The 55,140-nt window shown below is 71.9% G+C and carries 56 protein-coding genes and 1 tRNA gene (1 of these 57 only partly in view); 35 read left to right on the top strand and 22 right to left on the bottom strand.

The genetic code is table 11. The features are described 5' to 3' along the window. The coding region (locus tag ACFWE1_RS11065; RefSeq protein ID WP_376933507.1) for an HNH endonuclease signature motif containing protein at window positions 1-335 on the top strand (335 nt) is incomplete at its 5' end. A gap of 192 nt (window positions 336-527) precedes the next feature. Here ACFWE1_RS11065 and serB read toward each other — a convergent pair. Together serB and glgC are read right to left on the bottom strand one after the other, a co-directional pair. Beyond that, window positions 528-1,196 carry a phosphoserine phosphatase SerB gene (gene serB / locus ACFWE1_RS11070; protein WP_376933508.1) on the bottom strand — a complete coding sequence of 223 codons (669 nt, stop codon included), beginning with the start codon at window positions 1,194-1,196 and terminating at the stop codon, window positions 528-530. Then, window positions 1,193-2,440 carry a glucose-1-phosphate adenylyltransferase gene (gene glgC / locus ACFWE1_RS11075; protein ID WP_243568337.1) on the bottom strand — a complete coding sequence of 416 codons (1,248 nt, stop codon included), beginning with the start codon at window positions 2,438-2,440 and terminating at the stop codon, window positions 1,193-1,195. Before glgC ends, serB begins: the two co-directional genes overlap by 4 nt. 92 nt (window positions 2,441-2,532) lie before the next feature. Between glgC and glgA the strand changes: the two genes are divergently transcribed. From glgA to ACFWE1_RS11090, 3 genes are all read left to right on the top strand, one after another. Then, entirely contained in the window at window positions 2,533-3,720 is a 1,188-nt protein-coding gene (glgA, locus tag ACFWE1_RS11080; protein ID WP_376933509.1) for a glycogen synthase, read from the top strand. Window positions 3,721-3,786: 66 nt separating this feature from the next. Beyond that, window positions 3,787-4,575, top strand: coding sequence for an ABC transporter ATP-binding protein (locus ACFWE1_RS11085; RefSeq protein ID WP_243568339.1), 789 nt, complete (start codon window positions 3,787-3,789; stop codon window positions 4,573-4,575). A 143-nt stretch (window positions 4,576-4,718) separates the two neighbouring features. Then, window positions 4,719-4,973, top strand: a complete 255-nt coding sequence (locus ACFWE1_RS11090) for a type B 50S ribosomal protein L31 (RefSeq protein ID WP_243568340.1) — start codon at window positions 4,719-4,721, stop codon at window positions 4,971-4,973. Window positions 4,974-5,119: 146 nt separating this feature from the next. On the opposite strand, the gene ACFWE1_RS11095 is transcribed toward ACFWE1_RS11090, so the two are convergent. Then, window positions 5,120-5,818: an exonuclease domain-containing protein gene (locus tag ACFWE1_RS11095; RefSeq protein ID WP_376933510.1), complete on the bottom strand. Its 699-nt coding sequence runs from the start codon at window positions 5,816-5,818 to the stop codon at window positions 5,120-5,122. Between the two features lie 60 nt (window positions 5,819-5,878). Here ACFWE1_RS11095 and ACFWE1_RS11100 point away from each other — a divergent pair, with 60 nt between their 5' ends. Continuing rightward, complete coding sequence (locus ACFWE1_RS11100) at window positions 5,879-6,769, top strand: alpha/beta fold hydrolase (protein WP_376933511.1); 891 nt, start codon at window positions 5,879-5,881, stop codon at window positions 6,767-6,769. Further along, on the top strand, window positions 6,766-7,860 hold the full coding sequence (locus ACFWE1_RS11105; protein WP_376933512.1) for a glycosyltransferase family 4 protein: 1,095 nt from the start codon (window positions 6,766-6,768) through the stop codon (window positions 7,858-7,860). The genes ACFWE1_RS11100 and ACFWE1_RS11105 overlap by 4 nt, the downstream gene beginning before the upstream one ends. 7 nt (window positions 7,861-7,867) lie before the next feature. Here ACFWE1_RS11105 and ACFWE1_RS11110 read toward each other — a convergent pair whose 3' ends face one another. Both ACFWE1_RS11110 and ACFWE1_RS11115 read right to left on the bottom strand, forming a co-directional pair. Further along, window positions 7,868-8,476: a histidine phosphatase family protein gene (locus tag ACFWE1_RS11110; protein WP_376933513.1), complete on the bottom strand. Its 609-nt coding sequence runs from the start codon at window positions 8,474-8,476 to the stop codon at window positions 7,868-7,870. Between the two features lie 56 nt (window positions 8,477-8,532). After that, entirely contained in the window at window positions 8,533-9,378 is an 846-nt protein-coding gene (locus ACFWE1_RS11115; RefSeq protein ID WP_376933514.1) for a Sir2 family NAD-dependent protein deacetylase, read from the bottom strand. A gap of 103 nt (window positions 9,379-9,481) precedes the next feature. Here ACFWE1_RS11115 and ACFWE1_RS11120 point away from each other — a divergent pair, with 103 nt between their 5' ends. After that, a complete protein-coding gene (locus ACFWE1_RS11120; RefSeq protein ID WP_376933515.1) occupies window positions 9,482-10,309 on the top strand; it encodes a TrmH family RNA methyltransferase in 828 nt (275 codons plus the stop codon). 11 nt (window positions 10,310-10,320) lie between these two features. After that, window positions 10,321-11,682: a D-alanyl-D-alanine carboxypeptidase family protein gene (locus ACFWE1_RS11125; protein WP_376933516.1), complete on the top strand. Its 1,362-nt coding sequence runs from the start codon at window positions 10,321-10,323 to the stop codon at window positions 11,680-11,682. Window positions 11,683-11,694: 12 nt separating this feature from the next. On the opposite strand, the gene ACFWE1_RS11130 is transcribed toward ACFWE1_RS11125, so the two are convergent. Next, window positions 11,695-12,537, bottom strand: coding sequence for an SGNH/GDSL hydrolase family protein (locus tag ACFWE1_RS11130; protein WP_376933517.1), 843 nt, complete (start codon window positions 12,535-12,537; stop codon window positions 11,695-11,697). Between the two features lie 113 nt (window positions 12,538-12,650). On the opposite strand from ACFWE1_RS11130, the gene ACFWE1_RS11135 reads away from it, so the two are divergent. Continuing rightward, the gene (locus ACFWE1_RS11135; protein ID WP_376933518.1) at window positions 12,651-14,456 is read left to right on the top strand and encodes a DEAD/DEAH box helicase; all 1,806 of its coding nucleotides are present in this window, start codon (window positions 12,651-12,653) and stop codon (window positions 14,454-14,456) included. 12 nt (window positions 14,457-14,468) lie between these two features. Here ACFWE1_RS11135 and ACFWE1_RS11140 read toward each other — a convergent pair whose 3' ends face one another. Next, window positions 14,469-15,719, bottom strand: coding sequence for a trans-sulfuration enzyme family protein (locus ACFWE1_RS11140; protein WP_376933519.1), 1,251 nt, complete (start codon window positions 15,717-15,719; stop codon window positions 14,469-14,471). Between the two features lie 109 nt (window positions 15,720-15,828). Between ACFWE1_RS11140 and ACFWE1_RS11145 the strand changes: the two genes are divergently transcribed. The 3 genes from ACFWE1_RS11145 to ACFWE1_RS11155 all read left to right on the top strand — a co-directional run bounded on the left by ACFWE1_RS11145 (window position 15,829) and on the right by ACFWE1_RS11155 (window position 18,409). Then, window positions 15,829-16,305 (top strand): Lrp/AsnC family transcriptional regulator, encoded by a 477-nt coding sequence (locus ACFWE1_RS11145; protein ID WP_376933520.1) that lies wholly within the window; start codon window positions 15,829-15,831, stop codon window positions 16,303-16,305. A 195-nt stretch (window positions 16,306-16,500) separates the two neighbouring features. After that, window positions 16,501-17,589, top strand: coding sequence for a VIT1/CCC1 family protein (locus ACFWE1_RS11150; protein ID WP_376933521.1), 1,089 nt, complete (start codon window positions 16,501-16,503; stop codon window positions 17,587-17,589). A gap of 73 nt (window positions 17,590-17,662) precedes the next feature. Then, window positions 17,663-18,409: an SDR family oxidoreductase gene (locus ACFWE1_RS11155; RefSeq protein ID WP_376933522.1), complete on the top strand. Its 747-nt coding sequence runs from the start codon at window positions 17,663-17,665 to the stop codon at window positions 18,407-18,409. A 49-nt stretch (window positions 18,410-18,458) separates the two neighbouring features. Here ACFWE1_RS11155 and ACFWE1_RS11160 read toward each other — a convergent pair whose 3' ends face one another. The 5 genes from ACFWE1_RS11160 to ACFWE1_RS11180 form a co-directional block, all read right to left on the bottom strand. After that, the gene (locus ACFWE1_RS11160; protein WP_376933523.1) at window positions 18,459-19,325 is read right to left on the bottom strand and encodes a DUF3097 domain-containing protein; all 867 of its coding nucleotides are present in this window, start codon (window positions 19,323-19,325) and stop codon (window positions 18,459-18,461) included. Between the two features lie 74 nt (window positions 19,326-19,399). Then, window positions 19,400-22,831 carry an error-prone DNA polymerase gene (locus tag ACFWE1_RS11165; protein WP_376933524.1) on the bottom strand — a complete coding sequence of 1,144 codons (3,432 nt, stop codon included), beginning with the start codon at window positions 22,829-22,831 and terminating at the stop codon, window positions 19,400-19,402. 13 nt (window positions 22,832-22,844) lie between these two features. Beyond that, window positions 22,845-24,383: a DNA polymerase Y family protein gene (locus ACFWE1_RS11170; protein ID WP_376933525.1), complete on the bottom strand. Its 1,539-nt coding sequence runs from the start codon at window positions 24,381-24,383 to the stop codon at window positions 22,845-22,847. Then, on the bottom strand, window positions 24,380-25,081 hold the full coding sequence (locus ACFWE1_RS11175) for a hypothetical protein (protein WP_376933526.1): 702 nt from the start codon (window positions 25,079-25,081) through the stop codon (window positions 24,380-24,382). Before ACFWE1_RS11175 ends, ACFWE1_RS11170 begins: the two co-directional genes overlap by 4 nt. 80 nt (window positions 25,082-25,161) lie before the next feature. After that, the gene (locus ACFWE1_RS11180; RefSeq protein WP_376933527.1) at window positions 25,162-25,743 is read right to left on the bottom strand and encodes a TetR/AcrR family transcriptional regulator; all 582 of its coding nucleotides are present in this window, start codon (window positions 25,741-25,743) and stop codon (window positions 25,162-25,164) included. A 146-nt stretch (window positions 25,744-25,889) separates the two neighbouring features. Between ACFWE1_RS11180 and ACFWE1_RS11185 the strand changes: the two genes are divergently transcribed. The 4 genes from ACFWE1_RS11185 to ACFWE1_RS11200 all read left to right on the top strand — a co-directional run bounded on the left by ACFWE1_RS11185 (window position 25,890) and on the right by ACFWE1_RS11200 (window position 30,441). Next, entirely contained in the window at window positions 25,890-26,087 is a 198-nt protein-coding gene (locus ACFWE1_RS11185) for a hypothetical protein (RefSeq protein ID WP_376933528.1), read from the top strand. Further along, complete coding sequence (locus ACFWE1_RS11190) at window positions 26,084-27,964, top strand: choice-of-anchor A family protein (protein WP_376933529.1); 1,881 nt, start codon at window positions 26,084-26,086, stop codon at window positions 27,962-27,964. The genes ACFWE1_RS11185 and ACFWE1_RS11190 overlap by 4 nt, the downstream gene beginning before the upstream one ends. Window positions 27,965-27,991: 27 nt before the next feature. Then, a complete protein-coding gene (locus ACFWE1_RS11195) occupies window positions 27,992-29,455 on the top strand; it encodes a SpaH/EbpB family LPXTG-anchored major pilin (protein WP_376933530.1) in 1,464 nt (487 codons plus the stop codon). A gap of 77 nt (window positions 29,456-29,532) precedes the next feature. After that, on the top strand, window positions 29,533-30,441 hold the full coding sequence (locus tag ACFWE1_RS11200; RefSeq protein ID WP_376933531.1) for a class C sortase: 909 nt from the start codon (window positions 29,533-29,535) through the stop codon (window positions 30,439-30,441). 64 nt (window positions 30,442-30,505) lie between these two features. Here the strand turns inward: ACFWE1_RS11200 and ACFWE1_RS11205 are convergent. Further along, window positions 30,506-30,590, bottom strand: a tRNA-Leu gene (locus tag ACFWE1_RS11205). Window positions 30,591-30,789: 199 nt separating this feature from the next. Here ACFWE1_RS11205 and ACFWE1_RS11210 point away from each other — a divergent pair. Next, window positions 30,790-32,115 carry a M20/M25/M40 family metallo-hydrolase gene (locus tag ACFWE1_RS11210; RefSeq protein WP_376933532.1) on the top strand — a complete coding sequence of 442 codons (1,326 nt, stop codon included), beginning with the start codon at window positions 30,790-30,792 and terminating at the stop codon, window positions 32,113-32,115. A gap of 70 nt (window positions 32,116-32,185) precedes the next feature. Continuing rightward, on the top strand, window positions 32,186-33,004 hold the full coding sequence (locus ACFWE1_RS11215) for an undecaprenyl-diphosphate phosphatase (RefSeq protein WP_229781860.1): 819 nt from the start codon (window positions 32,186-32,188) through the stop codon (window positions 33,002-33,004). A gap of 10 nt (window positions 33,005-33,014) precedes the next feature. On the opposite strand, the gene ACFWE1_RS11220 is transcribed toward ACFWE1_RS11215, so the two are convergent. Then, window positions 33,015-33,926 (bottom strand): PAC2 family protein, encoded by a 912-nt coding sequence (locus ACFWE1_RS11220; protein WP_376933533.1) that lies wholly within the window; start codon window positions 33,924-33,926, stop codon window positions 33,015-33,017. A gap of 77 nt (window positions 33,927-34,003) precedes the next feature. Between ACFWE1_RS11220 and ACFWE1_RS11225 the strand changes: the two genes are divergently transcribed. From ACFWE1_RS11225 to lnt, 9 genes are all read left to right on the top strand, one after another. Further along, window positions 34,004-34,711, top strand: coding sequence for an HAD family hydrolase (locus ACFWE1_RS11225; RefSeq protein ID WP_376933534.1), 708 nt, complete (start codon window positions 34,004-34,006; stop codon window positions 34,709-34,711). Further along, window positions 34,708-35,718, top strand: a complete 1,011-nt coding sequence (locus ACFWE1_RS11230; RefSeq protein WP_376933535.1) for a tRNA (adenine-N1)-methyltransferase — start codon at window positions 34,708-34,710, stop codon at window positions 35,716-35,718. The genes ACFWE1_RS11225 and ACFWE1_RS11230 overlap by 4 nt, the downstream gene beginning before the upstream one ends. A 61-nt stretch (window positions 35,719-35,779) precedes the next feature. After that, complete coding sequence (locus tag ACFWE1_RS11235; protein WP_376933536.1) at window positions 35,780-36,754, top strand: FKBP-type peptidyl-prolyl cis-trans isomerase; 975 nt, start codon at window positions 35,780-35,782, stop codon at window positions 36,752-36,754. 49 nt (window positions 36,755-36,803) lie between these two features. Continuing rightward, window positions 36,804-37,820, top strand: a complete 1,017-nt coding sequence (locus tag ACFWE1_RS11240; protein ID WP_376933537.1) for a helix-turn-helix transcriptional regulator — start codon at window positions 36,804-36,806, stop codon at window positions 37,818-37,820. Next, window positions 37,820-38,830 carry a helix-turn-helix transcriptional regulator gene (locus tag ACFWE1_RS11245; RefSeq protein ID WP_376933538.1) on the top strand — a complete coding sequence of 337 codons (1,011 nt, stop codon included), beginning with the start codon at window positions 37,820-37,822 and terminating at the stop codon, window positions 38,828-38,830. Before ACFWE1_RS11240 ends, ACFWE1_RS11245 begins: the two co-directional genes overlap by 1 nt. A 39-nt stretch (window positions 38,831-38,869) precedes the next feature. After that, window positions 38,870-39,094 (top strand): twin-arginine translocase TatA/TatE family subunit, encoded by a 225-nt coding sequence (tatA, locus tag ACFWE1_RS11250; RefSeq protein WP_376933539.1) that lies wholly within the window; start codon window positions 38,870-38,872, stop codon window positions 39,092-39,094. A 51-nt stretch (window positions 39,095-39,145) separates the two neighbouring features. After that, a complete protein-coding gene (tatC, locus tag ACFWE1_RS11255) occupies window positions 39,146-39,898 on the top strand; it encodes a twin-arginine translocase subunit TatC (protein WP_189086813.1) in 753 nt (250 codons plus the stop codon). Window positions 39,899-39,907: 9 nt separating this feature from the next. Then, complete coding sequence (locus ACFWE1_RS11260) at window positions 39,908-42,340, top strand: DEAD/DEAH box helicase (protein ID WP_376933540.1); 2,433 nt, start codon at window positions 39,908-39,910, stop codon at window positions 42,338-42,340. A gap of 59 nt (window positions 42,341-42,399) precedes the next feature. Next, window positions 42,400-43,923 carry an apolipoprotein N-acyltransferase gene (gene lnt / locus ACFWE1_RS11265; protein WP_376933541.1) on the top strand — a complete coding sequence of 508 codons (1,524 nt, stop codon included), beginning with the start codon at window positions 42,400-42,402 and terminating at the stop codon, window positions 43,921-43,923. A gap of 85 nt (window positions 43,924-44,008) precedes the next feature. Here the strand turns inward: lnt and ACFWE1_RS11270 are convergent, their stop codons facing one another. The 4 genes from ACFWE1_RS11270 to ACFWE1_RS11285 all read right to left on the bottom strand — a co-directional run bounded on the left by ACFWE1_RS11270 (window position 44,009) and on the right by ACFWE1_RS11285 (window position 46,614). Further along, window positions 44,009-44,374 carry an RNA polymerase-binding protein RbpA gene (locus ACFWE1_RS11270; protein WP_189086779.1) on the bottom strand — a complete coding sequence of 122 codons (366 nt, stop codon included), beginning with the start codon at window positions 44,372-44,374 and terminating at the stop codon, window positions 44,009-44,011. Window positions 44,375-44,459: 85 nt separating this feature from the next. Continuing rightward, window positions 44,460-45,224 (bottom strand): glycerophosphodiester phosphodiesterase family protein, encoded by a 765-nt coding sequence (locus tag ACFWE1_RS11275; protein WP_376933542.1) that lies wholly within the window; start codon window positions 45,222-45,224, stop codon window positions 44,460-44,462. Then, window positions 45,221-46,144, bottom strand: coding sequence for an SPFH domain-containing protein (locus ACFWE1_RS11280; protein WP_376933543.1), 924 nt, complete (start codon window positions 46,142-46,144; stop codon window positions 45,221-45,223). The genes ACFWE1_RS11275 and ACFWE1_RS11280 overlap by 4 nt, the downstream gene beginning before the upstream one ends. Further along, window positions 46,141-46,614 carry an NfeD family protein gene (locus ACFWE1_RS11285; RefSeq protein WP_376933544.1) on the bottom strand — a complete coding sequence of 158 codons (474 nt, stop codon included), beginning with the start codon at window positions 46,612-46,614 and terminating at the stop codon, window positions 46,141-46,143. Before ACFWE1_RS11285 ends, ACFWE1_RS11280 begins: the two co-directional genes overlap by 4 nt. A 120-nt stretch (window positions 46,615-46,734) precedes the next feature. On the opposite strand from ACFWE1_RS11285, the gene ACFWE1_RS11290 reads away from it, so the two are divergent. Beyond that, entirely contained in the window at window positions 46,735-47,502 is a 768-nt protein-coding gene (locus ACFWE1_RS11290) for an SDR family oxidoreductase (RefSeq protein WP_376933545.1), read from the top strand. 82 nt (window positions 47,503-47,584) lie between these two features. Here ACFWE1_RS11290 and ACFWE1_RS11295 read toward each other — a convergent pair whose 3' ends face one another. Next, a complete protein-coding gene (locus ACFWE1_RS11295) occupies window positions 47,585-48,187 on the bottom strand; it encodes an HdeD family acid-resistance protein (RefSeq protein WP_376933546.1) in 603 nt (200 codons plus the stop codon). Between the two features lie 220 nt (window positions 48,188-48,407). On the opposite strand from ACFWE1_RS11295, the gene ACFWE1_RS11300 reads away from it, so the two are divergent. The 4 genes from ACFWE1_RS11300 (at window position 48,408) to ACFWE1_RS11315 (ending at window position 52,385) form a co-directional block, all read left to right on the top strand. Beyond that, on the top strand, window positions 48,408-48,911 hold the full coding sequence (locus tag ACFWE1_RS11300; RefSeq protein WP_376933547.1) for a helix-turn-helix transcriptional regulator: 504 nt from the start codon (window positions 48,408-48,410) through the stop codon (window positions 48,909-48,911). A 5-nt stretch (window positions 48,912-48,916) separates the two neighbouring features. After that, complete coding sequence (locus ACFWE1_RS11305) at window positions 48,917-49,324, top strand: VOC family protein (RefSeq protein ID WP_376933548.1); 408 nt, start codon at window positions 48,917-48,919, stop codon at window positions 49,322-49,324. 79 nt (window positions 49,325-49,403) lie between these two features. After that, the gene (locus ACFWE1_RS11310; RefSeq protein ID WP_376933549.1) at window positions 49,404-51,779 is read left to right on the top strand and encodes an ATP-binding cassette domain-containing protein; all 2,376 of its coding nucleotides are present in this window, start codon (window positions 49,404-49,406) and stop codon (window positions 51,777-51,779) included. Window positions 51,780-51,827: 48 nt separating this feature from the next. Then, window positions 51,828-52,385 (top strand): phosphotransferase, encoded by a 558-nt coding sequence (locus ACFWE1_RS11315; protein ID WP_376933550.1) that lies wholly within the window; start codon window positions 51,828-51,830, stop codon window positions 52,383-52,385. A gap of 15 nt (window positions 52,386-52,400) precedes the next feature. Here the strand turns inward: ACFWE1_RS11315 and ACFWE1_RS11320 are convergent, their stop codons facing one another. After that, entirely contained in the window at window positions 52,401-52,913 is a 513-nt protein-coding gene (locus tag ACFWE1_RS11320; protein WP_376933551.1) for a GNAT family N-acetyltransferase, read from the bottom strand. A gap of 98 nt (window positions 52,914-53,011) precedes the next feature. On the opposite strand from ACFWE1_RS11320, the gene ACFWE1_RS11325 reads away from it, so the two are divergent. After that, window positions 53,012-53,200, top strand: a complete 189-nt coding sequence (locus ACFWE1_RS11325; RefSeq protein WP_376933552.1) for a hypothetical protein — start codon at window positions 53,012-53,014, stop codon at window positions 53,198-53,200. 82 nt (window positions 53,201-53,282) lie between these two features. On the opposite strand, the gene ACFWE1_RS11330 is transcribed toward ACFWE1_RS11325, so the two are convergent. After that, the gene (locus ACFWE1_RS11330; protein WP_376933553.1) at window positions 53,283-53,804 is read right to left on the bottom strand and encodes a hypothetical protein; all 522 of its coding nucleotides are present in this window, start codon (window positions 53,802-53,804) and stop codon (window positions 53,283-53,285) included. Window positions 53,805-53,957: 153 nt separating this feature from the next. Beyond that, window positions 53,958-54,119 (bottom strand): hypothetical protein, encoded by a 162-nt coding sequence (locus ACFWE1_RS11335; RefSeq protein ID WP_376933554.1) that lies wholly within the window; start codon window positions 54,117-54,119, stop codon window positions 53,958-53,960. Window positions 54,120-54,141: 22 nt separating this feature from the next. Here ACFWE1_RS11335 and ACFWE1_RS11340 point away from each other — a divergent pair, with 22 nt between their 5' ends. Then, complete coding sequence (locus ACFWE1_RS11340; RefSeq protein WP_376933555.1) at window positions 54,142-54,747, top strand: helix-turn-helix domain-containing protein; 606 nt, start codon at window positions 54,142-54,144, stop codon at window positions 54,745-54,747. Between the two features lie 46 nt (window positions 54,748-54,793). Beyond that, on the top strand, window positions 54,794-55,140 hold the 5' end (the start) of the coding sequence (locus ACFWE1_RS11345; protein WP_376933772.1) for a DMT family transporter. 517 nt of this gene lie beyond the right edge of the window; 347 of the gene's 864 nt are visible here — the first part of the coding sequence; it begins with the start codon at window positions 54,794-54,796; the stop codon falls past the right edge of the window.

The following is a 55,140-nucleotide window of genomic DNA, read 5'->3' on the forward strand; positions in this document are numbered from 1 at the left end:
CCACCGCACAACGCCGCTGGCTCACCCACCACTACGGCACCTGCACCCGACCCGGCTGCACCCGCCCCGCCCACCACAGCGACCTCGACCACCTCCACCCCTGGGCAACCGGCGGCCCCACCAACACCACCAACCTCGCCCCCACCTGCCGCACCGACCACACCCTCAAACACCACACCAAATTCCAGGTCACCAAAGCACCCGACGGCACCATCACCTGGCACACCCCCACCGGCCACACCGCCACCACCACCCCCCAACACCAACTCCCACCCCAACACACCCCAGAGCGCCACCAAGAGCCCCAGCGCTACCCCGAACCCGCACCCTTCTAGCGGCGTCCGCGGGCACCGCACCCCCGCAGGCACCGCCGCGCACGCAGGGCAGCACGGCAGGCAGAGTGAACAGGCCCCGGCCACGACGGAGACGGCCACGCAGGCACGCCAACGCGCGCGTCACGCGTCCGATCAGCGCACGGCACGACGGCCGCGCCGAGGCGAGCCCCGCGACGCGGCAACGAGCAGCCGCTACCCGAGGTCGGCGAGCCCGGCGAGGGGGAGCAGCTGGGAGAGGTCCGGGCGATCGATGACGACATCGGCGCGGCTGCGCACGACCGGCTTCGCGCAGAACGCGACGCCGAGCGCCGCGGTCTCGAGCATGCGCAGATCGTTCGCGCCGTCGCCGGCCGCGATGGTCCGGGCGATCGGGATGCCCCCGGCCGCGGCCCATTCGGCGAGCGCGACGGCCTTCGCCTCCGCGTCGATGATCGGACCGAGCACGCGCCCGGTGAAGCGCCCGCCGTCGATCTCCAGCCGATTCGCCCGGCAATGGTCGAGGCCAAGCCGTTCGGCGAGGGGATCGAGGAGCTCGTGGAAGCCGCCCGAGACCACCCCGATGCGCCCGCCCGCGGCGTGCACGCCAGCGATGAGGCGCTCGAGTCCCGGCGTCGGGGTCATCCGCTCCCGCACGCGGGGGAGGATCGAGGCATCCAGCCCGGCGAGCGTCGCCACCCGCTCGCGCAGGCTCTCCGCGAAGTCGAGCTCACCGCGCATCGCCCGTTCGGTGACGGCCGCGACGTGCGCGAGCGTTCCCGCCTCCTCGGCGAGCAGCTCGATCGCCTCCTCGCGGATGAGAGTCGAGTCCGCGTCGAGCACGACGAGCGGGCCGCCCGCGGCGGCCGAGGACGCGGCGCTCACGCGCGGGCCCGGATGCGCGAGCCCTTGCCCACGACGGTGATGCCGCTGTCGGTCACGATGAAGCCGCGTGCGAGGTCCTGCTGCCGGTCGATGCCGACCTGCGCGCCCTCCTCGACGACGACCTCCTTGTCGAGGATGGCCCGGCGCACGGTGGCGCCGCCCTCGATGCGGGCCCGGTCGAAGAGGATCGAGTCGGCCACGTGCGCGCCGGAGCCGACCATCGCCCACGGCCCGATGACACTGCGTTCGAGGTGCGCGCCGGAGATGACCGAGCCGAGCGAGACGATCGAGTCGATGACGGTGCCGAGGGCGCCACGGGCGTCCCTCGTGAACTTCGCCGGAGGCGAGTTGAGCTGCTGGCTGAAGATCGGCCACTCCCGGTTGTAGAGGTTGAACACGGGCAGCACCGAGATGAGGTCCTGGTGCGCCTCGAAGTACGAGTCGATGGTTCCGACGTCGCGCCAGTAGTAGCGGTCGCGGTCGGTGGCGCCGGGAACGTCGTTGCGCTGCAGATCGTAGACGCCGGCGCGCCCCTCCTCGACGAAGGCCGGGATGATGTCGCCGCCCATGTCGTGTCCGGAATCGGCGCGGTCGCCGTCGCGCTTCACCGCATCGATGAGCGCGTCGGCGTCGAAGACGTAGTTGCCCATCGAGGCGAGCACCGAACCGGGGGCGTCGGGCAAGCCGACCGGGTGGGTCGGCTTCTCGAGGAAGCGCGAGATGCGGTCGGGCCGCTCGGCGTCGACCTCGATGACGCCGAACTGGTCGGCGAGCGAGATCGGCTGGCGGATGGCCGCGACGGTCGCGGCGGCGCCGGACTCGACGTGGGCGTCGACCATCTGCGCGAAGTCCATGCGGTACACGTGATCGGCGCCGACGACGACGATGAGGTCGGGACGCTCGTCGTGAATCAGGTTCAGGCTCTGCAGGATGGCGTCGGCGGAGCCGGAGAACCAGCGCTTGCCGAGCCGCTGCTGGGCGGGCACCGAGGCCACGTAGGAGTTCAGCAGCCCGCTCAGCCGCCAGGTCTGCGAGACATGGCGGTCGAGGCTGTGCGACTTGTACTGGGTGAGCACGACGATCTGGCGCAGCCCCGAGTTCAGCAGGTTGGAGAGCGCGAAGTCGATGAGCCGGTACTGCCCGCCGAACGGCACGGCCGGCTTCGCACGGTCCTCGGTCAGGGGCATCAATCGCTTGCCCTCGCCGCCGGCGAGGACGATCGCGAAGACCTTGCGCGCAACCATGGTCCCCAGCGTAACGAGCGAGAGACGGATTCGTCCCCTCCGAGTCGATCCGAGTCCAGCGCGGGCTCGCCGCGCTGCGCTAGCGTGGCCGCATGCTGGTCGATCTGCTCACCAGGGAGTACCCGCCGGAGGTCTACGGAGGCGCCGGCGTGCACGTCGCGGAGCTCGTCCGGGCGCTCCGCCGCGACCTCGAGGTCCGAGTCCGCTGCTTCGGCGCACCCAGGGAGGAACCCGGCACCTTCGCGTACGCGCCGCCGGCCGAGTTCGACGGCCGCAATGCCGCACTCGGCACCATGGGCGTCGACCTGCTCATGGCCGGCGACGTCGCGGGCACCGACCTCGTGCACTCGCACACCTGGTACGCGAACTTCGCGGGCTTCACCGCGAAGCGCTTGCACGGCGTCCCGCACGTCGTCACCGCGCACAGCCTCGAGCCGCTCCGGCCGTGGAAGGCCGAGCAGCTCGGCGGCGGATACGCCCTGTCCTCGTGGGTCGAGCGCACCGCGTTCGAGGACGCCGACGCCGTGATCGCGGTCAGCGAGGGGATGCGCCGAGACATCCTCCGCGCGTACCCCGCGATCGACCCGGCCCGGGTCGAGGTCGTCTACAACGGCATCGATCTCGTCGATTGGGCCCCGAACGACGACGCCGCGCTCGTGCGCTCGCTCGGCGTCGATCCCGACCGCCCGTCGATCGTGTTCGTCGGCCGGATCACGCGGCAGAAGGGGCTGCCGTACCTGCTGCGCGCCGCGCGGCGACTGCCCGCCGACGCCCAGCTCGTGCTCTGCGCCGGCGCCCCGGACACCCCGGAGATCATGGCCGAGGTCACCGGGCTCGTCGAGGAGCTCCGTCGCGAGCGCGACGGCGTGGTCTGGATCGACCGGCACCTGCCGCGGTCAGAACTCACAGCGGTGCTCACCGCGGCCACGGCCTTCGTCTGCCCGTCGATCTACGAGCCGCTCGGCATCGTCAACCTCGAGGCGATGGCGTGCGGTGCGGCCGTCGTCGGCACGGCGACGGGCGGCATCCCGGAGGTCGTCGAGGACGGCGTCACCGGCGTGCTCGTGCCGATCGAGCAGGCCGATGACGGCACCGGCACGCCGCTCGACCCCGAGCGCTACGTCGCGGATCTCGCCGCTGCGCTCGAGCGCGTGCTCGCCGATCCCGACGGCGCACGCCGGCTCGGCGCGGCCGGGCGGGATCGGGCCGAGGCGCACTTCGGCTGGGCCGCCATCGCTGATCGCACGCGCGAGGTGTACCGCGCGGCACTCAGCCGCTGACGGGGCCCGCTGCGCCGCTTCGGGCGTGGGCCGTCGAGGCTCCCGGCTGCCGATAGCATGGACCGCATGGCGAGCACGGTTCTGAAGTTCAGCGATGTGTCGGTGGTCCGCGATGGGAACACCATCCTCGACGGGATCGACTGGACGGTCAGGGCCGATGAGCGCTGGGTGGTGCTCGGCCCGAACGGCGCCGGCAAGACCACCCTGCTGCAGATCGCCGCGGCCGCGATGCACCCGAGCTCGGGCGAGGCCGAAGTGCTGCTCGAGTCGCTCGGCAAGGTCGACGTCTTCGAGCTCCGCCCGATGATCGGCTTCGCCTCCTCCGCGATGGCGCGCAAGCTGCCGAAGTCCGAGACGGTCCTCGACGTCGTCCTCACCGCCGCCTACTCGGTCGCGGGCCGCTGGAACGAGGAGTACGAGGAGATCGACCTCCGTCGCGCGCAGCGGGTGCTCTCCGAGTGGGGCCTCGAGCGCTTCGCCGACCGCCGCTTCGGCAGCCTCTCCGACGGCGAGCAGAAGCGCGTGCAGATCGCGCGCGCCGTCATGACCGACCCGGAGCTCCTGCTGCTCGACGAGCCGGCCGCGAGCCTCGACCTCGGCGCCCGCGAGGAGCTCGTCGGGCTCCTCGGCGGCTACGCGTCCTCGGCCTCCTCGCCCGCCATCGTCATGGTCACCCACCACGTCGAAGAGATCCCGCAGGGCTTCACGCACGCCCTCCTGCTCAAGCAGGGCGAAGTCGTCGCATCGGGCCCGTTCGCCGAGGCGCTGACCGCCGACACGCTGAGCGAGACCTTCGGCCTGCCGATCGAGCTGAGCGAGAACGACGGCCGCTTCGCCGCGCGGGCGACCGCCTGAGGGCGGCAGACCGCTGCATCTGCTAAACTCGTGAGCTGGCCCGAGGGCCACTGAGCTTCCCTGCCGCCGTACTGCGCCAAGCGAGCGGTCGGCCACGGCGGCGGAATCCCCATCCATCTCGATTACTGATCAAGGAAGTCTTCATGAAGACCGACATCCACCCCGAGTACAACGCCATCGTCTTCCGCGACCTGGCGTCCGGCGCCACGTTCCTCACGCGTTCGACCGCGACGAGCGACAAGACGATCGAGCTCGACGGTGCCACCTACCCGGTCATCGACGTCGAGATCTCGAGCGAGTCGCACCCGTTCTACACGGGCAAGCAGCGCATCATGGACTCGGCCGGCCGTGTCGAGAAGTTCAACCAGCGCTTCAAGGGCTTCGGCGGCTCCAAGTAAGACCACCGCGACGAGCACCGTCGCGAGAACGGGCGGGCGACCTTCGGGTCGCCCGCCCGTTCGGCGTTGCAGGACCGGATGGCCCGGGGGAGCCGATGCGGCCCGTGCTCAGCGCAGCGGCCAGGGCTCAGCGCAGCGGCCAGGGCTCAGCGCAGCGGCCAGGCCCCCACGGCGACGAACTCGGGCTCGCCGTTGCGCCGGCGCCAGTCCTGGTAGCTCTCGGCCTGGAGGCGCGCCCACTCGATCTGCCGCTCGTGCAGTTCGGCCGCAGCCAGGGCCGCGACCTCGGGGAACGCCCGGGCGATCGCCTGCGCCACCCGGCCCGCCGCGGCGGCATCGGCGCCGGCGTCGTGCGCGTCGACGAGCTCGACCCCGTAGTGCGCGGCGGCCGCGGTCAGCGTGCGCTTGCCGCGACGGTAGCGATCGACCGCCTTGTCGATGACGAGCGGGTCGACCACCGGGCCGGGGCCGGGGAGTGGAACGACTCCGTAGCGCTCGGCCTCGCGCGAGAGCACGGAGAGATCGTAGGCGGCGTTGTAGGCGACGATCGGGAGTCCGCGACCCGCGGCATCGGCGAGCGCCGCGACGATCTCGGCGACGACGCGCGCGGCCGGCAGGCCTTCGGCCCTGGCGCGCTCGGTCGAGACGCCGTGGATGAGGCTCGCTGCGGTGGGAATCTCCACCCCGGGGTCGGCGAGCCAGCTGCGCTGTTCGACGACGCGGCCCTCGCGATCGAGCACGCCGACGTAGGCGGTCACGATGCGACAGGTGTCGATGTCGATGCCCGTGGTCTCGAGGTCGAAGACGGCGAGGGTGTCGGCCCAGTCGGCGGTGGCATCGATCATGCCGTCACCCTACGTGCGGCGTCCGACAGCTCCGGGCTGCCGCGCCGTAGACTGGAGCGGATGACCCCCTCACCCTACGCCGCCCAGCTCGAACGCATCCCCGTGCGCGAACACCGCACCACGGTGCTCGGTTCGACGACGGCCTGGTGGGAGTACGGCGAGCCCGGCGCACCCGTGATCGTGCTCGTGCACGGCTTCCGCGGCGACCACCACGGGCTCGAGCCGATCGTCGCGAACCTGCCGGGCTTCCGCATCGTCTCGCCCGACCTCCCGGGCTTCGGCGAGTCCGCGCCGCTCGACGGACCGCACGACATCGCCGGCTACGCCGCATGGCTCGACGCCTTCGTCGCCTCGCTGGAGCTCGACGGCGCATACACGCTGCTCGGCCACTCCTTCGGTTCGATCGTGGCGTCCGCCACGGTCGCCGGCGGGCTCCGCCCCGAGCGCCTCGTGCTGGTGAACCCGATCGGGGCTCCCGCGCTCGAAGGCCCCCGGGGCGTCATGACGCGGCTCGCCGTCGCCTACTACCGGGCGGCCGCCGCGCTTCCCGAGCGAGCCGGCTTCGCGGTGCTGAAGAACCGAGCGATCGTGCGGGTGATGAGTGTGACCATGGCGAAGACCCGTTCGCGCGAGCTCCGCCGATTCATCCACGACCAGCACGACCGCTACTTCTCGGCGTTCAGCGACCGCGACAGCCTGCTCGAGGCGTTCCGGGCCTCGGTGAGCCACGACGTGCGCGAGTTCGCGCCGCAGATCGACGTCCCCGTGCTGCTCATCGCGGCCGAGCGCGACGACATCACCCCCCTGTCGGCTCAGCACGTGCTCGTCCAGCGCTTCCCCGACGCGCGCCTCGAGGTCATCCCCGAGGTGGGCCACCTCATCCACTACGAGGCGCCGGGCGACGCCGCGCGCCGCATCCTCGGGTTCGTGCCGCACGGAGCGGCCGCGTGAGGATCGTCTTCGACTGCAGGTACACCCGCATCGGGCAGCATGACGGCATCAGCCGGTTCACCGCCGGCCTCGTCGGCGAGCTCGGCAAGCGCCATCCCGTCACGATGCTGATCAACGACCACCGCCAGCTCGAACTCCTGCCCGAGCTGCCCTGGCAGCTCGTGAGCGGGCCCACGAGCCCGCTCGAGCCGTTCGTCGCCCTGCAGGTCAAGCGGCTGAAGCCCGATATCGTCTTCTCGCCGATGCAGACGATGGGTTCGTTCGGCCGCGACTACCGGCTGCTGCTCACGCTGCACGACCTCATCTACTACGAGAACCGCACCCCGCCGCGCAATCTGCCGTGGCCGGTGCGGCTGCTCTGGCGGCTCTACCATCTCGCCTGGTGGCCGCAGCGGGTGCTGCTGAACCGGGCCGACCGCGTCGTGACGGTGTCCGAGACCACGGCGGGGCTCATCGCTGAGCACCGGCTGACCAAGCGCGAGGTCACGGTCGTGCCGAACGCCTCCGACGACCTCGGCCGACCGGAGCTCCCACGGCCGCGACCGGCCCGCGGCCGGCTCGTCTACATGGGCTCGTTCATGCCGTACAAGGGCGTGGACACGCTCGTGCGGGCCGCGGCGAAGCTGCCCGACCACGAGCTGCACCTGATGAGCCGGATCAGCGACGACGAGCGTCGCCGGCTCACCAGGCTCGCCCCCGATGCGAGGATCGTGTTCCACGACGGGGCGAGCGACGAGGAGTACGCCGAGCTGCTCTCGAACGCGACGGCGCTCGTGCACGCCTCGCGCGCGGAAGGGTTCGGCATCCCGCTCGTCGAGGCGATGCGCCTCGGCACGCCCATCGTGGTGAGCGACATCCCCATCTTCCGGGAGATCGGCGGCGACGCCGCCGAGTACTTCGACCCGGCCGACCCCGATGATCTCGTCCGCGCGGTCCGCGCGCTCGAACGCGACGAGGAGTGGGCGCGACGCTCGGAGCTCGCAGTCGAACGGGCGGCGGGCTACACCTGGGCCGCGTCCGCGGAGCGGCTGCTCGAACTCATGCAGCGCACGGTCGCCGAACAGGGCGGCCGCCGCACCCGGCGCCGCTGAACACCGCTCAGTCCGCGGTGCCAGTGAGCCGCTCGGGCTCGACGAGCTCGAGCGCGCCGTCGACGACGCGCACGAGGTGCACCGAACCGTTGTCGATGCGGTAGCCGGGCGCCGGGAGCGTCCAGTCGCTCAAGTGCAGGATGAGCGAGTGGATGACGCCGCCGTGCGCCACCGCGAGCACCTGTCCACCGGGGTGCCGTTCGGCGAGCGCGAGGAGCGCCGCCGAGCTGCGTTCGATGACCGCGGAGCGAGACTCGAGCCCGTCGATGCTCGCGGCGGATGCCTCGAGCGCCGCCCGCCCCTCGGGGTCGAGGCCCTCAAGCGCGCCGTGCCGGCGTTCGACAAGCTCGGGAACGTGCACCGGCGCAGGCAGCCCGAGCCGCTCCGCCATGATCGACGCCGTCTCCGCCGCCCGGGAGAGCGGGCTCGCGTAGATCGCGTCCCACGACTGATCGCCGAGCGAGTCGGCCGCCTCGGCGGCCTGGCGACGCCCCGTGTCGTTCAGCGGGATGTCGGTGAGGCCCTGGATGCGCCGCTCGCGGTTCCAGTCGGTCTCGCCGTGCCGCACGAGCGCGATCGTGACGGGCGCAAGCGGCATCCTGCTGAGCTCGGTCATCAGACCATGCTCGCAGATGCGCCGGCGAACTCACGCACCGGACTCACGCACCGCACTCACGCACCGAGGGCGTCCGCGATGGCCGTCAGCGTCTCGGTCGTGCCCGCGTCGAGCTTCACTGCCGCGCGGCCGTCGCCCTTCGTCTCGCCGCGGTTGATGACCACGATCGGCAGGTGCCGCCGTCGGGCGAGCTCGATGAGGCGGATGCCGGAGTTCACCACGAGGGAGCTGCCGGCGACGAGCAGGGAGTCGGCCGCCTCGACGACGCCCGCCGCCGAGCGGAACGTCTCGACCGGCACGAACTCGCCGAAGAACACCACGTCCGGCTTCAGCATGCCGCCGCAGACGGAGCACTCGGGGATGCGCATGCCCGCGACGTCGTCGACCTCCACGTCGCCGTCGGGGTTCGTGCGGAGCGCCCGCTCGAGCTCGGGCTCGAGGCCCGGGTTCAGCGCGGTGAGCCGTTCGGCGATCGCCTCGCGCGCGAAGAGCTGCCCGCAGGCGAGGCAGACGACCCGGTCCATGCCGCCGTGCAGCTCGACGACCCGGCGGCTGCCCGCGCGCCGGTGCAGCCCGTCGACGTTCTGCGTGACGACGCCGGTCGCCGCGCCGGAGGCTTCCAGCCGGGCGAGCGCGCGGTGCCCGCCGTTCGGCCGGGCCGAGCCGAAGGAGCGCCAGCCCAGGTGGCTGCCCGCCCAGTAGCGCTTGCGCGCCGGCTCGGACCCGACGAAGGTCTGGAACGTCATCGGCGAGCGCCGCGGCGCCCCCTCGCCCCGGTAGTCGGGGATGCCCGAGTCGGTGCTGACGCCGGCGCCGGTGAGGACCGCGATCCTGCCCGCGCCGAGCACGTCGATGGCGCGGTCCAGGCCGGCCACGGCGGGCTCTGCAGTGCTGGTGCTCACACGGCTCCAATCGACGGCGTTCACGGGACGAGTACCACGATGCTAAACACCGCGCTTTTCCAGTTTGTTTCCTGGGGTGGCAGGCTTGGGGCAGGGAGGACCATTGCACGTCGAACGAGTGCGCGACGCGGCATCCGACGCCGTCGCCGACTACGCCGATCTCACGGACGTCGCGCTGCGCAGCGCGAGGGAGCCTGAGCGCGGCATCTACCTGGCCGAATCCGCCAAGGTCATCGCCCGCGCGCTCGCGGCCGGGCACCGCCCGCGCTCCGTGCTGCTGGAGGAGAAATGGCTTCCCGGGCTCGAGCCGCTCCTCGCGGCCTACGACGTGCCGGTGCACCTCGCCGACGCGGCCCAGCTCGAAGCGATCACGGGCTACCGCGTGCACCGCGGGGCCCTCGCCGCGTTCGAGCGGCCGGAACTGCCGGACCCGGCCGAACTGCTGCGGGACGCCCGGCGCGTCGTCGTGCTCGAGGACATCGTCGATCACACCAATGTCGGCGCGATCTTCCGCTCCGTCGCCGGGCTCGGCGCGGACGCCGTGCTCGTGAGCCCGCGCTGCGCCGACCCGCTCTACCGCCGGAGCGTGCGGGTCAGCATGGGCACGGTGTTCCAGGTGCCGTGGACCCGGCTGCCCGACTGGGACGAGGCCGCACCGTTACTGCACGAGCACGGCTTCGAGATCGCCGCGCTCGCCCTCGCCGACGACGCCGTCTCGCTGCGCACGCTCGCGAAGGCGCCCCCGGAGCGGCTCGCGCTCGTCTTCGGCGCCGAGGGCGACGGGCTGAGCCGCCGGGCGCTGTCCGCGGCCGACCGCATCGTGACGATCCCGATGCTGCACGAGGTGGACTCACTAAACGTCGCCGCGGCGGCCGCAGTGGTGCTGTACGCGCTGACCGATCTCCAGCCCGAGCACGGCTCCGGCGGCTAGGCTCGCACTCGATGACGACCGAAGCCCCCGGCCGCGAGGCCGAGCACGACGCCGCGCGCCCGCGCCGCTCCGTCGCCGACCCCGCCGAGGCGCACGGCGATCCCGCCGCGGAGGCCCGCGAGGCCAGGGCACGGATGTACCGCCGTCGCCGGTTCGTCGTGTTCGGCGCGCTCGCGATCGTGCTCGCGCTGCTCGTGTCGGGCGGCGTGTACGTCGGGCGGGCGCTCGGCGCGCCGATCCCGGCCGCGGCCCCGGTCGTCACGGCGCCGCAGCCCGTCGCCCAGGCGGCGCAGCAGCTGGTGCTGCCCGGATTCGGCGGCTACGCGGTCGGCGCGGTCGGGTTCGACGGCCTGCTCGCGACCGGTTCCGCCGACGCCGCCCTGCCGACGGCGAGCATCACCAAGATCATCACCGCGCTCGTCGTGCTCGACGAGCACCCGGTCGCGGCGGGGGAGAGCGGCCCCGAGCTCGCCTACACGGAGGCCGACGTCGAGCTGTACTGGGACATGATCGCCCAGAACGGCTCCGTCGCGCCCGTGGAGCCGGGCATCTCGCTGAGCCTGGTGCAGAGCCTCGAGGCGATGCTGCTGCCGTCCGGCAACAATTACGCGATCTCCATCTCGAACTGGGCCTTCGGCTCGCAGGAGGCCTTCCTCGACCGCGCCAGGAGCTGGCTCGCCGATCACGGCTTCCAGCACACGGTCATCGCCGACTCGAGCGGGCTCTCGCTCGACAACACGAGCACGCCGGCCGAGCTCGTGCGGCTCGGCGAGCTCGCGCTCGAGAATCCGGTCGTCGCGGCGATCGTCGCGACCCAGGAGGTCGAGCTGCCGTCGCTCGGCCCCATCGAGAACTCGAACAAGCTGCTCGGCACCCACGGCGTGGACGGCATCAAGACCGGCACGACCGACGATGCGGCCAACCTCCTCTTCTCCGCCGACGTCCAGGTCGGGGAGGAGTCGGTCACGATCGTCGGCGTGCTGCTCGGCGCGCCGGACCACGCGAGCCTGCGCGAGGCGGTCGCGGCGCTCCTCGACAGCGTCGCACCCGGCTTCCGCGAGGTGACCGTCTTCGACGAGGGCGCCGAGCTCGCCAGCTACGTCACCCCGTGGGGACAGACCGCGCACGCCGAGGCGAGCGAGGCCGCCCGCCTGGTCGTGTGGAGCGACACTCCCGTCGCCGTCGAGGTCGACGCCGCCAGCATCACGACTGCGGACGACGGCAGCGAGGTCGGCAACGCGACCGTGACCGCCGGCACCCGCACGATCGGCGTTCCGCTGCGGCTCGATGCCTCCCTCGAGGATCCCGGCGCCTGGTGGCGGCTCGGCAACCCGGGTGCGCTCGACGCCCCGGCGACCGCCGGACGCGGCTGAGCCGCGCGCCGCTCAGCGCTCCTCGCGGAGCTCCGAGGCGGCGTAGGGACCGGCATCCGGCCGCTTGGCCGTGACGAAGTCGCCGGAGGACTGGTGGCGGATGCGTCGCACGACCCACGGCACGAGGTACTCCCGCGCCCAGGCCAGGTCGCCCACGCGCGCCTCGCGCCAGCTGCGGGCCGGCAGCGGCTCGGGCGTCGACGGCTCGAGGTCGTTGTCGACGTTGAGCGTCGCGAGCACCATGCGCGCGACCGTGTGGTGGCCGAGCGGGTTCAGGTGCAGCCGGTCGGGCGCCCACATGCGCTGATCCTGGATCTCGGTGAGCGCCCACTGATCGGCGACGAGCAGATCGTGCTTGGCCGCGATTGCGCGGAGGTTCTCGTTGTAGATCGCGACCTTGCCGCGGATGCCGCGGAACACGGGGGAGAAACCGACGTCGACGCCGGTGAACAGCACGATGGTGGCCCGGTCGCGGGAGAGCCGTTCGACGGCGTACTCGAAGCGCGCCGAGATCTCGTCGGGGTCGGTGCCCGGGCGGATGACGTCGTTGCCGCCGGCCGAGATCGTGATCAGGTCGGGCCGGAGCGCGAGCGCGGGCTCGATCTGCTCGTCGATGATCTGCTGGATGAGCCGCCCGCGGATGGCGAGGTTCGCGTAGGCGAAGTCGTCGTCGCCCTGCGCGAGCACCTCGGCGACGCGGTCCGCCCAGCCGCGGTGCCCGCCGGGCACGGTCGGCTCCGGGTCGCCGATGCCCTCGGTGAAGGAGTCGCCCAGGGCGACGTAGCGCGACCAGGGGTGACGCGGCTCGGAGAGCGCGGGCTCCGCGGATTCGTTGGGCTGTGCTCCGACTGGCATTCCTCCATTCTGCACATGCCGCAGGGCGGCGCGCGCCCGCTCGGCGGCGCGCCACGCCCGGTCGGCGATCCGGCTTCGCCCGTGTCGGATGCCTCGGGTAACCTCATATCCTCATGAGCTCAGTGATTCCGAACGGCGCCCACCCGGGCACCTCGGCCGCCGAGCACCTGTCCCCGTCCTATCCCGAGCGCGCCGCCTGGGGCACCGCTTCCAAGCTGCGTGCCTGGCAGGCCGAGGCCCTCGAGCGCTACCTCGAGGAGCTGCCCAGGGACTTCCTCGCCGCGGCCACGCCCGGCGCCGGCAAGACGACCTTCGCGCTCCGGCTCGCGGCCGAGCTGCGCGCCCGGCGCGTCATCGACCGCATCACCGTCGTGGCGCCCACCGACCACCTGAAACGGCAGTGGGCCGACGCCGCCGACCGCGTCGGCATCCGCCTCGATCCCGGCTTCCGCAATGCGCACGGCCGCTCGGCCCGGCACTTCCACGGCGTCGCCGTGACGTACGCGCAGGTCGCGATGCGGCCCGCCCTGCACCGCGAGCTCACGCTCTCGGGCCGCAGCCTCATCATCCTCGACGAGGTGCATCACGGCGGCGACACCCTGTCCTGGGGCGACGCCATCCGCGAGGCGTTCGAGCCCGCCACGAAGCGGCTCTCCCTCACCGGCACGCCGTTCCGCAGCGACACCGCGCCGATCCCGTTCGTCGAGTACGCGCCCGACGCGAAGGGCATCCGGGTCTCGAAGACCGACTACGCCTACGGCTACGACCGGGCGCTCGCCGACGGCGTCGTGCGCCCCGTCATCTTCATGGTCTACGCGGGGCACATGCGCTGGCGCACGAAGGCCGGCGACGAGATGGAGGCGCGGCTCGGCGAGGACAACACGAAGGACATCACCTCCGCCGCCTGGCGCACCGCCCTCGAACCGAGCGGGGAGTGGATCCCCGCCGTGCTGAAGGCCGCCGACCGGCGCCTGAGCGAGGTGCGCCAGTCGATCCCCGACGCCGGCGGGCTCGTGCTCGCGACCGACCAGACCGTGGCCCGCGCCTATGCGCAGCAGCTCGAGCAGATCTGCGGCGAGCGGGTCACCGTCGTGCTCTCCGACGACAAGGAGGCCTCGGCCAACATCGAGGCGTTCTCGGCGTCGACGAGCCGGTGGATGGTCGCGGTGCGCATGGTGTCGGAGGGGGTCGACGTGCCGCGCCTGGCGGTCGGCGTGTACGCGACGAGCTCCTCGACGCCGCTGTTCTTCGCACAGGCCATCGGCCGCTTCGTACGCGCCCGGCGCCGCGGCGAGACCGCCTCGGTGTTCCTGCCGAACGTGCCGGTGCTGATGGCGCTGGCGAGCGAGCTCGAACGCCAGCGCGACCACGCGCTCGACCGACGCGACGGCGACGGGGCCGACGATCCCGGGCTGGACGACGGGCTGCTCGAGGCGGCGAACCGCGAGGAGAAGGCGTCCGACGAGCTCTCCGCCGAGTTCACCTGGCAGGCGATCGCCTCCGACGCCACGTTCGACCGCGTCGTCTACGACGGCACCGAGTTCGGCACGCTCGCCGAGCCCGGCAGCGATGAGGAGTTCGACTTCATCGGCATCCCGGGCCTCCTCGAACCGGAGCAGGTGTCCGAACTGCTCCGCCACCGCCAGGCACGGCAGGCGCGCCGTGCGAGCGACCGCCGCAAGCACACCGTCGCCGACGAGCAGCACGCCGAACCCGTCGCCCTCTACCGCACGCTGAAAGAGCAGCGGGCGCTGCTGAACAGCCTCGTCGGGCTCTGGGCACGTCAGACGGGCGAGCCGCACTCGCAGGTGCACTCCGAGCTGCGGCGCATCTGCGGCGGCCCCGCGGTCGCGCAGGCGACGGTGACGCAGCTCCAGGCGCGCATCGAGTTCCTGCGCAAACGGCTCGGCTCGCGCTGACGGCACCGCCGCTCAGTCGGCGGCGGCCGTCGCGAACGCCCGTCGCTCGGGCTCCATCCCGAGCTCGACGCGACCCGCCTCGGAGCGCGCCGCCGCGTCGAGCGCCCGCAGCAGGTCACCGGCGAGGTCGTCGACGTGCTCAAGGCCGATCGAGAGGCGCACGACGCCCGCGGCAGGCTTCGCCTCACCGGCCACCGGCCGATGCGTGAGCGAGGCCGGATGCTGCACGAGCGAGTCCACCCCGCCGAGCGAGACGGCGTGCGTGACGAGCTCGCACGCCTCCACGAAGCGCTGCGCCGCCCCGTAGCCGCCCTCGAGGTCGAGCGCGATGATCGAACCGGCGCCCGCTTGCTGACGCCCGATGAGCCCCTGCGGGTCTTGGCCGGGCAGGCCCGGGTAGTGCACGGCGGCGACGGCCGGGTGCGCGGCGAGGCGCTGCGCGAGCTCGCCCGCGGTGGCCTGCTGGGCGCGCACCCGCACCGGCAGCGTGCGGAGCCCGCGGTGCAGCAGATAGGCCGCGAAGGGATGCAGCAGTCCGCCCGTGAGGGCGCGCACCCGGCGCAGCCGTTCCACCCACTCGCGGTCGCCCGCGACGACCCCGCCCATGACGTCGCCGTGCCCGCCGAGGTACTTCGTGGCGCTGTGCAGCACGAGCGCGGCGCCGTGCTCGATGGGGCGCTGCAGCACGGGCGTCGCGAAGGTGTTGTCGACGAGGAGGGGCACGTCGCCCGCGGACCGGGCGAGCGCGGCGAGGTCGACGAGCTCGAGCGTCGGGTTGGCCGGGGACTCGACGACGACGAGTCCGGTGTCGGCCCGGACCGCGTCGGCCACCTCATCGGCGGCCGCCCAGCTCACCTCGGTGCCGAGCAGCCCGGTGTCGAGCACGTGGTCGGTCCCGCCGTAGAGCGGGCGGACCGCCACGATGTGCGGCCGACCCGCGCTCGCGCTCGCGATGAGCAGCGCCGAGAGCGCCGCCATCCCGCTCGCGAAGGCGACGGCGCCGTCGGCCCCCTCGAGTTCGGCGAGGGCGGTCTCGAAGCGGGCCACTCCGGGCTGCCAGAGCCGCTGGTACACCGCCGAGCGATCGTCGCCGAGGTCCTGGCCGCCGGCGAGTTCCTCGTACGAGCGGCCGCCGAGTTCGACCGAGGCCAGCGGATTCGTCGTGGAGAGGTCGATGGGAGGAACATGGGAGCCGAGCTCGCGAACGCCGTCCATGCCGGCGTGCACCGCGCGAGTCTCGAAGCGCGAAGTCGAGGTCTGCATTCCGCCAATGAAGCAGGATCTGCAGAATTAGGCAATATCTGCCGCAGATTCCGGCGTACTGGTACGATTCATCGCAGATTCGTCGAGAAACATCCGGAGAGGACGAGCCATGGCGCAGAAAGCCGAACTCGATCGCGTCGACCGGGCGCTGATCGCCGCGCTCTCGTCGAACGCCCGCGCCTCGGGCGCCGCGCTGGCCGCCGAGGTCGGGGTCGCCGAGTCGACCGTCTCGCTCCGGCTCCGCCGACTGCAGAGCCTCGGCATCATCCGCAGCTTCCGCGTCGACGTCGATCTCGCCGCCGTCGGCGTCTCCCTGCAGGCGCTCATCGCCGTCCGTCTGGTGAAGCACGACCGCAACGAGATCGACGCCTTCCGCCAGGCCGTGCCGCACCTGCCCGGCGTGCTCGCCGTCTTCCACATGGCCGGCGCCGAGGACTACCTGCTGCACGTCGCCGCACGCGACGCCGAGGAGCTGCGCGAGTTCGTGCTCGCCCACCTCACGGGGCACCCCGCCGTCGCCCACACCGAGACGAACCTCATCTTCGAGTACGCCGCCGGCGACGGCTGGCAGCACCTCGTCGGCTGAGTCGCGCCGGTGGCGGCTGCCGCCGACCGAGGATGCTTCGGCGGACCGAAGGACGTTCGGGGATCCGAAATGCTGCGAATCCCGCCGTTTCGGGCCATTTCGACCGGCCACCCCGGTAGCTTGGCTGAGGCCGCGAGCGCGGCCCACGCGATGGCGCGGGCCGATGCCGTCGACGCGCCCGCGAGAAGGAGCAGCATGACCACGCCGCAGGGCACCGCAGCGGATCGAGCCAGGTGGCGCCGCTACCTCGCCGACGAACGCGCCGAGGCCGCGGTCTACCGTGAGCTGGCCGCCCGCCGTGAGGGCGAGGAGCGGGAGATCCTGCTCGCCCTCGCCGCTGCCGAGGGCCGTCACGAGGCGCACTGGCTGGCGCTCCTCGGCGGCGACGAACGCGGCGTGCCCCGGGCGGACATCCGCACCCGCCTGCTCGGCGGGCTCGCCCGCCGCTTCGGCTCCATCTTCGTGCTCGCGCTCGCCCAGCGTGCCGAGGCCCGCTCGCCGTACGCGAACGATCCCGACGCGACCGCGGCGATGGCCGCCGACGAGCGGATCCACGGCGAAGTCGTCCGCGGTCTGGCCGCGCGCGGCCGCCGGCGTCTCGCCGGCACCTTCCGCGCCGCCGTCTTCGGCGCGAACGACGGACTCGTCTCCAACCTCGCGCTCGTGCTCGGCATCGGCGCCACCGGGGTACCCGCGCCGGTCGTGCTGTTCACCGGCATCGCCGGGCTCCTCGCCGGCGCGCTCTCGATGGGCGCGGGCGAATACGTCTCGGTGCGTTCGCAACGCGAGCTGCTCGAGGCATCCGCGCCCGACCCGACCGCGCGCGAGGCGCTGCCCGACCTCGACATCGACGCCAACGAGCTCGCGCTCGTCTACCGCGCGCGGGGCATGGACCCGGCCGAGGCCGCCGAGCACGCCGCCCTCGTCGTCGCCCGCGTCCACGCCGTCGAGCAGCAGCCGACCCCGACCGACGCCCTCGGTGTCGCCGAGCACGACGACGAGGCGGTGGGCACCGGGTTGTCCGCGGCGCTCTCGAGCTTCTGCTTCTTCGCCTCCGGGGCGCTCATCCCGGTTTTGCCGTACCTCTTCGGCATGACCGGCCTGCCCGCGGTGCTCCTCGCCACCGTGCTCGTCGGCATCGCCCTCCTCGCGACCGGCGCGACCGTCGGGCTGCTGTCTGGGGCCTCGCCGCTCAAGCGGGCCGTGCGCCAGCTCGCGATCGGCCTCGGCGCCGCCGCCGTGACCTACGTGCTCGGCCTCGCCTTCGGCACCACGATCGGCTAACGTGGCGACTCGTGCCACCGCCATGGCGGCGCGCGTCGGCCGAGCTCGGACCGCGGCCGCAGGGAGGAACCGCATGCCCGTCGCCCTCGTCACCGGAGCCGGTCGCCGCAATGGCATCGCGCACGCCATCGCGGTCGGTCTCGCCGCGCACGGCTGGGACGTGGCGGTGACGAGCTCGGCCGAGCGCGACCGCGAGATGCCCTACGGGGGCGACCCCGATCGCGACCCGGTCCTGCTCGAGACGGAGCTCCTCGCGCACGGCGGCCGCACCCTGCGGCTCGATGCCGATCTCGCCGACCCGGCCGCGCCGGCACGGCTCGTCGCCGAGGTCGGCGCGCAGCTCGGCCCCGTGTCCGCGCTCGTGCTGTCGCACGCGTACAGCGTCGACTCCGGCCTGCTGGACACCTCGCTCGAGAGCTTCGACCGGCACTTCGCGGTGAACACCCGGGCCGCCTGGCTGCTCATCCGCGCCGTCGCGGAACAGGTCCCGACCGGCGGCGGCAGCGTCGTCGCCCTCACGAGCGACCACACGGTCGGCAACCTGCCCTACGGCGCGAGCAAGGGCGCCCTCAACCGCATCGTGATCGCCGCGGCCCGCGAGCTCGGCGGCCTCGGCATCCGTGCGAACCTCGTGAACCCCGGCCCGGTCGACACCGGCTGGATGGACGATGCGACCCGCACCGCACTCACCGCGGAACAGCCGAGCGGCCGGCTCGGCACGCCGGAGGACGCCGCGCGCCTCGTCCGCTTCCTCGTCTCCGAGGACGGACGCTGGGTGAGCGGGCAGCTGATCCACAGCGACGGCGGCTTCTCGGTCTGAACGGGCGCCAGGAACGGACGCCAGGCGCTGGGAGCGGAACGGGAACCGGTTACGGCGCCGTCACGAAGTCGATCAGCTCCTCGACCCGGCCCAGCAGCGCGGGCTCCAGGTCGCCGTAGCCGCGCACCCGACCGAGGATGTGCTGCCAGGCGCGGGCGATGTCGGCCTGCTCGGCGTGCGGCCAGCCGAAGGCCGCGCAGATGCCGTGCTTCCACTCCGTGCCACGGGGGATGACCGGCCACGCCTCGACGCCGAGCCGCTGCGGCTTCACCGCCTGCCAGATGTCGATGTAGGGGTGCCCGACGACGAGCACGTGCGCGCCGTGCGGCCCGCGGGCGACGGCATCCGCGATGCGCTGCTCCTTGGACCCCGGCACGAGGTGATCGACGAGCACGCCGACCTTGCGCTTCGGGCCGGGCCGGAACTCCGCGAGCGTGTCGGCGAGCACGTCGACGCCCTCGAGGTACTCCACGACGACGCCCTCGACGCGGAGGTCGGCGCCCCAGATCTTCTCCACGAGCTCGGCGTCGTGGCGTCCCTCGACGAAGATGCGGCTCGGTAGCGCCACCTTCGCGGGCGCCGCCTCGGCGACGAAGGAGCCCGAGGCGGTGCGGAGCCTCCCGGCGGGCGCCTTCGGCTTCGGCGCGACGAGGCGGACCGGGCGCCCGTCGAGGAGGAAGCCGTGCCCGAGCGGGAACAGCCGGCGGCCGCCGAAGCGGTCCTCGAGCACCACGTTGCCCTGCTCGACGCCGAGGATCGCGCCGCAGAAGCCCGACTCCGCGAGCTCGACGACGAGCTCGCGCTCGGCCGCGACCTCGGGGATCGTCGTGCGCCCCCTGGCCTTCCAATCGCCGGCGAGCACATCGCTGCCGTAGCGGTCGTGGGGGTCGTGGTCGAAGCGCGGGGTGGCGGGCACCGGTCGAGGCTAACCGACCCGGTCCGCCCGCGGGCGGAGACACGGCGGCCGCGCTCGGAGTGGCGCCGCCGGGGTCAGCGGAAGTCCCGCGAGCGGTGCGGCGCCTGCACGGTGAGTCGTTCGAAACGGTCGACCACGAGGTTCGTCACGCCCTCAGGCGAACGCTCCAGGATGCCTCGGACGACCATCGCCGGCGCCTCCCTCGCGATGCGCCGGTAGCGGTTCCAGACGCCGACCCCCGCGATCACGTTGAGGGTGCCCGACTCGTCCTCCAGGTTCAGGAAGGTGATGCCCGAGGCGGTCGCGGGGCGCTGCCGGTGGGTGACGACGCCGCCCACCTCGACGCGCCGCCCGGACTCCACCGCCTGCAGGCGGTCGATCCGCACCGCGCCGCGGGCGTCGAGCTCCGCCCGCGCGTGCCGGATCGGATGGTCGTCGGGGGAGATGCCCGTCGCCCAGAGGTCGTACACCACCTGCTCGGCCTCGCTCAGGATCGGCAGCAGCGGCGGCTGCACCACCACGACGGAGCCCGCCAGGAACTCCGCCCGATCCTGCGCGGCCTCGCCCGCGAGCCACAGCGCCTCGCGCGGCGCCAGCCCGAAGGTCTCGAAGGCACCGGCGGCGGCGAGGGCCTCGAGCTGCTCGGTGTCGAGCCCGGCCCGGCGTGCGAGCTCGGCCATGTCGCGGTAGGGGCCGCCCGACTCGCGTTCGGCCACGATGCGCTCGGCCACCGCCGTGCCGATCGAGGCGACGTCGGCCAGCCCGAGGCGCACGGCGAAGGCCCCGTCGCGGCGGTGCTCGACCGAACGGTCGGGGGCCGCCCGGTCGAAGTCGCCGACCTCGGGCTGCTCCGCGTCGAGGCATCCGTCGAGGCCGCTCGGCGGCCGCCCCGGATCGCCGAGCAGACCGCGGACCTCGGCGCGATCGAGCGGCTCGAGCCCCGCGTGCACCGCGGAGCGGAGGATGTCGGGCCGGAGCATGCGCACCCCGTGCCGCCGGGCGTCGGCGGTCAGCGTGTGCGGCGAGTAGAAGCCCATCGGCTGCGCACGCAGCAGCGCGGCGAGGAACGCCGCCGGATAGTGCAGCTTCAACCACGAGCTCACGTAGACGAGCAGCGCGAACGCCAGGGCGTGACTCTCGGCGAAGCCGAAGTTTGCGAAGGCTTCGATCTTGCCGTAGATCGCGTCGGCGTCCGCCTGGGAGAGCCCGTTGCGAGCCATCCCGGCGTAGAGCTTCTCCCGCAGCTCCGAGATCTTCTGCACGCCCCGCTTCGAGCCCATCGCCCGGCGCAGGAGGTCGGCGTCGGCCGCGGTGCAGTCGCCCACGGCGACGGCCATCTGCATGAGCTGCTCCTGGAAGAGCGGCACTCCGAGGGTGCGCTTCAGCACCGGCTCGAGCTTCGGATGCAGGTAGCTGACCGGCTCCTCGCCCGTGCGGCGCCTGATGTACGGGTGCACCGCGCCGCCCTGCACGGGCCCGGGCCGGATCAGGGCGATCTCGACCACGAGATCGTAGAAGCAGCGCGGCTTCAACCGGGGGAGTGTGCCCATCTGCGCCCGGCTCTCGACCTGGAACACGCCGATGGAGTCGGCTCGGCAGAGCATGTCGTAGACGGCCGGCTCCTCCTTCGGGATGGAGTGCAGCTCCCAGTGCTCCCCGGTGCGGGCCTCGATCAGATCGAAGGCGTACTGCAGGGCGGCGAGCATGCCGAGACCGAGCAGGTCGAACTTCACGAGGCCCATCCAGGCGCAGTCGTCCTTGTCCCATTGCAGCACCGTGCGCCCCGGCATGCGGGCGTGCTCGATCGGGCAGACCTCGCCGACCGGGCGGTCGGTGAGCACCATGCCGCCGGAGTGGATGCCGAGATGCCTCGGGAAGGTGAGCAGCTGCTCGGCGAGCTCGACCACGGGGCCCGGGATGTCGTGGTCGTCGGTCTCGACCACGGCGCCCCAGCGCTCCACCTGCCGCGACCAGGCGTCCTGCTGACCGGTGCCGTAGCCGAGCGCCTTCGCCATGTCGCGCACGGCCGCCTTCGGCCGGTAGCTGATCACGTTCGCGACCTGGGCCGCGTTCTGCCGGCCGTACTTGGCGTACACGTACTGGATGATCTCCTCGCGCCGGTCGGAGTCGAAGTCGACGTCGATGTCGGGCTCCTCGTCGCGCAGGGCGGAGAGGAAGCGCTCGAAGGGCAGATCGAACTTGATCGAGTCCACCGCCGTGATCCGCAGCGCGTAACAGACGGCCGAGTTCGCGGCGGAGCCGCGGCCCTGGCAGAGGATGCCCCGCCGGCGCGCCTCGGCGACGAGATCGTGCACGATCAGGAAGTAGCCGGGGAAGTCCTTCTGCTCGATGACCGCGAGCTCGTGGTCGAGGCGCCGGCGCACGTGTTCGGGCATGCCGGGGTAGAGCTCCTCGGCGCCCTGCCGCACGAGCTCGCGCAGCCAGCTCATCGGGGTGTGCCCCGCCGGCACCTCCTGCCTCGGCAGTCGTGGCCGGGCGCTGCGGAGCGTGAAGCCGAGCTCCTCGGCGAGCACGACGGAGCGCTCGACCGCTCCCGGGTACCGGGCGAAGCGGGCCAGCATCTCGGCGCCGCTGCGCAGGTGCTGCTCGTTCGAGGCCGGCAGCCAGCCGTCGAGCTCGTCGAGGCTGCGCCTGGCCCGCACCGCCGACAGGGCGTTCGCGAGGCGGTGCTCGCCCGGCGTCGCGTAGTGCACGGCGTTCGTGGCGAGCAGCGGCACCCCGGTGCCGGCGGCGAGCGCGGCGAGCCGGTCGTTCGCGCGCTGGTCGCCGGGATGCCCGTGGTCGAAGAGCTCCACCACCACTTGCTCCCGGCCGAACAGGGCGATCAGCCGGTCGAGCTCGCGCCGGGCCCCGTCGTCCCCCTCGGCCGCGAGCGCCCGGCGCACCGCGCTCTTGCGGCAGCCCGTCGGCACGACCCACTCGCCGCCGGCCTGCTCGGCGAGCCGTTCGAGCTCGTAGACGGGACGCCCCTTCTCGCCCCCCGCGAGCTGCGCCGCGGTGATGGCCGCAGCGAGCCGGTGGTAGCCGGCTTCGCCCCGGGCGAGGACGAGCAGGTGCTCGCCCTCGGGGTCGGCGGCGCCCAGCTGCGGGGCGGAGAGGCCGAGGGAGAGCTCGGCCCCGTAGACCGTGCGCAGCTCGGGGAAGCTCTCGGCCGCTTCGGCGAAGCGGACGATGCCATAGAAGCCGTCGTGGTCGGTGATGGCGAGGCCGGAGAGCCCGAGCCGCCTGGCCTCCTCCACGAGCTGCTCCGGCTGGGAGGCGCCGTCGAGGAAGCTGTAGTTGGAGTGCACGTGCAGCTCCGCGTAGGGCACGAGCGGCCCGCTCGGGGCGACAAGCCCCTCGCTCGGCCGGTACGGGGCGCGCTTCCGGCTGAACGCCGGGCCGTCGCCGCCGTCGGCGATGAGCTTCGACGGTGTCGGCCGGCGCCGGTCGGACAGCTTGCGTTCGAGCTCCGACCAGGGGATCTCGGGATTGCTCCAGCCCATCAGCCGCCACCCATCAGTCGTACCTCGCCTCGGCCCACCAGCCCTCCGCGTCGCGGAGCAGCAGCCAGGCGCAGCCGTCGTGGTCGACGAGCTGGAAGCGGTGCACCCGCCTCGCCCGCTCCGGATCCCACCAGCGTTCGACGACGGGCCACGGGCCGGCCCACGCCCGCACCTCGGCCGGCTGCTGCCCGGCGAGGGCGAAGCCGACCGGCGGGGAGCCGATCGCTCCGCGCTCGTCGATCGTGACGGGGCCGCCCGCGGCGTCGCGGAGGAGCACCGCCACCGGCTCGTCGAAGACGCTCGCCGGCGCGCGTGCGGGCAGGGTGCCCGGCCACGGCCCGGGCCGGACCGCCGGGGCGCGGTCGCCCCAGGGCACGAGCACCTGCCGGTCGCCGAGGAGCCGCCCGCCGCCGACGGCCGCGGTGGCGACCCCTTCGTGCCCGAGGAGCCCCTGCACGCGGGTGAGCGCGTGATGCACCCGTTCGTCGGGGCCGCCGCCCCAGAGCCCGGGCTCGTGGTCTCCGGTCGAGTCGAGCCGCTCGGGGATGATGCGCACCCGGGTCACGGCCGCGGCGAGCCCGGCCTCGGCGCTGCCCGCGCCCTGCAGCTGCCAGCGCACCCGGTCGAGCACCTCCGGGGCGGTGAACCAGCGCGGGTGCAGCCAACTGCGTCCGGAGTGTCCGCCGCGGTCGTCCTCCAGCTCGACCCGGAGGGCGGTGCAGACGAGCCGCGACTCGCGGATGCGGTCGATGAACCGTTCGGCCGAGACCCGGAATGCGAAGGCGAGCTGATCGATCCGGTCGATCGGCGGCTCGAAGCGCTGCTCCACCTCGAACTCCGGCGGCGGCGTGCGGGCCGCCACCTCGGACTGCTCGCGCCCCGCGGCCCGTTCGTGCGCGAACGCGCCGGCCGGGCCGAAGCGGCGGCGCACGTCGGCGGCCGGCAGCGCCGCGAGCTCCCCGAGCGTGCGCACCCCGAGCCGCAGCAGCAGGGTGCGGGTGCGCTGGTCGACGACGAGCGAGACGGGCAGCGGTGCCAGGAACTCGGCCGAGCCGCCCTCCGGGACGACCCCGACGGGGGAGCGCAGTGCGGTGCGGGCCGCCTGCTCGGCCGCGAAGGGGCCGTCGGCGATGCCGATCTTCGCCCCGGGCACCCCGAGCGCGGCGACGGTGTCGAGCAGGGCGCCCGCCGCCTGCGCCTCGCCCCCGTAGTACCGGACCGGGCCGCGCGCCCGCATCGCGAGCGTGCCCGGCCGTACGAGTTGCACGGCGGGCACCGCCTGCTCCACCCCGCGCACCACGGGCTCGAAGGCGCGATGGTCGAGCACGGGGTCGTAGGGGAGCACGAGGAGCTCGGGGGAGCGGTACTGGGCCTCGCGCAGGCGGAGGCCCCGCACGACCCCGTCGCGGCGTGCCGCGGCCGAGCAGGAGTGCACGGCGCCGCCCTCGATGAGCGCGATCGGCCGTGCCGGGTCGAGCCCCGCCTCCCGGCCCGCGGCGAGGACCGGCCAGTCGGGGCACCAGAGCACGATGGTGCGGGTGTGCCGGATCATCCCGCCCGCCGTTCTGCGCCGATCCGGCGGACCTCGCCCAGCGGCGGCACCTCGGCGAAGCCCCGCGCCTCCTCAGCGAGCCGGAGCCGCGCGCGTCGCCCGCTCGCGAAGCCGCCGCGACCGGAGGCGCGCACGAGCAGCTCGTGATCGGCGAGCAGGCCGTGCCCGCGCTCGAGCCCGCTCCAGCCGCTCGATTCGACGCCGAGGCTCGCTTCGCTGCCCGGCCAGTCGCCGGCCACGAGGAGGGCGGCGCCGCGCTCGCGGAGCCTGGCCGCGAGCCTGGCCGCCTCGGCCGGCTGCACCCGGCCGCCGGGGCGCACCGCGACGAGGGGGATGGCCTCGGCGAGCGTCGCGACGACGGTGAACCAGTGCCGGCCGGGACGCGGCACGAGCGCGAGCCGATCGAGGTCGAGTCCGAACCGCTCGGCCGCCTCGATCCCGAACTCGGGGATGCCGACGACCGCGCACCAGCGTCCGGCGGCGCTCGCCTCGGCGAGCAGGGCCATCAGCACCGAGCCGGAGCCGTGCACCTCGGTGACGGTGCCCTCACGCAGCGCCCCACCGGGGAGGAGCCCCGCGAACGCGGGATGGGTCGGCAGCGCGCGCCCTTCGAGCCTCGTCGCCTGCATGCCGTGGATGCGGCTCTGCAGCTCGGCGACCCGCTCGAGGCGGGTGCGCTGGGGAAGGGTCGAGGTCACCCTCTCATCTTCGAACAGATATTCGATTCATGCAATCTCAGATCCGATTGAAGATTCGAAGAATCGAAGAACCGGACGACTCAGTCCCGCAACACCTCGAGGATCCGGGTGAGCGCGGCGGTCGCCTCGGCCATGACGTCGTCGGCGCCGCTCGTCGCGGCGTGGGTGATCGCCCCCAGCGCGAGATCCGGCACGAGGTCGGCGATCGGCGTGCCGCCGAGGCCGCCGCGCACGACGATCTCGTCGAGCAGCGGGGCGAGCTGGGCCTTGGTGCGATGCATGATGTCCCGCGTCGCCGGATCCATGGCCGCGAGGAGCATCGGTTCGACCCGCATCGCCAGCAGCTCCTCCGGGTGCCCCGGCGAGTACCAGGCGACGAGCAGGAGCCGGGCCACCTCGCCGAGTTCCTCGATGCGCTCGGGCAGTCCGGCGACGAGTTCGGCCGCCGCGGCGTAGCGCTCCGCCTCGGCCGACTCGACGGCCGCCTGGTAGAGCTCAGCGCGAGTCCGGTAGAGATGATTCGCGGAGCCGACGGGGATGCCAGCTTCGATCGCCACCCGCCGGTGCGTCACCGCACCCGGCCCCTCGTCGCGCAGGAGCCGCCCCGCCGCCTCGGCCATGGCCGCCCGCCGCTCGTCGAACCCCTGATTCCCTCTCGGCATCCGGTCCTCCCTCGCTCGCGTCCCGCCGCGCGGCTTCGCTCACCGAATCGTACAATAGCCCAGTATATACACAGGTATATGCGTGAGTATCTTTCATGGAACGCCGACCGGCGTGCCGATCCCCGGATCCCATGGAAGGCCGCAGCATGCCACCCTTTCGCGCCACCCGTCGGCCGCTGCTCGGCGGCGGGGTGATCACGGTCCTGGTGCTCGCGCTCGGGTTCGCGACGCCGGCTCCGAGCGCGCACGGCGTCGAGGACCCCGAAGCGCAGGGCAGCACCCTCGCCTCGGGGCAGTGCGCCGTGTCGGAGCTGCCGAGCCCCGGCCCGCGCAACCCCGGGTGATCGACAACAACGTCTCGCTGTACACCGGCGGCGACCTCATCCTCGCCGGCGGCGTCGCCGAGGTCGAGGGCCTGGTCGTCGTCGGCCGCGACGCGCGCGTCCAGCCGAGCCCCGCCAGGCGGATCGACCTCGGCGTCGTCGGCGTCGGATCCGGGGTCATCCCGGGCGGCGGGGGACCCGCTCTCGCGGTCGGCCGGGACCTCACCGTCTCGAGGGGGAGCACTCTCGCCGTGGGCGGCGGTCCGGTGCAGGTCGGCGGCCGGATGAATCCGGGCTACCCGGATCGCGCCTACGCGTTCTCCTCCGGCGGCCGGGACGGGCTGGGAGCGACCGCCGTCGCGGATTGGGCCGCCTTCGGCGAGCGCCTCCGCTCCACCTCAGCCGAATACGCCGCCCTCCGCCCCACCGGCAGCATCTCGTGGGGCGAGAACTTCGAGGGCACCGGCGCTGCGCGCGAGGTGTTCTCGGTCTCGGCGGCCGATCTGCCGAACGAGATCGACTTCAGCGGCATCGCCGAGGACGCGACCGTCATCGTCAACGTCCGCGGCGCGAGGGTCGACTGGGCGCCCACGTGGATCTCCGAGGACGGCCGCCGGGTCGACGTGCCCGACGGCACCGTCAACGGCTTCGGCCGGACCGCGCAGCGGACGATCTGGAACTTCGTCGACGCCACGAGCGTGACCCTCGGCGGCTCGTCCCAGATCCTCGGCAGCATCCTCGTCCCGGGAGCCGCCGCCGACCCGGGCCGCCCGACGGTCGACGTCACCGCGAACACGAACGGGCGCCTGCTCAGCAACGGCTCGATCCGCCTGGCCGGCACCTCCAACGAGCACCACAACTACCCCTTCCGGGAGAAGCCGTTCGCCTGCGACCCCGACCCCGAGAAGCCCGTCGACCCGCCGACCGATCCCGAGGTGCCCGTCGACCCGCCCGAGGAGGGCGTGCTCGAGGTCGAGAAGACGGTCTCGCGGGCGCACGGCACGGTCGTCGCCCCAGGTCAGCGCGTCGACTACGCCGTGACCTTCCGCAACGTCGGCGACGGACCGGTCGACGTCGAGCACGTCGACGCACTCGACGACGTCCTCGACGACGCCGGGCTCGACCCCGGTTCGCTGACCGCGGAGGAGCCGCTCAGCGCCGTCCTCGACGGCCAGCGCATCCACGTCGCCGGCACGCTCCCTGCCGGAGCGCAGGCGGCGGTGCGCTACCGGGTGACGGTGAACGCCGCGGACCGGCTGGGGAACCGGATGCTCCGCAATCTCGTCTTCGCCTCCGACACCGAGCCGCCGGGCTGCGACGACGCACTCGCCTGCACCGAGAACCCGGTGGAGGTCCCCGCCTGGACCGTGGCGAAGCACGCGAACCCGGCGTCCGGCAGCGAGATCCTCCCCGGCGACACCGTGGCGTACACCGTGACCGCGACCGGCCTCGTCGGGACCGTGCCCGACGCGAGCATCACGGACGAGCTCGGCGACGTGCTGGGCGCCGCCGACTTCGTCGCCGGGTCGGCGACGCTCGCCGTCGGCGACGCACCGGCGACGCCGGTCCCCGACCCCGTGGCGGGCCGACTCGACAGCGGCGCGTTCGCGCTCACCGCCGGGCAGGAGGCGCGCCTCAGCTACCGGGTCGTCGTCCACGACGATGCCTGGGCCGGCACACTGCGGAACCTCGCCTGGGGCTCCGGGAGCGTCGACCCCGACGACTGCACGGCGGACGCCCCCTGCGCCACCGAGCATCACACCCCCGTGCGGGGCCCGCAGCTCCCGCAGACCGGCGGCGGCGGGACCGCCTGGATGACGGCGAGCGGCCTCGTCGTCCTCGGGCTCACCGCCACCGCACTGCTCGTCCGGCGCCGCCGGACCGGCACCTCGAACTGAACGAAACGAAGAAAGCGAGACCTCCCGATGACGACCCCGTTCCGCCGACGAACCGCCGCGCTCGCGGCGGCCGTGCTCGGCCTCACCCTGCTCGGAGGCGCGACGGTGCCCGCCGCGAACGCCGCCTCGGCCGCGGACATCGATCCCGATGCGACGGCCGCCCTGCACGTGCACAAGTTCGTCCAGCCCGACGAGTCGGGTGCCCCGGCCGACGGCCTGCCCAAGGACACCACGGGCCTCACCCCGCTCGCGGGAGTCGAGTTCACCGTGCAGCGCGTGTCCGGCATCGACCTCACCACGAACGAGGGCTGGCGGGCCGCCGGCGAGCTGACGGCCGCGGAGGCCGCCGCCCGGGCCGAGCAGCCGGGCACCGCGAAGACGACGGACGCCGCGGGCGACGCCTCCTTCCCGGGGCTGCCGCTCGGGCTCTACCTCGTCTCGGAGACGAGCGTCCCGGCGGGCGTCACGCCGGGCACGCCCTTCCTCGTCACGCTCCCGCTGACCGACCCCGAAGATCGCGACGCCTGGCTGTACGACGTGCACGTCTACCCGAAGAACGCGGTGACCGGGGGTGAGAAGACCGTGCGCGACGCCGGGGCCGTGGTGCAGGGCGACGAGATCGTCTACACGATCCGCGGCGACATCCCGAACGTCGAGGTGATCGACGGCTATCGGATCGTCGACGCGCTCGACCCGCGCCTCGACCACCTCTCCACGGCCGTGTCCCTCACGAACGGCGTACCGGTCGCCGAGGGCCGCGACGCCCGGGTCTCCTTCGATCAGGCCGGCAACACCGTGACCGTCGAGTTCACGGAACAGGGCCGCGCCCTGCTCGCGGCGAACGCCACGGCCGCCCAGGTCCAGCTCGTCATCACGGCGCGCGCGAACGCCACCGGGGTCATCCCCAACGAGGCCGTCATCTACCCGAACGAGGCGTCGTTCGACGTGCAGCCGGGCGAACCCGGCGGGCCGGTCGTGACGCCGCCCGTCGAGACCAAGTGGGGCGCGCTCGTCATCGAGAAGGTCGACCTCGAGAACCCGGCCACGAAGCTCGAGGGCGCCGTCTTCCAGGTGTTCCGCTCGGAGGCGGACGCGCGTGCGCTGCGCGGGCCACTCGAGATCGACGGCGCGACGCAGTTCACCACGGGCCGCGACGGGCGGGTCGTCATCAGTGGGCTCCGCTACTCCGACTTCGCCGACGGCCGGCAGCTCCAGCCGGGCGACCCGGACTGGCGCTCCTACTGGGTCGCCGAGGTTCAGGCGCCGAAGGGCTACGAGCTCCTCGCCGAGCCGGTGAAGGTCGACGTCACGAGCGACGACCCGAGCCGTGTCACGGTGACGATCGAGAACGTGCCGCACAACGGCGGCTTCATGCTCCCGAGCACCGGCCTCGCCGGCACCGTCGCACTGCTCGCCGGGGGAGCGCTGCTCCTCGCTGGCGTGCTCGTGCTCGCCGTCCTCCGTCGGCGCCACAGCCGACGCGAGGCCTGAACCCCCGCCCGCCCGGCTCGGTCGATTCCCCCTCGACTGAGCCGGGCAGCGCGGCTCCCCGAGTGAACGGAGTCGAGGTGACGGTGACGACCGGCGCACGCCGCTTCTCCGGAGTGAACCTCCTGATCTTCCTGCTCGGGATGACGGCGATCGCGCTCCTGCTCTTCCCGACCGCCGCGAACTGGCTGAGCACGATCCACCACGACGAGGCGAACGCGCGCTACACGCAGCAGGTCACCGGGCACCGCGAATCGGGAGCGGTCGATCGACTGCTCGCCGAGGCGGAGGCGTACAACGCCGCACTGCCGACCGGGCAGCTTCGCGACCCGTACACGACCACGAGCACCGCACCCGGGCTCGACCCCGCCCGCTACGCGGCGCAGCTCGACCTCGGTGCCGACGGCGTCGTCGCCCGGGTGCGGTACCCGCGCCTCGGGATCGACCTCCCGGTGTATCTCGGAACGGGGGCCGACGTGCTCCGCAAGGGCGTCGGCCACCTGTTCGGCAGCAGCCTCCCCGTCGGCGGCGCGAGCACGCACAGCGTGCTGACCGCGCACTCCGGTGCCCCCTATGCCACGCTCTTCGACCCCATTCACGATGCGAGGCCGGGCGACCTCATCACCGTCGAAGTGGGCGACCGCCGTCTCGTGTACCGCGTCACGGGTACCGAGACCGTCCGACCGGACGACACGAGCTCGCTCGGGATCCAGCCGGGCACCGATCTGCTCACCCTGCTGACGTGCACGCCGATCGGCGTCGCCTCGCACCGGCTGCTCGTGCACGCCGAACGGGTCCCGGACGACGAACCGGCGGCGGAGCGCGTGGAGCTCGATCGGGAGCCGGGCGCCGGCCTCCTCGAAGCGGTGCTCACCGCCTGCTGGATGCCCGCAGCCCTCGTCGCCGCGGCCGGGCTCTGGTCGCTGGTCCCACCGGTGCGCACCAGGAGGCGCGGAGGCACCGGCGATGAACCGCAAGCCGAGCCGTGAACGGGCGAGCTGAGCTGTGAAACGCGAAAGGGCCGGATCTTTCGATCCGGCCCTTTCGTCCACGTGCGCGAGGGGGGACTTGAACCCCCACGCCCTATACGGGCACTAGCACCTCAAGCTAGCGCGTCTGCCAATTCCGCCACCCGCGCGTGGTTTCCCGCTGATCTCTCAGCGGGCCGTAGAAGACATTAGCACGGTTTCGGAGGGCCGTTTGACCACTCCGGGCGGCTGCGGCATCCACCCCTCCGAAAGCGCAGATCAACCTGCGGAAACTCGTTCTCCGACCGCTCGGCGCCGGGAGAATCGGGGAGTGGGGGAGAACCCGGCGGGCACGATAGCGTGGAACGCATGGCCGAGGCAGCGACGACCCCCGCGATCACCGACGAACTCGACGAGACGGCGAGCATCGCGCAGGAACTGATCCGCTTCGACACCACGAACTACGGCGAGGGGCGGGCCAACGGCGAGCGCGAGGCCGCCGAGTACGTCGAGGCCAAGCTCGCCGCCCTCGGCCTCGCCCCGCAGCTGTTCGAGTCGGCCCCGCGCCGAGCGAGCGTCGTCGCACGCGTGCCGGGCCGCAATCCCGAGAAGCCGGCGCTCGTGCTGCACGGCCACCTCGACGTGGTCCCCGCCGACCCGCGCAACTGGAGCGTCGACCCCTTCGCGGGCGAAGTGCGCGACGGCATGCTCTGGGGCCGCGGTGCGGTGGACATGAAGGACATGGACGCCATGATGCTCACGGCGCTCGGCGACATCCTGCGCAGCGGCCGTCAGCCGGAGCGCGAACTCGTCGTCGCGTACTTCGCCGACGAGGAGGCCGGCGGCGACTACGGCGCGCACTGGCTCGTCGAGCACCACCCCGAGCTCTTCGCCGGCGCTACCGAGGCGATCAGCGAGGTCGGCGGCTACTCCATCACCGTCGGCGGTACGCGGGCCTACCTGCTGCAGACGGGGGAGAAGTCCCTGCTCTGGGTGCGGCTCGTCGCCACCGGCACGGCCGCGCACGGCTCCCGGCTCATCCACGACAACGCCGTCACGAAGCTCGCCGAAGCCGTCGCGCGCATCGGCCGCACGGAGTGGCCGCTGCGGCTCACCGGCACCACCACGGAGCTCCTCGCCGCCGTCGCCGGAGTCCTCGGGGTCGACCCTCAGCAGGTCTCGCCCGACGAGCTCGCCCTCGCCACCGGTTCCGCCTCGGGCTTCATCACCGCGACGCTGCGCACGACGACCAACCCGACGCTGCTCGAGGCCGGGTACAAGCACAACGTCATCCCCGACCGGGCCGAGGCGCTCGTCGACATCCGCACCCTCCCTGGCGAGGAGGACGAGGTGCTCGCCGCGATCCGCGAACTCGCCGGCGACGACGTCGAGGTGCAGATCGTGCACCGCGACGTCGGCCTCGAGGCCTCCACGACCGGCCCGCTCGTCGACGCGGTCGCCGGGGCGATCGGCCGGCACGACCCCGGCGCCCCGGTGTTCCCGTACCTGCTCTCGGGCGGCACCGACAACAAGGCGCTCTCCAGGCTCGGCATCGCCGGCTACGGCTTCGCGCCGCTCCGGCTGCCCGAGAACATCGACTTCCCGGCGATGTTCCACGGTGTCGACGAGCGTGTGCCGCTCGACGCGCTCTCCTTCGGGCACCGCGTGCTTCGCGACCTGCTGCTCGAATACTGAGCCCTCCCACGGAGGGGGCTTACGATCGTCTCCGTCGCCGCACGCCACCGACCGAACGGACACACGACACGTGATCGAAGCCCTCATCCTCGGGTTCGTCCAGGGACTGACCGAGTTCCTCCCCATCTCCTCGAGCGCGCACCTGCGCATCCTCGGGGAGCTCCTGCCGGGCGCGCAGGACCCGGGCGCGGCGTTCACCGCCATCACCCAGATCGGCACCGAGGCGGCGGTCGTCGTGTTCTTCTGGCGCGACATCGTGCGGATCATCTCGCACTGGTTCGGCTCGTTCACCGGCCGCGTGCCGCGCAACGACCCCGACGCCCGGATGGGCTGGCTGATCATCGTCGGCTCGATCCCGATCGTGGCGCTCGGCGTCCTCTTCCAGGACGAGATCGAGACGACCTTCCGCTCGCTCTGGATCGTCGCGACGATGCTCATCGTCTTCGGCATCATCCTCGGGCTCGCCGACTGGGCGGGACGCAAGACCCGCACGCTCCGGGAGCTGAACGTGCCGCACGGCATCCTGTTCGGCTTCGCGCAGGCGCTCGCGCTCATCCCCGGCGTCTCGCGCTCGGGCGGCACGATCTCGATGGGGCTCTTCCTCGGCTACGAACGCGCCGCCGCCGCGCGCTACGCGTTCCTCCTGGCGATCCCCGCCGTCTTCGGCTCGGGCTTCTACCAGCTCTTCAAGAGCATCGGCGAACCGAGCGTCTACGGGCTCGTCGAGACGGGCGCGGCGACGCTCGTCGCCTTCGTCGTGGGGCTGCTCGTCATCGCGTTCTTCATGAACTACATCTCGAAGCGCAGCTTCCTGCCCTTCGTGATCTACCGGATCCTGCTCGGCGGACTGCTCCTCGTGCTGCTCGGCACGGGCGTGCTGAGCGCCTGAGCCGCCCGGTTCAGCCCTCCCGGGGCCGCCAGGGCTCGTCGCCGGCTGGGCCGTCGCCGCGCCGGCGCAGATAGCGCTCGAACTCCTTGGCGATCGCCTCGCCGCTCGCCTCTGGCGCGTCGACCGCGTCGCGTGCCTCCTCGAGCTGGGCGATGTAGGCGGCCATCTCGTCGTCCTCCGCCGCGAGGGCGTCGACGCCGGCCTCCCAGGCCTTCGACTCGATCTCGAGCGAGCCCCGGGGGATGGAGAGCCCCGTCAGTTCCTCGAGCTTGCCGAGGAGCGCCAGCACCGCCTTCGGCGAGGGCGCGTTGTGCACGTAGTGCGGGACGGAGGCCCACAGGGAGACGGTCGGGATGCCGGCGCGCTCGGCCTGATCGGCGATGACGCTGAGGATGCCGACGGGCCCCTCGTAGCTCGAGCGCTCGACGCCGAGCGAGGCGCGCACCTCGGGGTTCTCGCTCGAGGCGAAGACCGCGAGCGGCCTCGTGTGCGGCGCGTCGGCGAGCATCGCGCCGAGCAGCACGATGCCGTCGATGTCGGCCGCGAGCGCGGCGTCGACGAGTTCGGCGGTGAACGCCTTCCAGCTGCGTGCCGGCTCGGCACCGAGCAGCACGTGCAGTCCCTCGGCACCGGGGCCGGTGAGCTGCTCCTCCGGCTCGTCGAGCTCTGGCTCGCCGCCCGGCCCGAGGATCGCGGCGCCCGGCCACTCGATCCGGCGCACGCCGTCGTCACCGGCGACGATCGACGGCCGCGAGAACTGGAAGTCGAAGTACAGCTCGGGGTCGACCGCGGCGATCTCGACGAGTCCCAGCCGACGGGCCAGCAGCTTCGCCGCCCCGGTCGCCGCCTCGCCCGCGTCGTTCCACCCCTCGAAGGCGACGACGAGGAGTCGTCCGCCGTCGAATCCGACCGGATGGTCCACTGGCGTCGCCCCGCTTCCTGCGCCCGGACGGTCCGGGTTCGGTTCCACAATAGGCGGTGCCCGTAGACTTGCCCGTTGTGACCACTCGCCTTCCCGCCGCCGTCCTCTGGGACATGGACGGCACGCTCGTCGACACCGAACCCTACTGGCTCCGCGCCGAGGCCGAGCTCGTCCGCTCGCACGGCGGCGTCTGGACCGAGGAGGACGGGCTGCAGCTCGTCGGTTCCGGCCTCTGGGACTCGGCCGCCGTCTTCCAGCGGGCGGGCGTCGCGCTCTCCGCCGACGAGATCGTGCACCACCTCACCGGCCGCGTGCGCGAGCAGATCGTCGCCGAGGGCGCCCCCTGGCGGCCGGGCGCGCGCGAGCTCCTGCGCGACATCCGCGAGGCGGGGGTGCCGACCGGGCTCGTCACGATGTCGCTGCGCGGGATGGCGGAGGACATCGTCGCCGCCACGGGGTTCGAGGCGTTCGACGTGCTCGTGGCGGGCGACATGGTCGACCACCCGAAGCCCCACCCCGAGCCCTATCTGCGCGCCGCTGAGCAGCTCGGCGTCGACATCACCGCCTGCATCGCGCTCGAGGACTCCCCGCCAGGGGTGGCCTCGGCGGCGGCCTCCGGGGCCTTCGCCCTCGGCATCCCGCACATCGCCTCGCTCGACGGCAGCGACGCGCACCTGCTGTGGCCGACGCTGGCCGGGCGCACGAGCGCCCACCTGTTCGAAGCCGCGAGCGCCCACCTGGCCTCGCGCCGCCTCGCCGACGAGCCCGAGGAGGCCAACGCGTGAACGAGAGCCGCGGCGAGCGGAGCGGCCCCTTCCGGGTCGGCGACCGCGTCCAGCTCACCGGACCGAAGGGGCGGATGCACACCATCACCCTGGAGCCCGGCAAGGTCTTCCACTCGCACAAGGGCGGCATCGCCCACGACGCCGTGATCGGGCTGCCCGACGGCTCGGTCGTCGCGAACGAGGTCGGCGTCGAGTACCTGGCGCTGCGGCCGCTGCTCAAGGACTTCGTGATGTCGATGCCGCGCGGCGCGGCGATCGTCTACCCGAAGGACGCGGCCCAGATCCTCGCCCAGGCCGACGTGTTCCCCGGCGCCACCGTCGTCGAGGCGGGGGTCGGCTCCGGCGCGCTCTCGCTGTGGCTGCTGCGCGCCATCGGCCCCGAGGGCCGGCTGCACTCCTTCGAACGGCGCGACGAGTTCGCCGAGGTCGCCCGCGGCAACGTCGCGACCTTCCACGGCCGCGACCCGGAGAACTGGTCGATCACGCTCGGCGACCTCGCCGAGGTGCTGCCGGAGACGGTCGCCGACGGCACCGTCGACCGCGTCGTGCTCGACATGCTCGCGCCCTGGGAGTGCATCGGCGCGGTGTCCCGCGCGCTGAAGCCCGGCGGCGTCGTGCTCTGCTACGTCGCCACGGTCACGCAGCTCTCCCGGGTCGCCGAGGCCATCCGGGCGACGGGGGAGTACACCGACCCCGACGCGAACGAGACCATGGTGCGCGGCTGGCACGTCCAGGGGCTCGCGGTCCGCCCGGACCACCGGATGATCGCGCACACCGGCTTCCTCATCACCGCCCGGCGGCTCGCCCCGGACACCGTGCTGCCGGAGCTCAAGCGCCGCCCGTCGAAGACGGAGTTCAGCGACGAGGACGTCGAGGCGTGGACGCCCGGCGCCCTCGGCGAGCGGACCGTCAGCGACAAGGCGCTCCGTAAGCGCGTCCGCGCCGCGGACACCGCGGCCGGCCACGCCCGCGCCCCCATCGACGAGGCCCCCGGCGATGCCGGGTAGGCTTTCATCGCTCACCGCCGCCCCGGCGGCATCCGTGACCGCATCCCAGAATCGAGGATCCGTGCGCTCGTCTCTCGCGCTCATCGCCGCCCTCGGCGTCGCCGTCGCCCTCTCCGCCTGCTCGACCGGACCCGCGCCCGAGGCCGCCCCCGGCGCCTCGACCGAGGCGGTCACCGTGACGGGCGAGTTCGGCTCGGAGCCGAAGGTGACGTTCCCCACCCCGCTCACGCCGACCGAGACCCAGTGCGAGGTGCTGCACGAGGGCGAGGGCGACCACATCGCCGAGGGCCAGCTGGTCGAGGTGGCGTTCGTCGCCTACGACGGCGGCACCGGCGAGAAGCTCGGCGGCGGCGGATTCGGTGATGCGGGCGGCCAGCTGATGACGCGGGGCGGCTCCGACTCGGTCCCGGCCTTCGACAAGGGCCTGAGCTGCGCCAGCGAGGGCTCGCGGGTCATGTTCGTCGCGGCCGACTACGACGCGAGCGGAGCCGGTGAGCCCACTCCGGGCGCCGACCCGAAGAACGGCGTGGTGTTCGTGCTCGACGTGCTCCGCGCCTTCCCGACGAAGGCCGAGGGCGCCCCGCAGCTCACCCGCGACGGCTTCCCGGCGGTCGTGCTCGCGCCCGACGGCCGTCCCGGCATCACGGTGCCGAAGTCCGACCCGCCCGCCGACGCGAAGGAGACCACCGCGGTCGAGACGCTCAAGGGCGGCAACGGTCCGGTCGTGAAGGACGGCGACACGGTCGTCGTGCAGTTCACCGCGGTGAACTGGGACGACAACCAGGTCATCGAGGAGCTCTCCACCTGGGGTCAGGGGACGCCCGCGCGCGTGGGAGCGACGAGCGACGCGCAGACGGCGATGCAGATCGGCCTCCCCGTCGGCTTCACGAAGTCGCTCATCGGTCAGCAGGTCGGCTCGCAGCTCGGCCTCATCATCCCGGCGAGCGAGGCGTACGGCGAGCAGGGCGCCGGCAACGGGGTCATCGCCCCGAACGCCACGCTCTTCTTCGTGGTCGACATCCTGGGCGTCCTCTGATTCCCGCGCGGCGGCGACCGGCCCCGGCCGGTTCAGTATGATCGCTGCTGTGGCGGAGAAGTCTCGGGGAACGCCCCGCATCCAGGTCGAGGACCGCCTCTTCAGCCTCGTGCTCGCGCTGCTCGCGACCGAGACCGGGCTGCTGAAGTCGGAGATCCTGTCGACCGTGCGCGGGTACGCCGAGCGCTACGACCCCGCCGGGGCCAACGCGAGCCTCGAGCGCCAGTTCGAGCGCGACAAGGACGAGGTCCGCGAGCTCGGCATCCCGCTCGAGACCATCGAGTCGCCCGACCGCCCGGGCGACAACCAGTCCCTTCGCTACCGCATCCCCAAGGGCCGCTACGACCTGCCCGACGAGGTCACCTTCACCCCCGACGAGCTCGCGCTGCTGGGCCTCGCCGCCGAGGTGTGGCGCGAGGCGTCCCTCTCCTCGGACTCGCAGCGCGCCCTCACGAAGCTGCGCGCCCTCGGCATCGAGCCGCGCGAGCCGGTCATCGGCTACGCGCCGCGCCTGCGCGTGCGCGACGCCGCCTTCGAGCCGCTGCGCCAGGCGCTCGACCGGCGGCAGGCCGTCTCCTTCCGCTACTTCAAGCCGGGCGAGCCCGCGCCGCGCCTCCGCCGGGTCGAGCCGTACGCGGTCGTGCTCCACGAGGGCCGCTGGCACCTGCACGGCCGCGACCGCGACGCCGACGGCCTGCGCACCTACCTGCTCTCCCGCATCGTCGGCCCCGTCGAGGTGCTGCCCGGCGTCTCCTTCGAGGCGCCGCCCGCCGACGTGCAGGACCTCATCCTCGGCGAACTCGAAGCGCTCCGCCTGCAGAACACGGCCGATCTGGCGGTCGCCGCAGGCAGCGACGCCGAGGTCCGCCTCGGCAAGCGCGCCGTGCTCCGCGACGACGACCGCGGGGTGATCAGCCTGCACTACACCGATGCGGCCGTCTTCGCCGACGAGCTCGCCGCCTACGGTCCCGAGGTGCGCGTGCTCAAGCCGGCCGAGCTCCGCGACGCGGTGCGGGCTCGGCTCGCGATCGTCGCGGCCGCGCACGACGAGGCGGGGGAGAGCTGATGGCTGCACGCAAGCCGCTGCGCGCCTCCGACAAGCTCGTGTTCCTGCTGGCCTTCGTGCCGTACCTGCTCGAGCGGCGGGTCGTCGACGTGTCCGAGGCGGCGGAGTACTTCGGTCTCGGCGAGAACGAGATCCGCGATGCGGTCCGGCTGATCGCGACCTCGGGCCTGCCGGGGGAGACCGGCACCTACCAGCCGAACGACCTCTTCGACATCGACTGGGACTCCTTCGAGGAGGACGACGTCATCGTGATCGTGCACCACGTGGCGATCGACGACGCACCCCGGTTGTCGGCCCGCGAGGCGAGCGCGCTCATCGCCGGCCTGCAGTACCTCTCGGCGTCGCCGGAGAACGCGGGCAGCGCCAGGCTCGCGGCCCTGCTCGAGAAGCTCCGGCTCGGCACCACCGGCGCCCCTACGCAGCTCGCGGTGGCCGAGACGGAGGCGGATGCCTCGCTCGCCCGCATCCGCGAGGCCGTCGCCGCAGGCCGCCAGCTCGAGTTCGACTACCGCAACGCGCTGGGGGAGCGGGCCAGGCGCCGGGTCGACCCGCTCCGCATCGCCTCCCTCGGGGCCGACTGGTACCTCCAGGCCTACGACCACGGCCGCGAGGACATGCGCAATTTCCGCGTCGACCGGATGACCGGGCTGCTCGTGAGCGAGCTGCCGATCGCCGACCACAGCGACCGCGAGGTGCCCGACACGCTCTTCCACGGCTCCGACACCGACCTCGACGTCGTGGTCGACGTGGCCGAGGAGACGCTGCCGCTGCTCGCCGACTACCTGGCTGACTCCAGCAGCGAGCCGGCGGGCGACCGGCTGCGGGTGACACTCCGCGTCGCGCACTACCACGGCCTCAAGCGCCTCATCGCGGGACTGCCCGGGCTCGTCACGGTCGTCGCGCCCGACGAGGCCAGGGCCGCGGTCGCGGAATGGGCGCGCGCGGGCCTCGCCGGCTACGAGACCGCGGACGTCCCGACTGACGGCTCCGGCATTGGTCCGACCGGCTAGACTGGTCATCACGAGTTTCCGAACATTGGACGAGCCCCCATGTTTCAAGGTTTCACCGGTTGGCACGCGCTGATCATCCTTGTGGTCATCCTGCTGCTGTTCGGCGCGCCCAAGCTGCCCGCCCTCGCCCGCAGCCTCGGCCAGTCGATGAAGATCCTGAAGTCTGAAGTCCGTTCGGACCAGTCCGGCGAGGACGCCGCCGACGGCACGACGGGCGAGCAGCAGCCCAAGGCTGGCAGCACGGACTCCGGCAAGAACGCCTGACCTCCCGTGACCGCGGTGAGAGAGCGCGGTGAGAAGAACCGCGAGAAGCGGATGTCGCTCGGCGCGCATCTGATCGAGCTGCGCAAGCGGCTCTTCATCTCCGCGATCGCCATCGTCGTCGGCGCCGTCGGCGGCTGGGTCCTCACCGACCTGTTCGTGTGGGACGCCATCCAGGAACCCGTCCATCGGGTCGCGGAGGCGACCGGCAAGCAGGCAGAGATCGTCTTCCCGACGATCGGCAGCGCCTTCGACCTGCGGTTGCAGATCGCGTTCACGATCGGCATCGTGATCTCGAGCCCGGTGTGGCTGTACCAGATCTTCGCCTTCCTGGTGCCGGGGCTGAACACCCGCGAGCGCAAGTTCACGCTCGCGTTCTTCGCCTCGGCGATCCCGCTCTTCCTGCTCGGCTGCGCAGCCGGCTGGTTCGTGCTGCCGAACATCGTCAAGGTGATGACGAGCTTCGTGCCCGACACCTCACCGGCCTGGCTGACCGCGAAGGAGTACGTCGACTTCGTGCTGAAGCTCGTGCTCGCGATCGGCGTCGCCTTCGTCGTGCCGGTCTTCATCGTGCTGTTGAACTATGCGGGCGTCTTCAGCGCCGCGGCGATCCTCAAGGCATGGCGGGTCGCCATCCTCGTGATCATCCTGTTCACCGCGATCGCGACCCCGTCGGCCGACGTCGTGTCGATGTTCCTGCTCGCGATCCCGATGATCCTGCTCTACTTCGTGGCCTGGTTCCTCTCGTTCCTGCACGATCGCCGTGTCGCGAAGCGGAATGCCGCCGAGTTCGGGGCGGCTGTCTAGGCTGGACGGGTGACGACCTCCTCTCCGTCGGAGCGGTACGCCCTCTCGCGGCAGCAACGCAGGCAGCCGCGAGTCGCGGAGTTCCAGGCGACCATCCGATTCGACCTCGACCCCTTCCAGCGCGCCGCGTGCAGCGCGCTCGACGAGGGGCGCAGCGTGCTCGTGGCCGCCCCGACCGGCGCCGGCAAGACGATCGTCGCGGAGTTCGCGGTCTTCCTCGCCATGCAGGAGCCCGGCGCGAAGGTGTTCTACACGACGCCGATCAAGGCCCTGTCGAACCAGAAGTACCAGGAGTTCGTCGACGCCTGGGGCGCCGATCAGGTCGGCCTGCTCACGGGGGACACGAACGTCAACTCGAGCGCGCGCATCGTCGTGATGACGACCGAGGTGCTGCGCAACATGCTCTACGCCGACTCGCCGCTCCTCGACCGGCTCGCGTACGTCGTGATGGACGAGGTGCACTACCTCGCCGACCGCTTCCGCGGCGCGGTGTGGGAGGAGGTCATCATCCACCTGCCCGAGGCCGTGCGCCTCGTCTCGCTGAGCGCGACTGTGTCGAACGCGGAGGAGTTCGGCGACTGGCTGCAGGCCGTCCGCGGCGACACCGACGTGATCGTCTCCGAGGAGCGGCCGGTGCCACTCGAACAGCACGTGCTCGTGCGGCAGAAGCTGCTCGACCTCTTCGACTCGTCCGGTCAGGCGGCGACGCACCGGGTGAACCCTGAGCTCAAGCAGCTCGCCCGGGCGAGCAGCCGGTCCCTCGGCGGCCGCTCGCAGCGCGGGCGGCGGGGCAGCGATCGGGGCGGGTACCACCGCGGTCAGCAGGGCGGCGGCCGGGTGGACCGCCCTGAGCTCGTCGCGATGCTGCAGCAGAAGCACTTGCTGCCCGCGATCGTCTTCATCTTCTCGCGTGCCGGCTGCGACCAGGCGGTGCGCCAGCTGCTGCGCAGCGGGCTGCGGCTCACCGAGGCGCACGAGCGCGACGAGATCCGCAAGATCGTCGAGGCGCGGGTGCGCACCTTCCGCGACGAGGACCTCGCGGTGCTCGGCTACTGGGAGTGGCTCGAGGGGCTGCAGCGCGGCGTCGCGGCGCACCACGCGGGGATGCTGCCGGCGTTCAAGGAGATCGTCGAGGAGCTCTTCCAGCAGAAGCTGCTGAAGGTCGTGTTCGCGACCGAGACGCTCGCCCTGGGCGTGAACATGCCGGCCCGCTCGGTGGTGCTCGAGAAGCTGGAGAAGTTCAACGGCGAGGCGCGCGTGCCGATCACGCCGGGGGAGTACACCCAGCTCACCGGGCGTGCGGGCCGCCGCGGCATCGACGTCGAGGGGCACTCGGTCATCCAGTGGGTCGAGGGGCTCGACCCGGAGGCCGTCGCCGCGCTCGCCTCGCGCCGCAGCTACCCGATGAACTCGAGCTTCAAGCCGACGTACAACATGGCCGTGAACCTGATCGACCAGTTCGGCCGGGAGCGCACCCGGCAGATCCTCGAGCTCTCCTTCGCGCAGTTCCAGGCCGACCGCGCCGTCGTCGACCTCGCCCGCACGCTCCGCAAGCAGGAGGAGTCGCTCGCCGGCTTCGAGCAGGCGATGCGCTGCCACCTCGGCGACTTCGGCGAGTACGCGGGGATCCGGCGGAACATCGCCGAGCTCGAGCGCAAGCAGGCGAAGGGCAACCCCACGAACGCGCAGCGCGAGCGGATGCAGCGGGAGATCGCCGGACTGCGCAAGGCGCTCCGCGCCCATCCCTGCCACGGCTGCGCCGAGCGGGAGGCGCACGCCCGCTGGGCCGAGCGGTGGTGGCGGCTGCGCAAGGAGCACGACCAGCTGCAGTCGCAGATCCGCACCCGAACCGGCCAGGTCGCGAAGCGCTTCGACCGGGTAACCGAGGTGCTCGAACGGCTCGGCTACCTCGAACGGGACCGTCACGGGGCCCTCGTCTCCACTCCCGACGGCCGCATCCTGAAGCGCATCTACGGGGAGCGCGACCTGCTGGTGGCCGAGTCGCTGCGGCGCGGGCTCTGGACGGAACTCGACGCGCCAGGACTCGCCGCCATGGCGGCGGCGCTCGTCTACGAACCGCGCCGCGACGATCGCGGGGTCGAGTACCGGCTCCCGCGCGGCGGGTTCCGGGAGGCCTTCGATCGCACGACCGACGTGTGGTCGGAACTCGACGACCTCGAGCGCGATCACCGCCTCAGCGGCCCGGAGCAGCCGTCGCCGGCACTCGCGCAGGCCATGCACGCGTGGGCGCGCGGGGTGCCGCTCGGCATCGTCCTGGAGGACATCGAGCTCGCCGCGGGCGACTTCGTGCGCCTGACGAAGCAGGTCATCGACCTCCTCGATCAGATCTCGATCGTCGCGGACTCCGAGCTCGCCATCCGCGCGCGTGACGCGATCGACGGCGTCCGCCGTGGCGTCGTGATCGACACGGTCGTCGCGTGAGCGCGGCCCCGACCGCGAGCGCGGCCGATGCCCAGCCTCCTGCGCCTAGGATTTCCCCCGTGCGAGAACGCCCCCGCCCGCTGCTGCCCTGGTGGGCGGCGCTCCCCGTCGCCGTCGGCGCGGCCTTCGTGTACGACCTCGGCTTCCCCGGCGCGAGCATCTGGTCGCTCGCATTCGCCGGCATCGCGCTCGCCCTCCTGACGCTGATCGGGCGCAGCATCGGCGGAGCCCTGCTGATGGGCTACGTCTTCGGGGCCACCTTCTACCTCGTCGACGTCTCCTGGACCGGTCGCTACCTCGGACCGATCCCGTGGCTCGCGCTCTCGCTCTTCGAGGCGGTCTTCGTCGCGGTCGGCGCGCTCGCGATCACGCTGGCCTATCGGTGGATGCCGCGTGCCGTGCCCGGTTGCTTCGGACGGCTCGTCGCCCTGCCGGCGCTCGTCGCGGGCCTCTGGGTGCTCCGCGAGAACGTCGTGGGCTCGGTGCCGTATGGCGGCTTCCCGTGGGCGAGAGCGGCGCTCAGCCAGTCCGAGAGCCCCTTCGCGCAGCTCGTCTCCTGGGGCGGCTCCTCCGGCCTCGGCTTCGTGATGGTCTTCCTCGTGGCCGCGATCATCGAGTGGGTCCGGGCCCGTTCCTGGAGCGACTGGCGCGGTGCGCTGCCCGTCGCGGCCACGCTCGTGGTCGCGCTCCTGCTGCCCGCCTGGCCGACCACGCCGAACGGCGAACTCCGGGTCGCGAGCGCGCAGGGCAACGGGCCGGCCGGCTACTTCGACGAGCGAGAGCCGGGGGAGATCTTCCGCAGTCAGCTCGAGGCGAGCGAGCCGCTCTTCGACGCGGACGACATCGACGTGCTGCTCTGGCCGGAGGGCTCGGTCGACCTCGATCCGCTCGGGAACCCGAGCGCCGCGGCCGCACTCGACCGGATCGCGGAACAGGTCGACGCCCCGTTCATCATGAACGCGGTCAGCTACCGCGACGAGAAGTACTACAACACCTCGATGCTCTGGCGTGCCGGCGAAGGGGCCACGGCCTTCTACGACAAGCGGAACCCGGTGCCCTTCGGCGAGTACATCCCCGACCGCGACTTCTACATGTTCTTCGCCCCGGACCTAATCTCGCTCGTGCAGCGCGGCTACTCCGCGGGCACGAATCCGCCGGTGTTCGATCTCGACGGCACCCTCGCGGGTCTCGCCATCTGCTTCGACGTCATCTACGACGGCCTGATCTGGGAGGGCGCTCGCGACGGCGCCGAGGTCTACCTGCTGCAGACGAACAACGCCGACTTCCGCGGCACCGACGAGAACCTGCAGCAGCTCGCGATCGCGCGGCTGCGGGCGATCGAGACGGGTCGCTCCGTGGTGAACCTCTCGACGGTCGGGACGAGCCAGGTGATGGACCCGACGGGCCGCACGATCGACGGACTCCGGGCGGACGTGCCCGGGGCGATGCTGACCGACGTCGAGCTCCGCACCGGCCTCACGCCGGCCGTCTTCCTCGGGCCGTGGGTGCCTGGCGCGATCGGCGTGCTCTCGTTCGCCGGGCTCATCGCCGCGGGCTTCGCCGCCCGTCGGCGGCGCGGCTGATCGGCCACTCCGCCGGAGAAATGACGAACGCCCCGCTCATGCGGGGCGTTTCGTCGGATTCGAAGCGGTCGGGCGCGGGGCCGCGTCAGGCGCCGATCTTCTGCTGGCCGCGACGGGCGCGCAGGTAGTTGAGCCGCTCGGCGAGGAGCTCTTCGAGCTCGGGGATCGTGCGGCGCTCGAGCAGCATGTCCCAGTGGGTGCGCGCGGCCTTCTCGCCGGAGCGGTCGACCTCGACGGGCTTGGAGTCGACGAGCAGCGTCGCCTCGGCGCCGCAGAAGCGGCACTCCCACACTTCGGGGAGCTCGGCCTCGGTGGAGAAGACCATGACGGTCTCGCGCTCGCACGTCGCGCAGCGGTAGGTGTACTCGGCGCGGTCCGCGAACACCACACCGTCTTCACTCTGCAGGCTCTGCGAACCGATTCGCATGCCTCGAAGGCTCCGGTCGGCCATGGTGGGCTCCTCTCGATCGTTTACAGTTCTAAACGATCAAGCTGGGCGTTCCCTTGCCAGCGGCCGTGGAATTGTCGGGGAATTCTCAGTGTTCGGCGAGGAGTTCGAGCGCGATGTCGGCACGATCCGTGACGAGGCCGTCCACGCCGAGGGCGAGCAAGCGGCGCATGTCGATCGGATCGTTCACCGTCCACACGTGCACCTCGACGTCGACCTCGTGCAGCGCGCGGAGGAAGCGGGGCGTCACGAGCCGGATGCCGTTCGCCCGCTCGGGGATCTGCAGCGCCCGCGCGCCCCGGAGCGCGCGGCGGAGGAGGGCCCGATTGCCGCTCAGTGCCGCCGAACGCGCCGCCAGCACCCCGCTGCCGCCCGCCGAGGTCGCGACGCCGGGGATCGCGGCGGCGAGGCGGAGCCGGCGGCGCTCCGAGAAGCTCGTCAGCAGCACTCGGTCGGCCGCCCGGGTGCGTCGCACCGCCTCGATCGTCGGCGCCACCGCCGCCTCGGTCTTGACATCGATGTTGAACCGGGTCTCACCGAAGCCGTCGAGCGCCTCGGCGAGGCTCGCGAAGCCCTGGCCCTCGCCGAGCTCGACGCGGCGGAGTTCGGGCATCGTCAGCTGCTCGACCCGGACCGGCCGGGCGGCGACCCGCTCCAGGGTCGGGTCGTGCGCGATGACCGCGACGCCATCGTGCGAGACGTGCACGTCGGTCTCGACGTGGGTCACGCCGATCGCGACGGCCTTCGCGAAGGCGAGCAGGGTGTTCTCAGGAGCCTCGAGGGCGAGCCCCCGGTGCGCCAGGACGCGCGGGCGCTCGCCCTCGAAGTACGCCGTCGTGACGTCGTCGCTCACTGCGGCGGCTGGCCCTCCGTACGAGCGCCGGGGGCACCGCCGGGAGTGAACGCCTTGCCGATGCCCTTCAGGGCCTCGGTGAGCTCGCTCGGCACGATCCAGAGCTTGTTGGCCTGGCCCTGCGCGAGCTGGGGGAGCGTCTGCAGGTACTGGTAGGCGAGCAGCTTCGGATCGGCATCGCCCTCGTGGATGGCGCGGAAGACCGTCTGGATGGCCTCAGCCTCGCCCTGCGCGCGCAGCACGGCGGCCTTGGCGTCGCCCTCTGCGCGGAGGATCTCGGCCTGGCGGAGGCCCTCCGCTTCGAGGATGGCGGACTGCTTCGTGCCCTCGGCGGTGAGGATCGCGGCACGACGGTCGCGCTCGGCGCGCATCTGCTTCTCCATCGAGTCCTGGATGGACACGGGCGGGTCGATCGCCTTCAGCTCGACGCGCGAGACGCGGATGCCCCACTTGCCGGTGGCCTCGTCGAGGACGATGCGGAGCTGGCCGTTGATGTTGTCGCGGCTGGTGAGCGCCTCCTCGAGGTTCAGCCCGCCGACCACGTTGCGGAGCGTCGTGGTCGTCAGCTGCTCGACGGCGCCGAGGTAGTTCGCGATCTCGTAGGTGGCCGCGCGCGCGTCGGTCACTTGGAAGTAGACGACCGTGTCGATCGAGACGACGAGGTTGTCCTCGGTGATCACGGGCTGCGGGGGGAACGACACGACCTGCTCGCGCATGTCGACGAGCGGGCGCAGCCGGTCGATGAACGGGACGAGCACGTTCAGTCCGGGCGTGAGGGTCTTGTGGTACCGGCCGAGCCGTTCGACGACGCCGGAGTAGGCCTGCGGGATGATCCGGATCGACCGGGCGATGACCACGATCACGAAGATCGCGATCGCCGCCACGACGATCGTCACGATGATGGTGGGGACGTCGATCACGACGCGGCGCTCCTCTCTACCGGCACGACGACCGCCGTCGCGCCGTCGATGCCGGTGACGAGGACCTTCTCGCCGACCGCGACATCGCGCTGTTCGGTGATGGGGGAGAGCCTGGCCGTCCAGGTCTCCCCGTTCTGCAGGCGGACCTGGCCGCCGGCCTGTGTGAGCGTGCTGACGACGGCGCCGTCCGCGCCGATCAGGGCGTCGATGTTGCTCCTCGCCGGATCGCCGCCTCGCCGGAGCCGCCGCAGGAGCGGCGGACGGAGGGTGAAGATGAGCACGACGGCGACGATGGCCGCGATGAGGAACTGCGCCCACCACGGGATGCCGAACACGCCCGAGACGAGTCCGGCCACGCTGCCGAGCGCGAGCATCAGGAACGTCATCTCGAGGGTGAAGACCTCGATCGTCGCGAACGCGAGGATCAGCACGATCCACGCGATCCAGGCGTACTCGGTCAGTACATCCACTTTCCTTCTCCTTCGAACGCCCCACTCGAAACTAGCAGTCCGGCCTCGGCAGACGGGGATTGATATCCTCGGGTTCGGCGTCCGTTCGGCCGCCCGAACCGACCCCCGAGGAGTCCGCCAGTGACCAGCCCGCTCGCCCCCGCAACGCTCGACGGCAAGGTCGCGCTCGTGACCGGTTCGTCCCGGGGCATCGGCGCCGACACGGTGCGGTATCTCGCCGCCGCCGGCGCCGCGGTCGTCGTGAACTACCGCAGCAAGGCCCCGCGCGCCGAGAAGGTCGTCACCGAGATCACCGAGGCCGGCGGCCGCGCCATCGCGGTCGGCGCCGACCTCACCGACGCCGCCTCCGTCACCGCGATGTTCGAGCGCACCGTCGCCGAGCTCGGCCGGGTGGACCTGCTGGTGCTCAACGCCTCCGGCGGCATGGAGTCCGGCATGGGCGAGGACTACGCCATGCGCCTGAACCGCGACGCGCAGCTCAACGTCGTCGAGCAGGCGATGCCGTTCCTCGCCGAAGGCGGGCGCATCGTCTTCGTGACGAGCCACCAGGCCCACTTCATCCGCACGACCCCGACGATGCCGGAGTACGAGCCGGTGGCGCTCTCGAAGCGCGCGGGGGAGGACGCGCTCCGCGCCAAGCTCCCCGAGTTCGACGCCGCGGGCATCGAGTTCGTCGTCGTCTCGGGCGACATGATCGAGGGCACCATCACCGCCACCCTGCTCGAGCGGGCGAACCCCGGCGCCATCGCCGCCCGCCGCGAGGACGCGGGCCGGCTCTACAACGTGTCCGAGTTCGCGGCCGAGGTCGCGCAGGCCGCCGTGGACCCGATCCCCGCCGAGCACACGCGGCTCGTCGGCGACGTCTCGGGCTTCGCTCCCGAGGCCTGACGGGCGCGCCCGCCGAACGACGAAACGGCCGGCCGACGGAAGCGAGGCTTCCGACGGCCGGCCGTCGTCGTTGCGATCCGGGTCAGGCGGTGACGCCCTTGCCGAAGGTGAAGGCGCGCACGATCTGCACGATCCCGAGCACGATGAGCGCGATGCCCGCGAAGATGAAGAGCACCACGGCACCCCAGAGCGGCGAGAAGAGCAGCACGACACCGGCCACGACGCTCAGGATGCCGAAGAAGATCGCCCACCCCTTCGACGCCGCGTCACCCGACTGGACGAGTGCCACGATGCCCTCGACGATCCACAGGATGCCGACGAAGAGGCCGAGGAACAGGCCGAGGATGACGGCCGACTCGCTGGGATTCGCGAGCACGATGACGCCGCCGATGACGAAGAGGACGCCGAGGATGATGTCGAGCGCCCTCGCTCCGCCCGAGATCCCCTTGGAGAAGATGCCGAGGCCGAGGTAGGCGAGTCCCGCGATGATGAAGTAGATCCCGAAGAGGATCGTGATGACCACGGCGGAGTTCTTCGGCCAGAAGGTGATCAGCAGACCGAAGATGAGCGCGACGGCACCGGAGATGCCCAGGGTGGCGCGCACCGTGTTGATGGCGGACTTCGTCAGGTCCTTCGCATCGAGCGAGAACGCAGCGAAGACGCCGTCCGACTGGGGCGTTGACATGAGCGGTTCCTTTCTCACGACTGGGAGATACGGGGCCAGGCTAGGCCGCCGTGCAAGCTGAGTGTCGGATGTGAACCCGCGCGTCGCGATGCGACCTCGCGCGACGAGAGCTAGCCGAACCGGCACTCGCGACGGATGTCGGGCGCGTGCGCTAGCGTCGCTTCAGGTCCGAGGGGCGGCGAGCGTCGCCCGCACAAATCCAGACGCAGCCGGGGGAGAGATGGCCGAGCACGCTGACGCCGAGCGCACCGACGCAGCGCGCACCGACGCAGCGCGCGCTGACGCCGAACGCGAGCGGCAGCGCCTCGCCGACCTCGCCCGCCTTCGCCGCGTCCGCGATCGCATCGATCGCGAGTACGCACTGCCGCTGAACGTCGACGAGCTCGCCCGCGGTGCGAACATGTCCGCCGGCCATCTCAGCCGCGAGTTCAAAGCCGCCTACGGCGAGTCCGTGTACAGCTACCTCATGACGCGCCGCATCGAGCGGGCGATGGCGCTGCTCCGACGCGGCGATCTCAGCGTCACCGAGGTCTGCTTCGAGGTGGGCTGCTCCTCGCTCGGCACCTTCAGCACCCGCTTCACGGAGCTCGTCGGCGTGCCGCCGAGCGAGTTCCGCGGGCAGGCCGCCGGCCCGCTCGAGGGCGTCCCGTCCGTGCTCGCCAAACGCGCCACGAGACCGATCAGGAATCGAGAAGCGCGGCCGAATCCGCAGCGACTAGCGTGACGCGCATGGACATCTCGATTCAGTACACCTTCCTTCCGCACACGGATGCCGAGGCATCCCTCGCCTTCTACCGCGACGTGCTGGGCTTCGAGCTGCGCAACGACGTGGGCTACGACGGCATGCGCTGGCTGACGCTCGGCGCACCGCAGCAGACGAACTCCGTGGTGCTGTACCCGCCGAACGCCGACCCGGGCATCACCGACGACGAGCAGCGCACCATCGCCGAGATGATGGCGAAGGGCACCTTCGCGAGCATCGTGCTCGCCGCGGACGACGTCGACGCCGCGTTCGACCGGGTGCAGGCGAGTGGCGCCGAGGTGGCGCAGGAGCCCATCGACCAGCCGTACGGCGTGCGCGACTGCGCGTTCCGCGACCCCGCCGGCAACATGGTGCGCATCCAGCAGCCGAGCTGAGCGCCATCCGCCCGCCCCACCAGCAGCACCGACCACCGCCCACGCCGAACACGCCGAACCACCGAACGATGGAGCAGCCATGACCGACGCCGCGACGACCGACGCGACCGCGCACCCCGCCGATCAGCACGAGCGGATCCTCGTGCGCGGCGCCCGCGAGAACAACCTGAAAGACGTGAACGTCGAGCTCCCGAAGCGCCGGCTGACCGTCTTCACCGGCGTCTCCGGCTCCGGCAAGAGCTCGCTCGTCTTCGACACGATCGCGGCCGAGTCCCGACGCATGATCGACGAGACCTACAGCGCCTTCGTGCAGGGCTTCATGCCCTCGGTGCCCCGGCCCGACGTCGACGTGCTCGAGGGGCTCACGACGGCGATCATCGTCGACCAGGAGCGGCTCGGGGCGAACCCGCGCTCCACGGTCGGCACGGTCACCGACGCGAACGCGATGCTGCGCATCCTGTTCAGCAAGCTCGGCCGGCCGTACATCGGCGGGCCGACCGCGTTCTCCTTCAACATCCCGACGCAGAAGGCGAGCGGGGTGATGACCGGCCCAGGCGGCGAGAAGAAGATCGTGAAGGACGCGATCTACCTCGGCGGCATGTGCCCGCGGTGCGAGGGCCGCGGGCAGGTCTCGGATCTCGACCTGACGCAGATCGTCGACGAGTCGAAGTCGCTGAACGAGGGCGCGATCATGGTGCCCGGCTACACGGCCGACGGCTGGATGGTGAAGGGCTTCTCGGAGTCGGGCTTCTACCCCGCCGACAAGCCGGTGCGGGAGTTCACCGAGAAGCAGCGGCACCTCTTCCTCTACGGCGAGGTGACGAAGGTCAAGATCAGCGGCATCAACATGACCTACGAGGGACTCATCCCGAAGCTCACGAAGTCGATGCTCTCGAAGGATCTCGACGCCCTGCAGCCGCACATTCGCGCCTTCGTCGAGCGGGTCGCCTCCTTCGCGACGTGCCCCGAGTGCGACGGCACCCGTCTCACCGAGGGCGCCCGGTCCTCGAAGATCGACGGCATCAGCATCGCCGACGCGTGCCGCATGCAGGTGACCGACCTGGCCGACTGGGTGCGCGGCCTCGAGCTGCCCGAGGCGGGGCCGCTGCTCGGCGCGCTCAGCGCCAACCTCGACGCCTTCGTCACCCTGGGCCTCGGCTACCTGAGCCTCGAGCGGCCGTCCGGCACGCTGTCCGGCGGCGAGGCGCAGCGGATCAAGATGCTCCGGCATCTCGGGTCCTCGCTCACCGACATCACCTACGTGTTCGACGAGCCGACCATCGGCCTGCACCCGCACGACATCCAGCGCATGAACGGCCTGCTCGAGCAGTTGCGCGACAAGGGCAACACGGTGCTCGTCGTCGAGCACAAGCCCGAGACGATCGCGATCGCCGACCACGTCGTCGACCTCGGACCGGGGGCGGGCAGCAACGGCGGCGAGATCTGCTACGAGGGCGACGTCGAGGGACTCAAGCGCAGCGGCACGCTCACGGGCCGGCACCTCGACGACCGGGCGGCGATCAAGCCGGAGGTGCGTAGGGCGACCGGCGCGATCGAGGTGCGCGGCGCCAACGAGCACAATCTCCGCGACGTCGACGTCGACCTGCCGCTCGGTGTGCTCACGGTGGTCACGGGTGTGGCCGGGTCCGGCAAGAGCTCCCTCATCCACAACTCCGTCGTGAAGCGCCCGGGCGTCGTCTCGATCGACCAGGGCGCGATCAAGGGATCGCGACGCAGCAACCCGGCCACGTACACGGGGCTCCTCGAGCCGATCCGCAAGGCGTTCGCGAAGGCCAACGGCGTGAAGCCGGCGCTGTTCAGCGCGAACTCCGAGGGCGCCTGTCCGACGTGCAAGGGCTCGGGCGTCATCATCACCGAGCTCGGCTTCATGGACACGATCGAGACACCGTGCGAGGACTGCGGGGGCAAGCGTTTCCAGGCCGCCGTGCTCGAGTACAAGCTCGGGGGACTCGACATCACCGAGGTGCTCGACCTCCCGGTCGCGCAGGCGCGCGACTTCTTCGCCGAGGGTGAGGCGAAGATCCCCGCCGCGGTGGCCATCCTCGGCCGGCTCGCCGACGTCGGACTCGGCTACCTGACGCTCGGGCAGCCGCTCTCGACGCTCTCCGGCGGTGAACGTCAGCGCGTGAAGCTCGCGATCGCGATGGGGGAGACGGGCGAGGTCTACGTGCTCGACGAGCCCACGACCGGCCTGCACCTCGCCGACGTCGAGAACCTGCTCGGGCTGCTCGACCGGCTGGTCGACTCCGGCAAGTCGGTCATCGTGATCGAGCACCACCAGGCGGTGATGGCGCACGCCGACTGGATCATCGACCTCGGCCCCGGCGCCGGGCACGACGGCGGACTCGTCGTCTTCGAGGGCACGCCCGCCGAACTGGTCGCGTCGAAGTTCACGCTCACGGGGAAGCACCTCGCCGAGTACGTCGGGGCGTGACCGCACGTCTCGATAGGCTCGCGGAATGAGCGACGCCGCGAACGCGAGATGCTCTCGTTCGTCGAGGGCGACAATCTCGCGTCGGCCGATCCGACGCTGCTGTGGTCGGAACGGGTGCTGCTCGACGCCGGCAGGCTGCTCAAGCGCATCCACGACGCGAGCCGGCCGCTCATCGGGACTGACCTCATCTGGCGCACCGCAGCGCGGGAGCCCGTCGAGGTCGTCTGCCACAACGACTTCGCCACGTACAACCTCATCGTGCGCGACGGCGAGCTCGTCGGAGCGATCGATTTCGATCTCGCTTCACCGGGACCCCGGATCTGGGATCTCGCGTACCTCGCCTACCGCATCGTCCCGTACGCCGCCGATGCGCCGGACGCCGACGGGCTCGATCGAGCTGCACGTCTCCGGGCTCTGCTCGACGCGTACGGAACGGATGCCTCGCCGCGGCAGGTGCTCGCGGCCGCGGCCGAACGGCTCGACGAGCTCGAGGCCTTCACGCGCGACCGCGCCGCGGACACCGGACGGGCGGATCTGCTCGAGCATGCCGCGATGTACCGATCGGATGCCGCGGCCATCCGATCTGGGCTGGGGGAGCGGGATTGAACTGTGCCCCCGGGGTCAGAGCCTCCGGGTCATCTGGACGCGGCGGCCGTAGGCGTTGAGCCCGAGCGCCGCTTCGATGGGGAGCAGGCTCAGCTCGAAGTCCGTGGTCGGTTCGGTCTCGCGGAATCCGTGCCGGAGGTAGAACGGGCCGTTCCAGGGCACATCCGCGTAGGTGCGCAGCGTCAGCGCGACGTGCCCCCGCCGTTTCGCTTCTTCGGCCGCCGCCTCGATGAGGCTCCCGCCGATGCCGCAGCGCCCCATGCTCGGGCGCACGGACAGCTGTTCGAGGTGCGCCTGGCCCGCGATCTCGAGCACCTGGACGAATCCGAGCACGTGCCCCGAGGCGTCCGTCCCCGATGCGACGGCGACGAGGGTGAACCCGGGCGCCGCAGCCCGCGCATCCGCGGACGTCGGCGGCGGCCAATCGCGGGCTTCGAAGCGGTCGACGAAGAGCTGATCGGCGTCGCGCTCGATCTCCTCGGTCGCGGCATAATCGACGCCGCTCGCGGCGCGAATGGTGAAGGCCATGTACCGAAGCTACCGCGGTCGCCGAGCAAATCGGAGAAAGCTCTTCCATTCTGTGCATGCAGGGCGTATGCTCCTGCTCACAGGAACGGGGGAGCGGCATGGAACTCTTCTTCTGGCTCGGTGGATTCCTGGCGCTCCTCATCACCGGCACCGCCGTGGTCACGGTCAGGTCGCGTCGAAGTCGGAGCCGGGAGGGCGATGCCGACGCGAGCATGACGGGAGAGCGCTCGCACAGCGACGCGCTCGCGGCCGCGCACACCGCCGGTCAGGCACTCGGCCCGCATTGAGGGAGGCTGGGCACCTGCTCCGGGAGCCCGCCGCGCGCGGGCGAGCCATCCACATCGACAACTGAAGCACGCACACGCAGCGTCAGTCGTCGCTGGCGACGACGAGATGCAGCGTTCCCGAGCGACGATCGATCGTGACGAACTCGTGAAACCCGAGATTTCCAGTGACCCAGCCGTACTCGTGCAGGAAATCGTCGGACGGGTTCCTGAGTCGGTAGACGCGCCCCGAACGCAACACCTCGTACACCGATTCGAGACGCTCGTGCACCTCAGGCGGCTGGCGATACTTCGGGTCATGCCAATCCTGCTCGTCGACCCAGCTTCGAATCATTGACCTGGCAAACTCTGCGTTCGTCTCGGAGAATCGACCCGGGTGAATCGCTCCGACGTACCAGCGACCGTGAATGACCGGTGGGTCGACCAGTTCCTCGCCGTCAAACGGAGACGCGTAGTCGTGCCCATAACCTGGGCTCGAGATCAGGAGTTGGAGTTGCTCACGGTCCGACTTCGAGGCGTCGAGCTCGAACCGAATCGACTGCACCCACATGAAGGTCAGGCGATCCAAATGCACGACGTCCCAGCCGGTGATGCGCAGCGCTGCCATTCGATGAATGTACCGATGGTCGCGCACCACCGGGCCGCACTCCCTTACGCCGATAATGCACATTATGTCCGATTGAAGAACCCAGGGGCGCAGAAGCGCAGGAACCCGCTCCCCGCTGCGACCATCCGGCAGCTCGCCTCCAGGCGCGGAGAATCAGCCCAGCTGATCTGATCCAAGCGATGCGGACTCGAAGTTGGAGCCGAGGCCGAGGAACATCACCGTCGGTGACACCAGCGCAACATGATTCTCGATCGAGACCGGCACCACGGGCACCCAGGCGCAACACCAGCGACCACCCCCCTGCATGATGCCCATCTGGTGCACTATTCTGCACTTCGTGGATGCGAGTGCAGAATCACTGGCCCGTGCGATCGGCGTACGGGTGAAACAGGAACGAAAAGGGCGCGCGTGGACGCTCGATCAGCTTGCCGAGATCGCGGGCGTGAGTCGTCGGATGCTGGTGAACGTCGAGCAGGGAGCGGTGAATCCCAGCGTGGGCACGCTCTTGCGTCTCTCCGATGCACTCGGAGTCGGGCTCCCCGCCCTGGTCGAGCCGCCGACCCCGCGAGCAGCGAAACTCGTCCGCGCCGGTGCGGGAGCCGCGCTCTGGACGGGTGCCGCGGGTGGTCGAGGCGTCCTCGTCGCAGGCACTGAGCCGCCAGACGTCGTCGAGCTGTGGGACTGGGTGCTCGCTCCCGGAGAACGTCACGATAGCGAGGCGCACAGCGACGGCACCCGTGAACTGCTGCACATGCAGGAGGGATCGCTCACCGTCGAGGTCGAGGGAGATCGATACGACCTCGGCGCCGGTGACGCCCTGGCCTTCCATGGCGACGCCATGCACGCCTATGTGAACTCCACCGACGCCCCTGCCCGCTTCTCGCTCACGGTCTTTGAACCAGGCGTGGGCACCCGGGCACGCGGGGATGGAAATGGCTGGTGACCGCATGAGTCGGCGGCGCGCGCTGACACAGGTGCCGCCGTGGTCGATGGCGGTCACGGCGATGCTCGCGGTGCAGCTGTCGAACGCGTTGTCGTCGCCCATCATCGACCAGGTCGGGCCGGCCGGCACCGCGTGGCTCCGCATGTGCTTCGGAGCCGTGTTCCTGTGGATCATCGCCAGGCCCGCGATCCGGTCGCTGCGCCGCAGGGATCTCCCTGCGCTGCTGGTGCTCGGCGTGGTCACGGGATTGATGACGACGTTCTTCCTCGCCGCGATCGACCGTATCCCGCTCGGCACCGCGGTCGCGATCGAATTCCTCGGCCCGCTGACGGTCGCCGGCCTGATGAGCAAGCAGCGCAAAGCGCTCGTCTGGCCGCTCCTCGCGTTCGTCGG

The organism is Agromyces sp. NPDC060279 (assembly GCF_042726785.1).
Taxonomy (GTDB): Bacteria; Actinomycetota; Actinomycetes; order Actinomycetales; family Microbacteriaceae; genus Agromyces.

What these genes read in the sequence shown, in the direction of transcription:
- ACFWE1_RS11245 (WP_376933538.1), top strand. Translation starts at nt 37,820, where the DNA reads ATGGCTGCACGCAAGCCGCTGCGCGCCTCCGACAAGCTCGTGTTCCTG.
- ACFWE1_RS11090 (WP_243568340.1), top strand. Translation starts at nt 4,719, where the DNA reads ATGAAGACCGACATCCACCCCGAGTACAACGCCATCGTCTTCCGCGAC.
- ACFWE1_RS11130 (WP_376933517.1), bottom strand. Translation starts at nt 12,537, where the DNA reads ATGCCAGTCGGAGCACAGCCCAACGAATCCGCGGAGCCCGCGCTCTCC.
- ACFWE1_RS11320 (WP_376933551.1), bottom strand. Translation starts at nt 52,913, where the DNA reads ATGGCCTTCACCATTCGCGCCGCGAGCGGCGTCGATTATGCCGCGACC.
- ACFWE1_RS11295 (WP_376933546.1), bottom strand. Translation starts at nt 48,187, where the DNA reads ATGTCAACGCCCCAGTCGGACGGCGTCTTCGCTGCGTTCTCGCTCGAT.
- ACFWE1_RS11155 (WP_376933522.1), top strand. Translation starts at nt 17,663, where the DNA reads ATGCCCGTCGCCCTCGTCACCGGAGCCGGTCGCCGCAATGGCATCGCG.
- ACFWE1_RS11305 (WP_376933548.1), top strand. Translation starts at nt 48,917, where the DNA reads ATGGACATCTCGATTCAGTACACCTTCCTTCCGCACACGGATGCCGAG.
- ACFWE1_RS11145 (WP_376933520.1), top strand. Translation starts at nt 15,829, where the DNA reads ATGGCGCAGAAAGCCGAACTCGATCGCGTCGACCGGGCGCTGATCGCC.
- ACFWE1_RS11315 (WP_376933550.1), top strand. Translation starts at nt 51,828, where the DNA reads ATGCTCTCGTTCGTCGAGGGCGACAATCTCGCGTCGGCCGATCCGACG.
- glgC (WP_243568337.1), bottom strand. Translation starts at nt 2,440, where the DNA reads ATGGTTGCGCGCAAGGTCTTCGCGATCGTCCTCGCCGGCGGCGAGGGC.
- glgA (WP_376933509.1), top strand. Translation starts at nt 2,533, where the DNA reads ATGCTGGTCGATCTGCTCACCAGGGAGTACCCGCCGGAGGTCTACGGA.
- ACFWE1_RS11185 (WP_376933528.1), top strand. Translation starts at nt 25,890, where the DNA reads ATGCCACCCTTTCGCGCCACCCGTCGGCCGCTGCTCGGCGGCGGGGTG.
- ACFWE1_RS11165 (WP_376933524.1), bottom strand. Translation starts at nt 22,831, where the DNA reads ATGGGCTGGAGCAATCCCGAGATCCCCTGGTCGGAGCTCGAACGCAAG.
- ACFWE1_RS11335 (WP_376933554.1), bottom strand. Translation starts at nt 54,119, where the DNA reads ATGGGCATCATGCAGGGGGGTGGTCGCTGGTGTTGCGCCTGGGTGCCC.
- ACFWE1_RS11135 (WP_376933518.1), top strand. Translation starts at nt 12,651, where the DNA reads ATGAGCTCAGTGATTCCGAACGGCGCCCACCCGGGCACCTCGGCCGCC.
- ACFWE1_RS11270 (WP_189086779.1), bottom strand. Translation starts at nt 44,374, where the DNA reads ATGGCCGACCGGAGCCTTCGAGGCATGCGAATCGGTTCGCAGAGCCTG.
- ACFWE1_RS11095 (WP_376933510.1), bottom strand. Translation starts at nt 5,818, where the DNA reads ATGATCGATGCCACCGCCGACTGGGCCGACACCCTCGCCGTCTTCGAC.
- ACFWE1_RS11180 (WP_376933527.1), bottom strand. Translation starts at nt 25,743, where the DNA reads ATGCCGAGAGGGAATCAGGGGTTCGACGAGCGGCGGGCGGCCATGGCC.
- ACFWE1_RS11170 (WP_376933525.1), bottom strand. Translation starts at nt 24,383, where the DNA reads ATGATCCGGCACACCCGCACCATCGTGCTCTGGTGCCCCGACTGGCCG.
- ACFWE1_RS11325 (WP_376933552.1), top strand. Translation starts at nt 53,012, where the DNA reads ATGGAACTCTTCTTCTGGCTCGGTGGATTCCTGGCGCTCCTCATCACC.
- ACFWE1_RS11195 (WP_376933530.1), top strand. Translation starts at nt 27,992, where the DNA reads ATGACGACCCCGTTCCGCCGACGAACCGCCGCGCTCGCGGCGGCCGTG.
- ACFWE1_RS11110 (WP_376933513.1), bottom strand. Translation starts at nt 8,476, where the DNA reads ATGACCGAGCTCAGCAGGATGCCGCTTGCGCCCGTCACGATCGCGCTC.
- ACFWE1_RS11100 (WP_376933511.1), top strand. Translation starts at nt 5,879, where the DNA reads ATGACCCCCTCACCCTACGCCGCCCAGCTCGAACGCATCCCCGTGCGC.
- ACFWE1_RS11140 (WP_376933519.1), bottom strand. Translation starts at nt 15,719, where the DNA reads ATGCAGACCTCGACTTCGCGCTTCGAGACTCGCGCGGTGCACGCCGGC.
- ACFWE1_RS11330 (WP_376933553.1), bottom strand. Translation starts at nt 53,804, where the DNA reads ATGGCAGCGCTGCGCATCACCGGCTGGGACGTCGTGCATTTGGATCGC.
- ACFWE1_RS11125 (WP_376933516.1), top strand. Translation starts at nt 10,321, where the DNA reads ATGACGACCGAAGCCCCCGGCCGCGAGGCCGAGCACGACGCCGCGCGC.
- tatC (WP_189086813.1), top strand. Translation starts at nt 39,146, where the DNA reads ATGTCGCTCGGCGCGCATCTGATCGAGCTGCGCAAGCGGCTCTTCATC.
- ACFWE1_RS11310 (WP_376933549.1), top strand. Translation starts at nt 49,404, where the DNA reads ATGACCGACGCCGCGACGACCGACGCGACCGCGCACCCCGCCGATCAG.
- tatA (WP_376933539.1), top strand. Translation starts at nt 38,870, where the DNA reads ATGTTTCAAGGTTTCACCGGTTGGCACGCGCTGATCATCCTTGTGGTC.
- ACFWE1_RS11085 (WP_243568339.1), top strand. Translation starts at nt 3,787, where the DNA reads ATGGCGAGCACGGTTCTGAAGTTCAGCGATGTGTCGGTGGTCCGCGAT.
- ACFWE1_RS11150 (WP_376933521.1), top strand. Translation starts at nt 16,501, where the DNA reads ATGACCACGCCGCAGGGCACCGCAGCGGATCGAGCCAGGTGGCGCCGC.
- ACFWE1_RS11210 (WP_376933532.1), top strand. Translation starts at nt 30,790, where the DNA reads ATGGCCGAGGCAGCGACGACCCCCGCGATCACCGACGAACTCGACGAG.
- ACFWE1_RS11300 (WP_376933547.1), top strand. Translation starts at nt 48,408, where the DNA reads ATGGCCGAGCACGCTGACGCCGAGCGCACCGACGCAGCGCGCACCGAC.